Source organism: Pseudomonas sp. GW821-FHT07F05 (assembly GCF_059418765.1).
In genome coordinates this window covers 55,437-104,630 of sequence record NZ_JBWKQL010000009.1, presented here as the reverse complement: position 1 = coordinate 104,630, position 49,194 = coordinate 55,437, and the positions used below count along the sequence as shown (strand labels likewise).

Below are 49,194 nucleotides of genomic sequence, written 5' to 3'. Positions count from 1 at the left end.
CCCCGCGCTTTCTCGCAGCAGACACAGCCCCTGTGGGAGTGAGCTTGCTCACGAAAGCGGCATTACAGCCGCTGAAAATGGCGTGGATGTACCAACCTATTCGCGAGCAAGCTCGCTCTCACAATTGATCCCCTACGGCGTCCTCAGAGCTGATGTGCGCTCAAGCCCTCGCCAACGCCAGCAACGCGCCGCGCCATGTCGCCTCAGCCGGCAACGCCAGGAAATACGAATTCAGCAGCGTCTCCCGCGCCGGGTACTTGAAGGTCGTGCCGTCCAGGTTCAGCACTACGCCGCCCGCGCCCTCCACCACACCTTGTGCAGCAGCGGTGTCCCATTGAGACGTCGGCGCCAGACGCGGGTAGCAATCGGCGGCCCCTTCGGCCAGCAGGCAAAACTTCAGCGAGCTGCCGATATTGGTCAGCTCTAGCTCACCCACCACTTCCGACAAACCGGCCAGCAACTTCTGTTGCTCGGGGCTGGAGTGACGACGGCTGGCGACCACGGTGAACGCTTCTCCCGCGCCCGGCTCATTGCGCACGCTGATCGGCGCCATATGCTGCGAATCGTCACTGCGCCACGCACCCAGCCCGGCGCCACCGAAATAGCAGCGGTTATTGGTCGGCATCGACACCACGCCAAATACCACGCGACCGTTCTCGATCAGTGCCACGTTGACGGTGAACTCTTCGCTGCCGGCAATGAATTCCTTGGTACCGTCCAGCGGGTCCACCAGCCACCAGCGTTGCCACTGGCTGCGTTCGCTCAACGGGATGTTGGCGTCCTCTTCGGACAGGATATGAATACTCGGATCCAGCGCCTTGAGGCCCGCCACCAGCAGCTCATGGGCAGCCAGGTCAGCGGCCGTGACAGGCGAGTCATCCGACTTGACCTCGACTTCCACGCCGGAGCGCCAGAACGGCAAAATGACTTCGCCGGCCCGCCGGCAAAGCTCTATGACGGGCGCAAGCAGCGGGTGCGGCAATTGTGCGAATGTCGGGTTCATGGCAGGAAGTCCCCACGCTCGGCCAGCAGATCCCGGGCGAGGTACAGCGCCGCCAGCGCGCGCCCTTCAGTGAACTGCGGATTCTGAACCAGACTGGAAAGCTCGCGCAGATTGACCTTGTCCACGCGCATCGGCTCAGGCTCGTCGCCGGGCAGTGTTTCCTCATACAAATCGGTGGCCAGCACGACCTGGATTTTCTGGCTCATGTAGCCGGGCGAAAGCGACAGCTCGGTCAGGTGCACCAAGGTGCGCGCGCCATAACCGGCCTCTTCCTTGAGCTCGCGATTGGCGGCGGCCAGCACGTCCTCGCCCGGCTCGATCAAGCCTTTGGGCAGCGACAGCTCGTACTGATCCGTGCCGCCGCAATACTCCTCGATCAGCACGGCGTGGTCGGCGTCGAGCATCGCCACGATCATCACCGCGCCGTAGCCACTGCCGCTGCCGACCAGCCGCTCGTAGGTACGCTCGACGCCGTTGGAAAAGCGCAGCTGCACTTCTTCAACGCGGAACAGACGGCTGCTCGCGACGATTTCGCGAGAGAGGACGGTAGGTTTCTGCTGCATGACGAGCTCCTTGGCGTAGACGGGTTACTATACCGTGGCTTTTGCGGATGTCTTCGCCGCAAACCCACGCGACCCCTTCAACGCCGAGAGACTTGTATGCCTTCTTTGCCCTGGCGCGATATCGACACCGTTCTGCTGGATATGGACGGCACGCTGCTCGACCTGCATTTCGACAATCACTTCTGGCTGGAGCATCTGCCCAAGCGCTATGCCGAAGTGCACGGGGTCAGTCTGGCCATGGCGCAACTGGAGCTGATGCCGCTCTTCGAAAAAAACGCCGGCACCCTCAACTGGTACTGCACCGATTTCTGGAGCACGGAGCTGAACCTGCCGGTGAAGGACCTGAAAGTCGAGATCGCCCACCTCATCGCCTTGCGCCCCGACGCCGAGACGTTTCTGGCCGCCCTCAAGCAGGCCGGCAAACGGGTGATCATGATCACCAACGCACACCGCGACTCGCTGTCGCTGAAGATGGAAAGACTGGAACTGGCGCCCTACTTCGAGCGTTTGATCAGCTCCCATGACTACGGTTATCCCAAGGAAAACCCGCAGTTCTGGGACGCGCTGCAGGACGATATCAAGTTCGATCCGGCGCGCAGTCTGTTCATCGACGACACCTTGCCGATCTTGCGCAGCGCTGGGCGATACGGCATCGGCCATTTGTTGGCAGTGCGGGAGCCGGACAGCCGAAAAGGCCCGAAAGACACCGAAGAGTTCGAGGCTGTTGAAGATTATCGGGCGTTGATACAGGGCTTGTAAGAATCATGCAGCGAGGGTTGCCGTACGGTCAGCGCTAACGCTGGTTTCCGTACGGCCAGTACAACTTACCGCTTACTCAGGAATACGCAGAACCTGACCTGGGTAGATCTTGTTTACGTCCTTCAGCATCGGCTTGTTGGCGTCGAAGATTTTCTGGTACTTGTTGGCATCGTGATACACGCGCAGCGAGATAGCGCTGAGGGTATCGCCCTTCTGAACAGTGACGAACGTCGCAGCAACCACAGCAGGTGCGCCGGCGGCGATGGTCAGCTGATCATCAACGCTGCCAACACCGGCGATGTTACCGGCCGCCAGTACGATCTTCTCTTTCTCTTCCTGACTGGCGACTTCGCCCGTCAACGTAATCTTGTCGCCTTCGACCGTCGCATGAACGTTGGGATTGCCCAACCCGACAGACTCGATGTGCTTTTTCAGCTCATCGCTGGCGTTGGCGTTTCCTGGGGTGAGCAGGTCGATAAGCTTCTCACCGGCTTCCTTCACAAAACTGAACAGACTCATGGGTTTCTCCTTGGTGTCGTCGTAGTGTCGTTGTGGTTTCCCGCGCAACATCTGTTCCGCTGACATTGCCCGACAAGACTCCGACCTTTGGCCGCGTCCCAAGGTTTCAAGCCATTTGACGTTCGGTCGCGATAGACTTCGCCGGGCCGGCCTGTGCCTCAAGGAGAGACGATGGACATCAAGCAGCTGAAATTTCTGATCGCCCTCGACGAAACCCGTCACTTCGGGCAGGCCGCTGCGCGCTGCCATATCACGCAACCGACACTGTCGATGCGTCTGCGCAGCCTTGAAGAAGAGCTGGATCTGCCGCTGGTCAATCGCGGCCAACGCTTCGAAGGCTTCACCGCGCCGGGCGAACGCGTTCTGGCATGGGCGCGCACGGTGCTGGCAGCGTATGACGGCTTGCAGGCTGAAGCCGCCGCCTGTCGCGGGCATCTGGTCGGCACGTTGCGACTGGGCGTGGTGCCACTCTCGAACTTCGATCCGCTGCCCTTGCTGCAACGCCTGCATTCCCTGCACCCGAACATGCGCTTCGAGCTTTCATCCCTGAGCTCCGAGCAGATTCTCGATCAACTCGCCAGCAACCGCCTGGACCTCGGGGTTTCGTATCTGGACCGACTGGACTCCGAGCGTTTCGACTCATTGCAACTGGCCGAGACGCGGATGGGTGTGATGTATGACCAGCGCTATTTCAGCTTTGCCGAAGAGACGTCGAGCTGGGAAAGCCTGACCAAACTGCCCTTGGGCCTGCTCACCAGCGGCATGCACTTTCGGCAGTCCATCGATCACAACTTCCACAGCCGCGGCCTCCATCCGCAGCCGATCATTCAGACCGATGCGGTCCATCAGCTGCTGCAAGCGGTTCATGGCGGCTTCTGCTGCGCGATCATGCCGTTGGACGGCGGGCTGGAATCCCTCACCGAGCATCTGCGTTTGCAACCCATCGAAGACGCACAGACTCTGGCTCGACTAGGCTTGATCATGCGTCGCTCAGCGCCGCGCTCGGCATTGGCTGAAGCCTGTCTGGCGCTCTATCACACGATGATGCAAGAAAGTTGATCGACGTCATCTATCGGTGCATCAGTACTAGCGATTAGACGTAATCCGACCGGAGGCCTAGGCTTAAGCCTAATCATTCTGCCGGTTACTCCCAATGCACGCCAAGCACATGGATATCACGGCGCCCGCACAACAACTGCCCGCGCCCGCCGCAAGCCAGTCCTACAGCTATTCGAACCTCGAACACGACGTCAGCGAGCCCAATGTGCTGGCCGAGGAAGTCGCGTTGGCGATCGCCTACAACGGCATCAGCCAGGCGGTCATGCTGGTCACGCCCGGCGATCTGGAAGACTTCATCGTCGGCTTCAGCATCGGCAGCGGGCTCATCGAATCACCGGACGAGATCTACGACATCAAGCTCGGTGGTTGTGGCTCTGCGCAGACCGCAGAAGTTGAAATCGCCAGCCGCGCCTTCTGGAACCTGAAAACCCAGCGTCGGCAAATGGCCGGCACCAGCGGCTGCGGCCTGTGCGGCGTTGAAGCCGTCGAGCAGGCCTTGCCCGAGCTCAACGTGCTGCCCGGCGCCCCTCTTCCCCCCGCCGAATGGCTGAAAGGCCTGCGCGCGCGCATGGGTGAGTTTCAGCCACTGGGTGAACACTGCGGCGCCGTCCATGCAGCGATGTTCATGGACGCTCGCGGCGAAATTCTTTTAGGTCGTGAAGACATCGGCCGACATAACGCTTTGGACAAGCTGATCGGCGCGCTGATTCGCCAGAACATCCCGACCACGGGCGGGCTGGCTATCGTCACTAGCCGCTGCAGTCTCGAACTGATTCAAAAAGTGTTACGTGCCGGCATTCAGACCCTTGTCAGCCTGTCATCGCCGACCGGCCTGGCGCTGCAATGGGCTCGCCGCCACAACCTCAACCTCATTCATCTGCCTAAACACAGTGCGCCGCGGGTTTACAGTCCTGCGTTGGAGAATCAAGCGTGAGCATGCATAAAGAAGCCGACAAGGTATCGACCCCCCGCTACAAGCCCTACAAAGGCCCGGCTGGCGGATGGGGCGCATTGATCAGCGTCGCCCACTTCTGGCTGACCAGTGACAACGCCCTGAAGAACATTCGCACGATGCTCAAAACCAACCAGAACGGCGGTTTCGACTGCCCGGGTTGCGCGTGGGGCGATTCGCCGGAAAGCGGCATGGTCAAGTTCTGCGAGAACGGCGCCAAGGCCGTGAACTGGGAAGCGACCAAGCGCCGCGTCGACCCGTCTTTCTTCGCCCGCTACAGCGTGAGCGCGCTGCTTGAGCAAAGTGATTACTGGCTGGAATATCAGGGCCGTCTGACCGAGCCAATGGTCTACGACGCTCAGACCGATCGCTATAAGCCGATCGCCTGGGACGACGCCTTCGCCCTGATCGCCAAGCACCTGAACAACCTGCCAAGCCCGAACATGGCCGAGTTCTACACTTCGGGCCGTGCCAGCAACGAAGCGGCGTATCTGTATCAGCTGTTCGTTCGTGCCTATGGCACCAACAACTTCCCTGACTGCTCGAACATGTGCCACGAAGCCAGCGGCGTTGCGTTGTCGCAAAGCGTGGGCGTCGGCAAAGGCACGGTGACCTTCGAGGACTTCGAGCACGCGGACGCGATTTTCGTCCTTGGCCAGAACCCGGGCACCAACCACCCGCGCATGCTGGAACCGCTGCGTGAAGCGGTTAAACGTGGCGCGCAAGTGGTGTGCGTCAACCCGCTGAAAGAACGCGGTCTGGAACGTTTCCAGCACCCGCAGCACCCGCTGGAAATGCTCAGCAACGGCTCCGAGCCGACCAACACGGCGTATTTCCGTCCGGCATTGGGCGGCGACATGGCCCTGCTGCGCGGCATGGCCAAGTTCCTGCTGCAGTGGGAACGTGAAGCCCAGGCGAAGAATGAGCCATCGGTGTTCGATCACACGTTCCTCAATGAGCACACCAACGGCGTACTGGAATACCTGGCGGCCATCGACGATACCTCGTGGGAATTCATCGTCGAGCAATCGGGTCTGCCATTGACCGACATCGAACTCGCCGCGCGCATGTACGCCAAAGGCAAGAACGTGATCATGTGCTGGGCGATGGGCATCACTCAGCATCGCCATTCGGTGCCGACCATCCAGGAAGTCTCCAACCTGATGCTGCTGCGCGGCAACATCGGCCGGCCCGGCGCTGGCCTGTGTCCGGTGCGCGGTCACAGTAACGTGCAGGGCGACCGCACCATGGGCATCAACGAGCGTCCGCCGGCGTTCTTCCTCGATGCGCTGGAGAAACGTTTCCAGTTCAAGGTGCCGCGTGAAAACGGCCATAACGTCGTCGAAGCGATTCACGCGATGCTGGAAGGCCGTGCGAAAGTCTTCATCGGGCTGGGTGGCAACTTCGCCCAGGCCACTCCGGACAGCCCGCGCACCTTCGAAGCCCTGAGCAACTGCGACCTGACCGTACAGATCAGCACCAAGCTCAACCGCAGTCACCTCGCCCACGGCAAAGAAGCGCTGATCCTGCCGTGCTTCGGCCGTACCGACATCGACATCCAGGCCGAAGGCCCGCAAGCAGTGACCGTTGAAGACTCGTTCAGCATGGTCCATGCGTCCAATGGCCAGCTGAAGCCGCTGTCGCCGCAGATGCGTTCCGAGCCTGCGATTCTGGCGGGCATCGCCAACGCAACGCTGGGCAAGCAGCCGGTGGACTGGCTGTGGCTGGTGGCGGACTACAGCCGCATTCGCGACCTGATCGCCGACACCATTCCGTCGTTCCAGAACTTCAACGAGAAGATCAAGAACCCGGGCGGTTTCTATCTGGGCAACGCCGCAGGCTCCCGTCGCTGGAACACGCCAAGTGCGCGGGCCAACTTCAAGCCGAACGTATTGCCGAGCGATCTGGTGCATGAAAGCGTGCGCGGGACAGGCATCGTGCCGGACCTGATCATGCAGTCGATGCGTTCGCACGATCAGTACAACACCACCATCTATGGCCTGGACGACCGTTATCGCGGCGTTAAAGGTCAGCGTGACGTGATGTTCGTGAATGAGGCCGACATCATTCGGCTGGGCTTCGTACCGGGTCAGAAAGTCGACATCGTGTCGATCTGGGGCGATGACATCACGCGTCGCGTGAAGGGCTTCACCCTCCTGCCGTTCGACATCCCGGCCGGCCAAGCCGCTGCGTATTACCCGGAAGTGAACCCGTTGGTACCGCTGGAAAGCGTCGGTGACGGCAGCAGCACGCCAACGTCCAAGTTCGTCGCGATCAAGCTGGAACGGCATGTGGAGACCGCGCGGATTATTTAGTCTGCGTAGCAAAGCATGTCTATGTGGGCGAGATGGCCCGCATAGACCTGCTTTCAGTCTCCAGAGAATTGGCTGAGTGTTCCGGCCCCTTCGTGAGCAAGCTCACTGCCACAGGTTCATCGCACTGATCGAGATAGCTCGCTGACTCACGTCCTTGTGTGAGCGAGCTTGCTCGCGAAGGGGACCTTTCAGCCGCTGGATGTTCACCGGATGTACTGGTCACGTCGCGATCAAGCTCACCTGCGCAGCAGCCACAAAAAAAGGCCCGAATCGCGAGATTCGGGCCTTTGTCCAGTAGCGTATGACTCATCAACCTGACTTAGGTTCCCAAGCCAAAACAATAAGTTAGCGTTTTGTATACAGGTCGTGTTACTCGTCGGAATTCGATTGTGACATTTTCTTCATACTTGCAGGATCGCGGCGTCATCCCTACGAGCATTCCTACATGAAGTATTCCTCGATTCTGTTGTTGTCGTTCTCACTGGTCAGCGGTTTTGCCTCAGCAGGCGATAACGTGACGGCCGGCGTGGGCGGCGCATTGGGTGGGGTACTCGGGTCCGTCGTTGGCCAGCAGGTCGGCGGCAGCACAGGTTCGGCAATCGGTGCCGGCCTTGGCGGCGCGGCCGGTGGCGCAGTGGGCGCCAACCGCCGGAACCGTACCGAAGCCGCAATCGGCGGCGGCCTGGGTGCCGCGGGCGGCAACGTGATTGGCCGCAGTGTCGGCGGCAGCACGGGCAGTCTGATCGGCGCAGCGGCGGGCGGCGGCGCGGGCGGCGCACTCGGCAACTACATGGGCGACGAAAGCCGCCGTGACGACGACCGAGGCCGTGGCTACCGTGGCGATCGCCGCGACTACAAACACGGTCGCGGCCACGCGTACGGTCATCGCAAGCACCATCGTGACTAACGCCGTCGAGCCCAACGCGCGCACCTGACCCGATGAACACCGGCCGCCCTTGACGCGGCCGGTTTCATTTTCAAACCACCAATCGCTCAAGCGCCTGCCGCAACCCCGTCGGGATCGGCACCGGCTGATTGGACGCCCGATCCACGAACACATGCACGAAGCGGCCTGCCGCCCGCGCTTCGTCTTCCCCCGCCTTGAACACCGCCAGCTCATATTGCACCGAGCTGTTGCCCAGCTTGCCAACCCGCAGCCCGACCTCGATCAACTCCGGATAGGCAATCGACGCAAAGTAATCGCACGACGAACTCACCACAAAGCCCACCGCTTCACCGTCGTGGATATCCAGCCCGCCCTGCTCGATCAGGTAGGTATTCACCGCGCTGTCGAAAAAGCTGTAATACGTGACGTTGTTGATATGGCCGTACACATCATTGTCGTGCCAGCGCGTGACGATCGGCTGAAAGTGGCGGTAGTCGGCGCGCCGCGGGGTGTCGTTCATGTGGCTCCCTCCAGTTGTCTGTTGTGCTTCTTCGTTTATGAGGTTGGTAAAGGCTATTGAATCTGGCTCTGAATCCATTCCCGCACCTCGGCATACGGATACGCCTCCAGCGCCGCAAACCCGCCGATATTACGGGCCTTGAGCCGGGTAAACATCGGCACGCTGATACCGCAGAAAAACCGCGTCAGGCACTCCGCACCCGGCTCATGCCCTCGGACCTCAAGGTGCTTGCCAACGAACTCGCTGCACAGGTCCGCGAAGTTCTGCTCGGTCAACGGCGTCAGGGCAGGCGGCTCGGGGAGCACAGCCACATGGCCCTCGCACACCGAACAATGGCCGCACTGCTCGGGCGCACGGTCGTCGCCGAAGTATCGGGCCAGACGATGGCTGAGGCACTGCTCGCTGGCAAACAGTTCGAGCATCGCGTGGATGCGCGCGACTTCGGTCTTTTCGTGATCGACGAAATAGTCATGCAACTCCTCGCTCAGCGCCTGCGCGTCGAAGTCGGCGGCGATCGGGCTGTAGACCTCCGTCATCTGCTTGCTTTCGAGTTCGATCCAGCCCTTTTCCTGAAAGAAATCCAGCGCCGTCACAACTCGCCCGCGCTCGGCCTGATACTGCTGATACATCGCGTCGAAATTCACGGTTGCCCAGGTGCGCGCCCGGCTTGAAGTTTCGATCAGCGCCTGCACGAATTGGCGTCGTTCGCCCTGAAAGCGTTGCACCAGCACCTGCGGCTCTATCAGGTACTTGAAGCGATACTCCGCGAAATACGAATAACGCGGCGCAATGATCCCGCGCAATTCCAGCTGCACCAGCAGCGTTTTGAGGGGCAGTTGGCGGATGTTGCTGAGGTCCGACAACGGCGCCAGCAGAAACTCCCACTGACTGTCGTTGCGCGCGCCTTGCAGATCTTCCAGCACCAGCCGGATGCCCTCCTGCTCCGGCGTGTCGCCGTACACGAAGTTTTCCAGCACGTTCAGGCTGTCGCGATTGGCCAAGACCAGACACTCCGACGTCGCCCCGTCGCGCCCCGCACGGCCGATTTCCTGGCTGTAGTTCTCGATGGATTTGGGCAGATCGAAATGCACGACGTTGCGGATGTCACTCTTGTCGATGCCCATCCCGAACGCGATCGTGGCAACGATGCAGTTCAGGCGCCCGTCCATGAACTGGCGCTGAATCGACTCGCGCTTATCGTGGGGCAGACCGGCATGGTAGGCGTACGCCGGGATGCCGTTCTGCGACAGATGAGCGGCCACGAACTCGGCAGTCTTCTGCAGCGTGACGTAAACAATGCTCGGCTGCCCGGCCCGTTCGCCAAGCCACTCCACCAGACGCCGGCGCTTGTCCCGGCCTGCAACGGGCTCAACCCGCAGCGTGAGGTTGGATCGGTAGAAGCCGGTCGTCACCACATCGTCCAGCGCGATGCCGAACTTGCTTTGCATGTCATTAATGACTTGGGGCGTCGCGGTCGCTGTCAGGAGCAGCGCCTGGGGGATGTTGAACTCGCGCTGGTAGTCAGGGAGTTTCAGGTAATCGGGCCGGAAGTTGTGGCCCCACTCGGAAATGCAGTGCGCTTCGTCCACGACCAGAAGGGAGATCGGCACCTGTGTGATGAAGTGTCGGAAGCGCTCGTTCTTCAGGCGCTCGACGGAAATCATCAGGATTTTCAACTCACCGGAGCGGGCCCTGGCCATGACCTCGGCGACGTCATCGCGGCTTTGCGCGGAGTCGATGCTCGCTGCCGCAATGCCGTGCCGTTGAAGGAAAGCCAACTGGTCCTGGATCAGCGCCAGCAGCGGTGACACCACCAAGGTCAGATGCGGCAGCAGCAACGCAGGCAGCTGATAGCAGAGGGATTTACCGGAACCTGTGGGAAATATCGCCGCAGCGGAGCGCCCTGCCAACACCACACTGATGGCGGCCTCTTGTCCGGCGCGAAACTGCCGATAACCGAAAACCTGCTCAAGGGTTTGATGCATGTGTGCCACTCCTTTGACCGTCGCAAGGGCGTGAACCATAGCGCGGTGGGTCCGGGCGCAATACACCTAAACCATTACAGAAATATCGGACAGGATACATCCCGGATACAAGTACCGTACGCGGTGCTGGCAAAACGGCATTCCGACGATTAATCTCGCGCGACGCAACCCATCGCTGCACATCAGACAGCCCGTTCGGCGGTAACCCCGTCTACGTCAGAAGATTCGCCAAGGAGAGGCAATGCAACCCACCACACCGCAGCCCGAGGATGACGGACTCACCATGCAGCGGCTGGCACCCGGTCAGTTCGACGTCGTGCTCGGTTCTCATCCCACCCGAAGCAGTGTTGCATCAGGCAAAAGCAATTGGCCGTTGAGCAGCCTTTTGATCTGCCTGGCACTGCTGATAGCCATCCTCTTTCTGATCGCGCAGATGTTTCGCACGCCCAAGCCGGCAGCAACGGTCATCCCTGCGCCGCCCATCGCTGAGGTGGTCAGCGAGCCTGACCCAGAGCCCGTCGCTCAGGTACGCAACGTCGAACAAGTGGTTTATATCGCCCCCAAGGTCGAAGTTTCCCAGCCCGCCACGGCGCGGCCGCTCGACGCCTGCCTGAAAGACGGCAATGTCATCGACCGGGACGTCATCAATTGCCGCTTCGGTGAAGCTCAGGCCAACGACTCCCAAGTCACTCGACCCCAAGGCATGGTTTCAGATCGTTACATGGCGAACTACAAGGCTGCCGCCGCCAAACCCAAAACGGAGCCCGCGCGACGCTACGAAGTAGCGGGCGTGTTCATCCGCGAAATTGACGGCCGCAACCGCTACGAAGCCCGCTATCGCATTTCCAACAACCACATTGAAACCAACAGTGTCTGCATGAACTTCTTGGCCGACAGTGTCGAACACCGTGAATGCCGCCGCGCCGCCGTACCCTACTTCAAAGACATGTGCAGCGATTGGAGCAAACGCGTCGCCAAAGACAAGAGCGACAAAAACAAACTGGCGCAAGAGCAATACTGCACGGCGGCCCGGGAATATTCCGCCTGATAGGTGATCAACTGACGTGCCGAGAAACCCATCAGTGCTTATTAACTAACACGCAGTAACAACAGCAGCCGACATGTTCTCAAACCGTCTTCTAACCTCGTCAGACCTATCAACCAACGAGGCTAGAAACATGACAACATTTACAATTTTCTTTTGCGGTACCGGCTCTACCAAATACGACAACTTGAACAAGAACTACTGGAACGGTGAGTTGGTCGCTACATTGGCGAACAACATCGACGGTCACGAGTTCGCCGAGTGGATTGTCATCGACGGGCCGGGTAGCGGCAACATGCAGGCCGATGAACTGTTCACCGAATCCAAAGGGTTTGGCTGGTCTGGCACCGCATTCGGCAAAGGCTGGCATGAGAATGTGCAGCATGCCGTCAACATCGTTCATGGCAAATTCGATTGGCAAAGAACCAAACTTTCAGAAGCTGACTACCTGCGTCTCAAAAAAGCCGACGTGCCTATCCCCGACGCTCAGGCGCATGGCTCCTGGTTCTGGCGGCAATACGACTACGGTAATCGCATCAGCCCGCAGGAACTCCAGCAACAACTGATCAAGAACCTGAGAAAAGGCGGCTTGATTCCAAAACAAATCAATCTGGTGGGCTGGAGTCGGGGCGGCGTCAGTTGCCACATGCTCGCCAATGCGCTGATGGCCAATCCGGTCACACGTCAAATCCCGGTCAATATCTTTGCGGTCGACCCAGTGCCCGGCCCACTGAATTATCAGCCTGAAAAAGTTTCTCTCGGTAGCAACGTTAAAGAATATGTAGGCTTCTATGCCCGCGATGAACGCTCCAAAGGGTTCTCTTGCATCATTCCGAAGACAGACCCCAAGACCAAAGTCAGCATATATCCCATGGCCGGACGTCACGCTACGCTGGTGGGTAACGCTTCGCTCACGGGCGCAAGTGGGCCAGGCGACCTGACAGAGCCTGGCAAGCTGGTGCGACATTACGCCGAAGCATGCCTGACCCGATGGGGAACTAAGCTCCAGCGAAAACTCAACTTGTCGGCTATCGAGATTGGCAAGCTGCATCAAAGTATCGTGATGCACGAAGCCGAGTTCATCAAAATGCGCAAAAACTCGTACACCGTTTTGTTTGAAGACTATAAAGCTGAACGTCATGTCAGTTACGCGAATAAAGCAACTGGCTTCAGCATGGTCGCAGGCACGCCGTTTAAGCCCGCGGAAGGCTTGGCGGCAAGCCTCGCAAAAGGGCATAGCGCCTACAAGGACATCTGCTGACAAAACCTGCAGTTCATAACAAGGGCGACTAGCGCATTTACATGGCTTTCCCGTCCATCGCCAATGGCCTCCTGCTGAGCGCTACGCTGGTGAAAAACAGAATTCCTGCGGAAGCCGCCCATAAGGGCGGCTTCTTCGTCCCGCTTTTTGTCATCGCTGCATTGACCCGCAAGCGTTTTATGCGGTCATAGGGAGCTAAGGTCAAAGAAACCCGCAGCGATTACGGACGGAACACCATGCCTCAAGCAGCCCCGCGAACACATACCAGCCTGTTTCCGCTGTTTCTCGCCGCTGCAGCCGCTCTTCTTTCGGGCTGCGGCGATGATGCCAAGACGACCAACGCGGCAACCGCGAGTGCATCGCCCCTGCAAAAGGTCATGAGCGTCGAGGTAAGCGGAGCGCTGAACCTTCACTACGAGGCAAGAGGCGATCAAGTAGCCGTGGGCTTCTTGCCCGGCAAACTGCCCGGTTCCAACTGGCTGACGCTGAGCGCGGATCAGGAAGCCGAGGGCGACCGCAATGAGGTGAGCATCGGGCCGATTCTCGGGTTCTCCTTCGACAACCCTGATCAGGAAAAGAAGGCGATCATGTTTCAAGGAGGCCGCGTCGAAGTTGCCCATGATGAAAACAGCGCGTCATACGACACCGGTTCGTACTATCAGTATTTCGATACGGACAAAGGTGGTAATAACAGCAACGTCCAGCTCGTCTTCAGCAAAATCGAGAAACTCACCTCCCCCAACAAACTGCTCGACCGCTATCGGTTGATCGGTACGTTTCAATTCAATGCCGCGCTTTCCCCTGAGCAGCCCACCGACGAATGCACCCGGGAAGCCGCTGCGTATGCCGCCGAGCATGGCGAGCGCCACCCGGGGTTCGACGCCAGGCTGTGTAACGCGAAGAGCGTGGTGGCGAAGGGCAGCTTCGACATCACCCAGGACTTTCCATCGACGACGAAGGCGGACGGCTAGCTATCGCGCAGGCATAAAAAAACCGCCCCGAAGGGCGGTTTCTTTTTAGCAGGCGCCGATCTTACAGCTTCGGGCCCGCTGCCTTGATCGCGTCGCTCACGTCGAACTTCTTGAAGTTCTCGATGAACAGGCCGGCCAGTGCTTTGGCTGCTTCGTCGTACGCCGCTTTGTCAGCCCAGGTATTGCGGGGGTTGAGCAGGCCGGTTTCGACGCCCGGCACGGAAGTCGGGACATCCAGGTTAACAGTGTCGAGGTGCTCGGTTTCTGCACCGATCAACGCGCCGCTCTGGATGGCCGCGATGACGCCACGGGTGGTCGGAATGTTGAAGCGCTTGCCGACACCGTAGCCGCCGCCGGTCCAGCCGGTGTTGACCAGATAGACCTTGGAGCCGAAACCGCGGATACGCTTGATCAGCAGCTCTGCGTATTCGCCAGCAGGACGCGGGAAGAACGGTGCGCCGAAGCAGGTGGAGAACGTCGACTTGATGCCAGCGCCCGAACCCATTTCAGTGGAGCCGACCAGTGCGGTGTAACCCGACAGGAAGTGGTAGGCCGCTTGTTCTTCGCTGAGGATCGACACGGGTGGCAGCACGCCGGTCAGGTCGCAGGTCAGGAAGATCACCGCGTTTGGCTCGCCGCCCAGGTTCTTCTCGGAGCGCTTTTCAACGTGCTCGAGCGGGTAAGCGGCGCGGCTGTTCTGAGTCAGGCTGCTGTCGGCATAGTCGGCATGGCCGGCTGCGTCCAGCACCACGTTTTCCAGGACGGCGCCGTGCTTGATGGCCTTCCAGATAACCGGCTCGTTCTTCTCGGAGAGGTCGATGCACTTGGCATAGCAACCGCCTTCGATATTGAAGACAACGCCTTCGCCCCAGCCGTGTTCGTCGTCACCGATCAGGTAACGGGTCTCGTCGGCGGACAGCGTGGTTTTACCGGTGCCGGACAGACCGAAGAACAGCGTCACGTCGCCGTCTTCACCGATGTTGGCCGCGCAGTGCATTGGCAGCACGTCGGAGGCCGGCAACAGGAAGTTCTGCACCGAGAACATGGCTTTCTTCATTTCACCGGCGTAACGCATACCGGCAATGAGGACCTTCTTCTGGGCGAAGTTGATGATGACGCAACCGTCGGAGTTGGTGCCGTCACGCTCGGGCACGCACTCGAAGTTAGCCACGTTGAGCACTTGCCATTCTTCACGACCGGCCGGGTTGTACTGGGCCGGATTGATGAACAGGCAGCGACCGAACAGGTTCTGCCAGGCCGTCTGGGTGGTCATCTTGACCGCCAGGTAGTGGTCTTCGGCTGCGCCTACGTGCACGTGGGAAACGAAGTGTTCCTGGGCGTTGTTGAACGCCTCGACACGCGCCCACAGGGCGTCGAACTTGTCGGCCGGGAACTTGCGGTTGATCGGGCCCCAGGCGATTGCGGCCTGAGTAGAGGGTTCGTCTACGATGAAGCGGTCGACAGGCGAGCGGCCTGTGCGGTGGCCTGTTTCCACGACGAGTGCGCCAGTATCGGACAGCACGCCTTCTTCGCGTTTGAGGGCTTCTTTAACCAGATCGTCGACACTGAGATCGGTGTGAACGGCGTTATTGGCTTGCGTCATGAGATTCCCCGTCGGCTCGATGGCCGAGTGCTCCAAACGTTTTGTAGTAGAAAAACCAACACTACTACAGCTAAAAAGTGGCCGGATTATGCCAGAAAAGCCCAAAAAAGGTAGGGCCCTCCTGTCAGAACTACATGAAGAAGAGTCAAGCGGGCCGGGCGGAAAGCTTTCAGCGCAGGACCCGCACTACATTAATGGCGGGTATCGGAAGGGGTATCCACCCCACCCCCTGCAAACAGCTGCGCTACATCGGTTGCATCGAACAGATAGCGCTGATTGCAGAACTGGCAGTCGATCTCCACCGCACCGTGATGCTCGATCACCAACTGCTGTGCATCTTCCAGACCAAGACTGACCAACGCATTGCCAGAACGTTCGCGCGAGCAGCTGCAACGGAACACCAGCGGCTGGACGTCGAACATGCGCACGACGTCTTCGTGGAACAGCCGTTTCAACACGGTTTCGTTGGTCAGGCTGAGCAATTCTTCGGCGGTCAGGGTGTCGACCAGCACATTGACGTGCTGCCAGCTGGCTTCGCGCTCATCCTGATCTTTCAGCTTCTCGGCCGGTAACTGTTGCAGCAGCAGCCCACGTGCGCGCTTGCCGTCGGCCTTGATCCAGAAGCGCGTAGGCAGTTGCTCTGACATCACAAAATACTCGGACAGACACGCCGACAAGTCGACGCCGTCCAAGCCCACGATGCCCTGGTAGCGCTTGCCCTGACGCGGGTCTATGGTCATGGTCAAGTCGCCGTTGGGCATCAGGTCGAGCAGCGTGGCGTCCGGCTTGACCAGGCTTTCGTCGTAGCGCGCAATGCCGCGCAACTCACGCTCGCTGGAGCACTCGACCATCAGCAGGGACACCGGCCCAAGCGACCGCGCCTGCAGAACCAGCAGACCGTCGAACTTCAGCGTGCCCACCAACAACGCAGCGGCGGCGAGCATTTCGCCGAGCAGCTGAGCGACTGGCTCGGGATACGGGTGTTTGGCAAGTACTTCGGCGTAGCTACGCTCAAGGGCCACGAGCTCGCCGCGAACGTCGCTCTCGTCGAAGATGAAGCGCTGGGTGTAATCGGTATCCGGAAAGTCTGGCATAGGAGAAGGTATCTGAATGGATGACAAAATGATGACAAGCGCCTATAAAGCGCGGTTTAGCACCGCTTGGTGCACTGTCATGCCGATGGGGGCATTTTATGGACTATCCCGCGTTGTTCCAACCCAAGTGGAACGTCAAAAAATTCTTGCTGTGCAATCTGGTGGCGCTGGCATTGCTGCTGCTGTGGATCTGGCCCACGGGCCACGCGGCATTCACGCATTTCGATGAAGGCCTGTTTCACGTACTGAACCGCCCGCTTGAGCAAAACAAGGCGTGGTTGTGGACCTGGACGGTTGCCAGCATGCGACCCTTCGATATCGTCGTCGGCCTGATTCTTCTGACGCTGCTTATAAAGGGCGACTGGGTGTTCAAATCCCTGCAAACCCGTGCCGCGCTGATCGGCTTCGTGCTGACGCTGATCCTGCTGCTGATCATCCGCACGGTGTTTTCCAAAATCATCGACCACAGCGCGCTGCAACACGACAGCGCCTCGATGATGATCCCTGATGCCATCAAGCTCAGCGACATATTCCCGGGGCTTGAAGACAAGTGGCAGCTCAAGGACCGTTCCAGCCAGAGCTTCCCGGGTGACCACGCTTCGGTGCTGCTGATCTGGGCGATGTTCATGAGCGTCTACAGCCGCACCGTCGGCCAACGTGTCGTCATCTGGGCGCTGGCGTTCCTGTTCATGATGCCGCGCCTGGTCGCCGGCGCGCATTGGGGTCAGGACGACTACATCGGCGGCGTGATGATCGCGTTGCTCGCGCTGGGCTGGAGTTGCTACACCCCGTTCGCGGCCACTGCTACCGCCTTCGTGTTTCGACTGACCGCGCCGGTCTTCAATGTGTTGGGCCGCCTGCCGCTGATCAAATGCCTGAGCATCATGAAGCAGGGCTCTCATTTGTAAGCTGCCCGTTGCTACCGAGCAGCCCGGGGTCGATTAACCCACGATCCCGGAAAGCGGCGAGATCGTCAGTCGTCACCCGAACGAAAATGAAACAATTGCCGACGCTGCTTTTTGGTCGGCCTGCCGTCGGTGGTCACGCCCAGGCTTCCGGCCTTGCGCATCTCGGCGGCTTGTTCGCGTTTGGCGAGGCTCTCCGGCGTTTCGCTGTACAGCAGCTGAGCCTCCGGGGCGCCACGGCGGACAATCGACAACGCCTGAACCACCACGGTCCGCTCATCGAAGCCCGCTCTGATCTGGAACTCGTCACCTACGCGCGGCTCTTTTCCCGGCTTGCAACGTTCGCCCCGGCAATGAACCTTGCCGCTTTCAATGGCGGCTTTTGCCAGCGCACGCGTCTTGAAGAAGCGCGCCGCCCAAAGCCATTTGTCCAGACGGACTTTGTCGTCCTCGTCTGACTTCTGTGTCATCTGAATTCCTCAATCGCGTAATGGTCAGAACCGTACTACGTCACGCCGGGGACGCAGTAACCGCCACCCTCGTTTACACTGCCCCCCAAGACTAAAGCACCGGCTTCAGGAGAACGACGTGACAGACTTCCCTACGTCATTGACCGGTGGGTGCCAGGGCTGCAGAGAAAGCGCCGCGCTGGATTTCGAATTTGAATTCGCCTATCAGCCAATCGTGGACGTCCGCAACCGCTCGGTGTTCGCTCACGAGGCGTTGGTACGGGGCGTCAACGGCGAAGGTGCCCTGTCTGTACTGAATCGGGTGGACCACACCAACCGTTACCGTTTCGATCAATTGTGCCGAACACGCGCGATTTCAACTGCCGCCCGGCTGGGAGTGGACGAATACTTGTCGATCAACTTCCTGCCCAACGCGGTGTATCGCCCTGAACTGTGCATTCGCAGCACCCTTGAAGCGGCTCGCGCCCACAATTTTCCGCTTGGCCGGCTGATCTTCGAGACCGTCGAAACCGAGCATGTGTGTGACAACAGCCACCTCACTAACATCCTTCGCGAGTACCGCCAGTTTGGCTTCAAAACCGCTATCGACGACTTCGGTGCCGGGCATTCGGGACTGACCCTGCTTGCCGACTTTCAGCCTGACCTGATCAAGCTCGACATGGCGCTGGTGCGCAACGTCCATCTGGATCCCGCACGGCAGGCCATCGTGCGCGGCATTGTCACAATGTGTACGGACCTGAACGTTACAGTGATCGCCGAAGGCATCGAACATGCAGGCGAACGAGACTTCCTCGCCGACTGCGGCATTTACCTCATGCAGGGCTACTGGTTCGCCAAGCCTGCATTCCAGGCGCTGGCGCACATCGACGCCGGTGCCTGGCAAAACGTGTAAACGAACGGAAACGCTTTGAAAACATTTGATCATCTGACCGTCATCGGCCTCCGCGAATGGGTGGCGCTGCCCCATCTGGGCGTTGCCGGGCTGCGCGCGAAAATCGACACCGGGGCCAGCACCTCCAGCCTGCACGCGACTGAAATCGAGCCGTTCGAACGGGACGGCGAAAAATGGGTGCGCTTCAACGCGCATCTGGGGACGGTGGTGCAGCTGCGTCATCGTCGCTGCGAGGCACAACTGGTGGCGATGAAAACCATCAAAAGCTCCAACGGCCACGCTCAGGTTCGCTACGTCATTCGCACGACACTGGCGCTGGGGGATAGGGTCTGGCCGGTTGAGTTCACGCTGGCCTGCCGCAAGGCCATGCGCTACCGGTTGCTGCTCGGTTCCAAAGCCCTGATTGACGGCCAGTTGGTGGTCAATCCGGGTGTTACTTATATTCAGGACAAGCCGGTCTTCCCGGCTTCAAATCTCTCTGCCACAGGTGCTGCATGAAGATCGCTGTGCTTTCGCGAAACCCGCGTCTGTATTCAACTCGTCGTCTGGTCGAAGCGGGCATTCAGCGCGGCCACGAGGTCGTGGTGGTCGATACCCTGCGCGCCTATATGAACATCGCCAGTCATAAGCCGCAGATTCACTACCGAGGAAAACCCCTGGAAGGCTTTGATGCGGTGATACCGCGCATCGGCGCTTCCGTGACCTTCTACGGCTGCGCCGTGCTGCGTCAGTTTGAAATGATGGGCGTGTTCCCGCTCAACGAATCCGTCGCTATCGCGCGGTCCCGTGACAAGTTGCGCTCGCTGCAGCTGTTGTCGCGACGCGGCATTGGCTTGCCCGTCACCGGCTTTGCTCACTCACCGGATGACATCCCTGACCTGATCCAGATGGTCAACGGCGCGCCGCTGGTGATCAAGGTGCTCGAGGGCACGCAAGGCATCGGCGTGGTGCTGTGCGAAACCGCAACGGCGGCCGAGTCCGTGATCGAGGCCTTTATGGGTCTGAAGCAGGACATCATGGTGCAGGAGTACATCAAGGAAGCCGGTGGCGCGGACATCCGCTGCTTCGTGGTGGGTGACAAGGTCATTGCGTCGATGAAGCGTCAGGCGAAGCCCGGGGAATTCCGCTCCAACCTGCATCGAGGCGGCACCGCCAGCCTGATCAAGATCACCCCCGAAGAACGCATGACGGCCATTCGGGCCGCCAAGGTCATGGGCCTGAGTGTCGCGGGTGTCGACATCCTGCGCTCCAATCACGGGCCATTGGTGATGGAAGTGAACTCGTCGCCAGGTCTTGAAGGCATTGAAACCACTACCGGCAAGGATGTCGCGGGGATAATCATCGAGTACATCGAGAAAAACGGCGGGCCGCACATGACCCGCACCAAGGGCAAGGGCTAACGCTTAAGCCCGTTTCTGCACGGAGGCTTTGGTCGCGAGCACGTCACTCGCCCATGGCCCCCAGGCAGAATCAGTAACGAGTCAATCGGCATCCCGCGGCAGCAACAGCCCCAACGGCAACCGAACCCTGGCCTCCAGCCCGCCTCCCGAACGATTACGCAACTCGACATTGCCGCCGTGCATCGCTGCAATGCGCTTGACGATCGCCAGGCCAAGCCCCGTCCCCTTGCCACTTCGGGCGCGGTCACCACGGATGAAGGGATTGAAAATGCCCTCCAGCTCCGACGGATCAATCCCCATACCCCGATCCAGCACGCTCAGCACCACGTAGGGCGCACCGCTGTCGCCGGAAACATAGGCCGCCACTTCAACGCCGTCACCGGCATGGTGCATCGCGTTGCCAATAAGGTTGTTGAGCAGCCGCTTCATGGAAACCCGTCGCAGCGGGAACGGCGGAATGGACTCCAGGCACAGCCGGACCTGCTCGACCGGGTTGTTGTACGGCGCCACCACTTCGTGGACCAGCTCGACCAGATCGACTTCTTCGACCTCTTCATCGCGCCCGTCCCGAATAAATGCCAGGAATTGGTCGAGGATGGCGTCCATGTCCTCAATGTCGCGAACCATGCCTTCCATGAATTCGTTGTTGGTCGGCATCAATTCCAGTGACAGGCGCAAACGCGTCAGCGGCGTTCGCAAATCGTGGGACACCCCGGCCAGCATCAGCTCGCGCTCCTGCCCGGCCTGCTCAACGTCTTCGGCCATCTGATTGAACGCCCGGTAAACCTCGGTCATCTCGCTGGGCGTGTCGCCCACCGGCAACCGCACGCTGCGGCCCTGCCCCAGCTGGCGTGCGGCAAAAACCAGGCGCTTGAGCGGCTGATTGAGCTGGCTGACGAAGATCCACGCCGAAGCCGTCGAGAGCAAGCCGATCGCCAGAAACCAGCCCAACACGCTCCAGATTTTCTGCCCGCGCAACGGATGCGGGTACAGCGGCACTTTCAGCCAGCCATCGCCGAGACTCGGCGCCCTCACCCACAGCGCAGGAGGCGCGTGGACACGCAGACGCACTTCGGTGTCCGCGCCCAGTTCATCCTGCATCTGCCGTTGGTAGATTTCGGAATACGGCCAGTGCTGCTCGCCTTCCGGTACGCCGCCACCCACCACGCGGATCAGCCCGGCGGCGTCGGCGATGGTCTGCCGGTCGCTCTCGTCGGCCGCCCAGTAAGCCCGCAAAGTGAGTGCAACGCCGTGGCTGTATTGGCGATCGACCAGAACATCCTCGTTCATCAGCAAATAGACGAGGGTCAGCGCCTTCGAAAACAGCACGACAATGAGCACCAACCACAGCGTGCGGGAGAAAAAACTTTGCGGGAACCAGAGCGGTGTCTTCATAACAGCAGCTACACACTTTGCGGAAGCGAGCCGGGCTCGCGAATTTGCGGAACACATGACACAGCAAAAACCAGCCACGCCAATGGCCGCTTTCGCGAACATCGAGGTGACTGGCTAACGTAGGCGGGCGTGAGACAGGCCCGGCAGGTTACCGTCGAACTTGCTGCTACTGCTTGTTGGCACCATCTGGCACGAAAACATAACCCACTCCCCAGACCGTCTGAATGTAACGCGGCTTGGCAGCGTCCACTTCAATCAGACGACGCAGGCGGGAGATCTGGACGTCGATGGAGCGCTCCAGCGCGTCCCACTCGCGGCCACGGGCCAGATTCATCAGTTTGTCCCGCGTCAGCGGCTCACGCGCATGCATGACGAGTGCCTTCAGCACGGCGAATTCACCGGTGGTGAGCATGTGTACTTCGTCGCCCCGCTTGAGCTCGCGGGTGGCGAGCGACAGAGCGTAGTCGCCGAAAGTGACGGTTTCGTCTTCCGTGGCGGGTGCGCCGGGTACGGGTGCGGATTGACGACGCAGCACCGCGCGGACGCGGGCCATCAATTCGTCAGGATTGAAAGGTTTTGCGAGGTAATCATCGGCGCCGAGCTCGAGGCCCTTGATGCGGCTGAGCTCGTCGCCCTTGGCGGTCAGCATGACGATGGGGACTTGATTGTTCGCGGCGCGCAGACGGCGGCAGGCGGACAGGCCGTCTTCGCCCGGCAGCATCAGGTCCAGCACCACGAGGTGGAACACTTCGCGCGCCAGCAGCCGATCCATTTGCTCCACGTTGGGCACAGCCCGGGCGCGGTAGCCCTTGCTGTTGAAAAAGCGCTCTAGCAGGCTGCTCAAGCCCGGGTCATCGTCAACGATGAGGATTTTCTCGCCTTCAGCCGTTTGTGCAGTGCTGCTCATTGGAAGCTCCTTTGATCTCGGCGCGCATTATGGCGTAGCTGCAGTTATGCGCACCGTGTGCATTGTTAGCAGATTTTTCCTGAATCCACATGGGTGCTCTCGCTCAGTCACTTGAGGGCGATTCGCCGCGGCTGCGCGGGCTGAAACCGGCGTATCGACGGGCCGATCCCCTATTCAGGGCTCACTGGGTATAATGCGCCGCCTTCAAGGTCAGGCAACGCTCGTTCAAGGCGGTTCGCCAGCCGCTGATTTAATGCACACACATTTGCCAGGTGGTTTTATGGACAGTATCAACAGCCGCATCGCCGAGGAACTCGGCGTCCGCCCGCAACAGGTCGAAGCGGCCGTCGCGCTACTGGATGAAGGCTCAACGGTGCCTTTCATCGCTCGTTACCGCAAGGAAGTCACTGGCAGCCTCGATGACACGCAACTGCGTCATCTGGAAGAGCGCCTGCGCTACCTGCGCGAACTCGACGAGCGCCGCATCAGCATCCTTGCCAGCATCGAAGAGCAAGGCAAGCTGACCCCTGAACTGGCGCGCGAGATCAAGCTCGCCGACACCAAGACCCGCCTTGAAGACTTGTACCTGCCGTACAAGCAGAAGCGCCGCACCAAAGGCCAGATCGCACTGGAAGCCGGCCTGGGTGAGCTGGCCGACGGCATCTTCAATGATCCAACCCTGACCCCGGAAACCGAAGCTTCGCGCTTCGTCGATGCCGAAAAAGGCTTCGCCGACGTCAAGGCCGTGCTCGAAGGCGCCAAATACATTCTGATGGAGCGCTTCGCCGAAGACGCGACGCTGCTGGAGAAGCTGCGCAGTTTCCTCAAGCACGAAGCCGTGATCAGTGCCCGTGTGGTACCGGGTAAAGAGGAAGAAGGCGCCAAGTTCCGCGATTACTTCGAACACGACGAGCCGCTCAAGAGCATGCCGTCGCACCGTGCGCTGGCGATCTTCCGGGGTCGCAACGAGGGCGTGCTGAGCTCGGCGCTGAAAGTCGGCGAAGAGCTGCCCGGCACCCTGCACCCGTGCGAAATGATGATCAGCGAGCGCTTCGGCCTGCAGAATCAGAACCGTCCTGCGGACAAGTGGCTGGCCGAAGTCGTGCGCTGGACCTGGAAGGTCAAGCTGTACTCCAGCCTCGAAACCGACCTGCTCGGCGAGCTGCGCGAAGGTGCCGAAACCGAAGCGATCAACGTATTCGCTCACAACCTGCACGACCTGTTGCTGGCCGCACCGGCGGGACCACGCGCCACGCTGGGCCTCGATCCGGGCCTGCGCACCGGTTGCAAGGTCGCCGTGGTCGACAGCACCGGCAAGCTGCTGGACTACGCCACGGTCTACCCCCATGTACCGAAAAACCAGTGGGATCAGACCATCGCCGTGCTCGCGGCCCTGTGCGCCAAACATTCGGTTGACCTGATCGCGATCGGCAACGGTACCGCCAGCCGCGAGACTGACAAGCTGGCCGGCGATCTGATCAAAAAGTATCCAGGCTTGAAGATGACCAAAGTCATGGTCTCTGAAGCGGGCGCTTCGGTGTACTCGGCGTCGGAACTCGCCGCCAAGGAATTCCCGGACCTCGACGTTTCGATCCGTGGCGCCGTCTCCATCGCACGCCGCTTGCAGGACCCCCTCGCCGAACTGGTGAAAATCGACCCGAAATCCATCGGCGTCGGCCAATACCAGCATGACGTGTCGCAGCTCAAACTGGCCCGCGGCCTCGACGCGGTGGTGGAAGACTGCGTGAACGCCGTGGGTGTGGACGTGAACACCGCATCCGTCGCCCTGCTCGCTCGGATTTCCGGCTTGAACACCACCCTGGCGCAGAACATCGTTGCCCACCGCGACCAGAACGGCGCGTTCAAGACCCGTGCGGCATTGAAGAAAGTCCCGCGTCTGGGCGAGAAGACCTTCGAACAGGCCGCAGGCTTTCTGCGGGTCATGAACGGCGACAACCCGCTGGATTCGTCAGCCGTTCACCCTGAGGCGTACCCGTTGGTGCAGCGCATCGCCGCCCAGACCGATCGCGACATCCGTTCGCTGATCGGCGACGCTGCCTTCCTGAAGCGTCTCGACCCGAAGACATTCACAGACGAAACCTTCGGCCTGCCGACCGTCACCGACATCCTTCAAGAGCTGGAAAAACCGGGCCGCGATCCACGTCCGGGGTTCAAGACCGCTGAGTTCCAGGACGGCGTTGAAGACTTGAAGGATCTTCAGCCGGGCATGATCCTGGAAGGCGTGGTCACCAACGTCACCAACTTTGGCGCATTCGTTGATATCGGCGTTCATCAGGACGGTTTGGTGCACATCTCCGCGCTTTCGGAGAAGTTCATCAAGGACCCTCGCGAGGCGGTCAAAGCCGGCGATGTGGTGAAGGTCAAGGTGATGGAAGTGGACATCCCGCGCAAGCGCGTCGGTCTGTCGATGCGCATGAGCGACACGCCGGGCGAGAAAGTCGATGGCGCTCGCGGTGCCCGTCCGGGAGCAGCGCCGCGTCAGCAGCAAAGCAATACCCTTCGCAAGGAAGCCTCGACCCCGGCGCCGAGCAATAACCCGATGGCGTCGCTGTTCGCCAACGCCAAGCAACTGAAGAAGCGCTGATGGATATCCCTGACGAACTGACTCAGAGCGCCTATTTCAAGACGCTCGGCTGCCGGGTAGTGAAACTGGACGAAGGCGTTGCCGTGGTGGCGTTGCCGCTGGAGCCACACCTGCGCAATCGCGGCAACGTCATGCATGGCGGCGCGCTGTTCAGCCTGGTCGACATCACCATGGGCCTGGCCTGCTCCAGCGCCCACGGCTTCGACAAGCAAAGCGTTACCGTGGAATGCAAAATCAATTACATGCGCGCCGTGGCCGAGGGCGAAGTCATCTGCACCAGCACGGTGCTGCATGCCGGACGCCGAACGCTGGTGGTCGAAGCCGACGTTCGCCAGAACGATAAGCTGGTTGCCAAAGCGCAGGGCACGTTCGCGATCGTCTAGCTGTCCGATAGCGTTATGAGTTAATTTCGGCACTGTTCAGCAGTGTCGAAATTTTCTGATTTCCTTGTAGGAACGATCAGCGACGGGCATCGGCGTTAGGGCCATCGACGAGGCGAAAACGCCAGTTCCTTTCTTCACCCTTGTAGACCGCCATATCGCCCCCATATAGGGCCGACTGACGCGTGAAGGATTCCAACTTGAGCGAACTTCTCAACCGCCGCCTGACTCTGCTTGGCGAGCACTCCAACCTCTCCCTTCTGGAGAAGTGCTTGCACGGCATCGAGCGTGAATGCCTGCGCGTTACGGGCGAAGGCCGTCTGGCGCAAACCCCGCACCCGGAAGCACTGGGCGCGGCGCTGACCAACGAGCAAATCACCACCGATTACTCCGAGTCGCTGCTGGAGTTCATCACTCCGGCCCTGGCCAACCCGGCTGACACGCTGGAAAGCCTGGATAAGATTCACCGCTTCGCGTACAGCAAACTGGGCAGCGAGTACATCTGGAGCCCTTCGATGCCGTGCCCGCTGCCGGCTGAGGCAGATATCCCGATCGCCTATTACGGCACGTCCAACATCGGCAAGCTCAAGTACGTGTACCGTCAGGGCCTTGCCTTGCGTTACGGCAAGACCATGCAGTGCATCGCCGGCATTCATTACAACTTCTCCTTGCCCGAAGCTATCTGGCCCGTGCTCAAGCAGGACGCGAAATTCGAAGGCGATGACCGCGATTTCCAATCCGAGAGCTACATCGGCCTGATCCGCAACTTCCGTCGTTACAGCTGGCTGCTGATGTACCTGTTCGGCGCGTCGCCGGCGCTGGACGCCAGCTTCCTGCGCGGCCGTTCCCATCAGCTTGAGCAGTTCGACGCCGAAACGCTGTACCTGCCTTACGCCACCAGCCTGCGGATGAGCGATCTGGGTTACCAGAGCAATGCCCAGGCGGACCTGACGCCTTGCTACAACGACTTGATCACGTACACCGACAGCCTTCGCCGTGCGGTGGCAACGCCCTACGCGCCTTATGTCGAAATCGGTACGCACAAGGATGGCGAGTGGATTCAGCTCAACACCAACGTGCTGCAGATCGAGAACGAGTACTACTCAACGATCCGCCCGAAACGCGTCACCTACTCAGGTGAGCGCCCGATTCAGGCGCTGGTCGCGCGCGGCGTGCAGTACGTGGAAGTCCGCTGCCTGGACATCAACCCGTTCCTGCCGGTGGGCATCGACCTTCAGCAATCGCGCTTCATTGATGCATTCATCCTGTACTGCGCGCTGCACGACAGCCCGCAGCTGGCGAGCAATGAATGCGGCAACGCCAGCACGAACTTCCTGACCGTGGTCAAGGAAGGTCGTCGTCCCGGCCTGCAACTGAACCGCAACGACACGACGATCGACCTGAAAGTCTGGGCCAACGAGATGCTGGACACGATCAGGCCGATCTGCGAACTGCTCGACGCCAGCCAGGGCACGGATGAGCACGTCAAGTCGCTGGACGTCCAGCGGGCAAAAGTGGCGGACGCCTCTCTGACGCCTTCGGCACAAGTGCTGGCGGCGATGACCGAGCACAAGGAAGGCTTCACGGCTTTCTCGCTGCGCCAGTCGCAGGTTCACGCTGATCATTTCCGCAGCAATCCGCTGAGTGCCGAGGACCAGACGCACTTCGAAAGCAAGGCGCGCGAGTCCCTGGCTCAGCAAGCGGAACTGGAACAGACCGAAGAGAAAGTGGATTTCGATACGTTTGTGGGCGCGTATCAGGCGAGCATTCTGGCGATCAGCAACTGACGCTACGCTGTGCAAGATGTTGTAGCGAGGGTCTGCTCGCGAAGCGGCAGACCCTCGCGCGCTTTGCTTAGATAGCCTTCTCGAAAATCTTCGAATTACGCTGATAGTTGTACAGCGACGCACGGGCGCTCGGCAGGCGGTCAACGCTGCTGGCCTCGAAACCGCGCTCCTGGAACCAGTGCGCAGTACGCGTCGTAAGGACGAACAGGGTTTTCAGCCCCAGCGCCCGGGCGCGTTCTTCAATGCGCTCAAGCAGCTCATCGCCGCGCCCACCGTGGCGATACTCGGGGTTCACTGCCAGACACGCCAGCTCACCCGCTTCGGAATCGGCAATCGGATACAGCGCTGCGCAGGCGATGATCAGGCCCTCACGCTCGACCACGCTGAACTGCTCGATTTCACGCTCCAGCACTTCCCGCGAACGACGCACGAGAATCCCCTGCTCTTCCAGCGGCGTGATGAGGTCCATCAGCCCGCCGACGTCGCCGATCGACGCTTCGCGCACCAGTTCGAATTGCTCCTGCGCCACCAGTGTGCCGCCGCCCGTGCGTGTAAACAGCTCGGAGAGCAGCGCGCCGTCTTCGGCATAGCTGACGATATGGCTGCGCGCCACACCGCCGCGACAGGCCTGAGCCGCCGCATCCAGCAGCTCCGCCTGGTAGTTGCTGCCCAAGCGCTGAAGGTGCGCGGGAACCTGTTGCGGACGCAACTCACGGACCAATCGGCCCTGCTCGTCCAGCAAGCCTGACTCGGCACCGAACAGCAGCAGCTTTTCCGCACCCAGGTCAATGGCCGCGCGCGTCGCAACGTCTTCGCAGGCCAGGTTGAAGATCTCGCCAGTGGGCGAATACCCCAACGGCGACAGCAGCACGATAGAGCGTTCGTCGAGCAGCCGGCTGATGCCCTTGCGGTCGATGCGGCGTACTTCGCCGGTGTGCTGGAAATCGACGCCTTCAAGGACGCCGATCGGACGCGCCGTGACAAAGTTGCCGCCCGTCACGCGCAACCGCGAGCCCTGCATCGGTGAAGCAGCCATGTCCATCGACAGACGCGCTTCGATGGCAATGCGCAGGGCGCCAACGGCGTCGATCACACATTCGAGCGTGGCGAAATCGGTCACGCGCATGTCGTGATGGAAATGCGGCGTCAGGCCGCGCGCTTGCAGGCGGCTTTCGATCTGCGGGCGGGAGCCGTAAACCAGCACGAGGCGTACGCCGAGGCTGTGCAGCAACACAAGGTCGTGGACGATGTTGCCGAAGTTCGGGTGTTCTACGCCGTCACCGGGAAGCATGACGACGAAGGTGCAATCCCGGTGGGCATTGATGTAGGGAGACGCGTGGCGGAGCCAATTGACGTAATCGGGCATATCCGAAAGGAGCCTGTAGTGGATGGACGAAGGGTGGAAACACTCAAGACGGCATGAGCTTTATCGTCGGAACAGGCATCGCAACACGCGTACTCTCCTTTTCGGATCATTCTTAGACAGGGCCTGACTCCAGCAGCACGTGGGCGCACTCAAGGGGTAGCCAGGCAGTAATGTTCGATCAATTGACGTAACAGACGCACTGTAGGCTGCAAACGTGACATTTCAAGATATTCACCGGGCTGGTGCGCACAGGCAATGTCCCCGGGCCCCATCACGATGGTTTCGCAACCAAGGCGCTGAAGATAAGGCGCTTCGGTGCCAAATGCCACCGCTTCGGCCGTATGACCGGTCAGACGCTCTGCGATTCGCACCAGTTCCGCATCGGCGCTTTCTTCAAAGGGGGACACTTCCGAAAACAGCGGCGCATAGTCGATCTGCACCTGATGCAGCTCGGCGACGGGCTGCAGTTTCTGCCGGATCGCGGCACGCAGCACTTCAGGGTCCATGCCCGGCAGCGGGCGCAGGTCGAACTCCAGCGAGCACTGCCCGCAGATCCGGTTCGGGTTGTCGCCGCCATGGATGCAGCCGAAGTTCAGGGTCGGTTGCGGAACGCTGAACTGCGGATTGCGGTATTGCTCCTGCCACTGTCGGCGCAGGCCTTTCAGCTCGCCGATGGCGTCGTACATGGCTTCAAGGGCGCTGCGCCCCAGGCTCGGGTCCGAGGAGTGACCGCTGCGGCCGAGAATCTCTATGCGCTCCATCATCACGCCTTTGTGCAGGCGGACCGGCTTGAGACGGGTCGGCTCGCCGATAACTGCCGCGCGCCCCAGCACACCGCCCGCCGCAGCCAACGCCTTGGCTCCGGCCATTGAGCTTTCTTCGTCGCAGGTCGCGAGGATGATCAGCGGCTGCTTGAACGGCTGATCGAGCAGTGGCTGCAGCGCTTCGATGGCCAAGGCGAAGAAGCCCTTCATGTCGCAGCTGCCCAGTCCTACCCAGTTGCCGTCAACTTCGGTCAGCTTCAGTGGATCGGTTTTCCACAATGCATCGTCGTAAGGGACCGTATCGCTGTGGCCCGCCAGCACCAACCCGCCGGGGCCGGTGCCGAAGGTGGCCAGCAGATTGAACTTGCCGGGGCTCACCTGCTGGATGTCGCAGGCGAAACCAAGATCGCCCAGCCAGCTTGCCAGCAGATCAATGACGGCGCGATTGGACTGGTCGAGCGCAGGCTGCGTACAGCTCACAGATGGCGCGGCGATCAGGGCGGCGAACTGGTCTTTCATGGACGGCAACGGCATAGGCGACTCCGGTGATGGGGTGCGACACGCGGACCATCATAGGTCGATTGCCCCGCATGAATAAACTGTCACGGTTGATGTCCTGTACACTGCACGGCCCACGCAGCTGTGTCGATTCCGGCTGCGACCCCTGTTATCAGCGATAGAGCGTTTGGATTCTCCGGCCATGCAGAAAGAAACCGAAATCAAACTCCGCGTCAGCCGCGAAACCCTCATAGCCCTGCGCGAGCACCCGTTGCTGAAGAAGCGCAACAAGGGTGGCTGGGAGCGGTTGGAGCTGTTCAATCAGTATTTCGACACTCCCGAGCGCGAGCTGGCCCATGCCAAAGTTGCGCTGCGCCTGCGCCGCGATGGCGACGCCATCATTCAGACCCTCAAGACCCGCGGCCAGAGCGTCGCAGGCCTGTCCGAGCGTAACGAATACAACTGGGATGTGCCCAAAGCCAAGCTGGACCTGAAGAAGCTCGACGGCGAATGCTGGCCCGAGCAACTGGCGGATCTGGACAAGAAAACCATCAAACCGGTGTTCACCACTGATTTCGTCCGCGAGAAAGCGGAAATCGCCTGGGGCCGTGGCAAGTCCAAGGTGGTGATCGAGGCAGCGCTGGACCTGGGCAAGGTGGTTGCCGGCAAGCAGCAGGAAGAAATCTGCGAGCTGGAACTGGAATTGCGCGAAGGCGATCCTGCCGCGCTGCTGGAACTGGCCGCAGAGCTGGCCGAAAAACTGCCGCTGATGCCCTGTGATATCAGCAAGGCCGAACGTGGCTATCGTCTGTTCGACGCCAGCAGCTACTCCATCAAATTGCCAACGCCCGAGCTGCATGGCGAACTCTCGGTAGACGACGCGTTCAGCGCCATCGCCTGGTTCCTGCTCGGCAGCAGCCAGCGTCTGGCCGAGCAATACCGGTTCAACGGTCACTGGAGCCTGTTGCAGGAGTGGGTCGAAGTGCTCGCTGAACTGCGCGCGCTGGCCGGCAGCCTCGGTCAAGCCGCTCCGCGTGCCACGACCCATGACCTGCGTGCCGCGCTGGACGCCTTGCTGGAAGACTGGCGCACGCTGGTGCTCGCCGGCCAGGAAGATGGCGATGTACGCGCCGCTGCCCATGAGCAGTTCATCGAAGAGCTGCAGGACACCCGTTGGGGCCTGTTCTCGCTGACCACGTCGCGCTGGTTGATGGCGCGCAGCTGGACGGTCGAGCGCAACAACCGTGGCAATCGTCAGGGCCACGCGATGCTCAGCAGTTGGGTACCGCGTTTCCTCGGTGATGAGGCGACCGCGCTGAACCTGCCGCGCTACCAGCAGCAGCCGGAAGATCTGGCCGAGCAGTTGCCACGCATCGAGCGCATTCAGGTGTGGCTGCATTACGCCCGCCAGGCCCTCGACCTGCCTGAGCTGGATCGCTTGTACGGCGAGCTGAACAAGCTCGAACAACTGGCGCATCTGGACATCACCGATGAAATCCTCGATGCCCGCGCCCAGCAAACCATCACCGTCCTGCAAAGCCGGGCGTGGAAGACATTGTTGAAGTTGTAAGACGACGTACGGATGGGACGGCTGGCGCGGTTGGTAGACCGGCTGACGCGGTTTCGTAGGAACGGCTTTAGCCGGGAAGAGGCCAGTTGCAGCACCCGCAGTTTTGCGGCGTGCCTACCGACGCATTCCCGGCTGAAGCCGGTCCCACTAAATGCACGAAGCGCGGGATTGGCACCCTATCTGTTGATCGGCAAGCTCGTCGTCGATTTGATTTCCGACAGCGCCACTGTCGAATTCACTTCCTGGATCCCCGGTACCAGCGAGAGCTTTTCGAAGAAGAATCGCTCGTACGCTTCGATATCCGGCGTGACGATGCGCAGCAAAAAGTCCACCGACCCCATCAGCACATAACACTCCAGCACTTCGGGAAAGCCTCGGATCGCTTCGGTGAATTCGGTGAAATTGGACCGACCGTGGGCGTTGAGTTTTACCTCGGCAAAAATCTGCGTGTTCAGGCCGATTTTCTTGCGATCCAGCAGTGTCACCTGCCGCCGAATCACGCCTTCATCCTTGAGCCTCTGAATGCGCCGCCAGCAGGGCGACTGCGACAGGCCGACCTGCTCGGCGATCTGCGCGCTGGACAGCGATGCATCCTCCTGCAGGAGCGCCAGAATCTTCCGATCGTAGGCATCCAGCTCAATCCGCATAATCAATTCCCGAAATAAGACCACTGAACATAGACAAGTCTCGATGAGACTAATACAGCCCGTCTTCGACCAGTAATTTCTTTTTCAGCGTGTAAAACTTTCTGCCATTCAACGCCATTGCAACGACGCGATTGTCAGGAGGTATCCCATGCCACATTTCGAAACCGTCAGCGGTGCTCCGTTTCGCCACGACGTCTGGTCGGTCAGCAACGCTCACGGCCTGTCGCGATACCAAATCCTTGCCGAAGCGGAAGCTGACGTACTCTGCCGGCTGCTCAACCTGTTCGCGATGCAGTACCTGATTCCCCAACAGGTCAGCGTGCTGCAGCAGGAAGGCATGCTGATGGTGAGCGTCGAGGTGGGTGGCATGACTTCGCACCGCGCTCAGGTGATTGGTGAAAAAATGCGCAACCTCGTCAGCGTTTGCTCGGTCGAACTTGAACCCATGGGCGATTTGCACGTCGTAACCGAGGCCGTCTCACTCGCCGCCAGTTGAGTGCTCCGAAAATATTGGCAACGCTTCGCTACCGGCAGGGCGCAACAACTGGCACGCTTGGGACTACTCTTGCTCAACACCGAAGTAAGCCGTCTTGTACCAAGGAGCCCGCATGTCCGTCCTCGCCTCATCATCTCAGGACCGCTGGCTGGATCTGAACGAAGTACTGCGTGACCTTGTCGCCCAGGGATACCTCGATCAGGACAACGCCGAATATGCGCTCACGCTGCGCCGAGCCGCGCAGAATCTCCACGCCCACCCGCTCGAACTCATCGCCACCCAGCAGTTCGACAACCACAAGCGGCCCGGCAAGAAACTCGACCTCGAAACCCTGACCGCCTGGCTGGCTGAGCAAGCCGGCCAGCCGTACCTGCGCATCGACCCTCTGAAGATCAACGTCGCCGCCGTGACCCCGTTGATGTCCTACGCCTTTGCCCAGCGCCACAAGATTCTCGCGGTGGACGTTGATCGCGATGCGGTGACCATCGCCAGCGCGCAGCCTTACGTGAGTGCGTGGGAAGCCGACCTGACCCACGTACTGAAGATGCCGATCAAGCGCGTCGTCGCCAATCCTGTCGACGTGCAGAAACTGGCCGTCGAGTTTTATCGGCTGGCGAAATCGGTCAGCGGCGCAAGCGCCAGCGATCAGAAAATCAGCAACATGGGCAACTTCGAACAGTTGCTCAAGCTCGGCGCCAGCGATCAGGAGCCGGACGCCAACGATGCGCACATCGTCAATATCGTCGACTGGCTGTTCCAGTACGCGTACCAGCAGCGGGCGAGCGATATTCACATCGAGCCTCGCCGTGAAGCCGGTACCGTCCGTTTCCGCATCGATGGCGTGCTGCACAACGTTTATCAATTCCCGCCCCAGGTGGCGATGGCTGTCACCAGCCGTCTGAAAAGCCTGGGCCGGATGAACGTGGCCGAGAAGCGCAAGCCGCAGGACGGCCGGGTGAAGACCAAGACGCCTGACGGTGGCGAAGTGGAGCTGCGGCTGTCGACGCTGCCCACGGCCTTCGGCGAAAAAATGGTCATGCGGATTTTTGACCCGGAAGTGCTGCTCAAGGACTTCGACCAGCTCGGATTCTCCGGCGATGACCTGCGTCGCTGGGAGGGCATGACGCGGCAGCCCAACGGCATCATTCTGGTGACCGGCCCGACCGGTTCCGGCAAGACCACCACGCTGTACACGACCCTGAAGATGCTGGCGACCTCGGAAGTGAACCTCTGCACCATCGAGGACCCGATCGAGATGGTGGAGCCGGCGTTCAACCAGATGCAGGTGCAGCACAACATCGACCTGACCTTTGCCAGCGGCGTCCGCGCGCTGATGCGGCAAGACCCGGACATCATCATGATCGGCGAGATTCGCGACCTGGAAACCGCAGAAATGGCGATTCAGGCGGCATTGACCGGTCACTTGGTGCTCTCGACGCTGCACACCAACGACGCGCCCAGCGCCATCAGCCGTCTGCTGGAGCTGGGCGTCCCGCATTATCTGCTCAAGGCGACGATCCTCGGCGTGATGGCGCAACGTCTGGTGCGGACGCTTTGCCCGCACTGCAAGGCGCCGATCGAAATGGATGAGGTCGACTGGCAAACCCTGACGCGGCCTTGGCAGGCGCCCGTGCCAAGCGGCGCGCACCGGGCAGTGGGTTGCGCGGAGTGCCGCGACACGGGTTATCGCGGGCGTGCGGGGGTGTACGAGATCATGCTGATGTCCGACGCCGTGAAGTCGCTGATCACGGCGGACCTGGACCTGACGGCGTTGCGTCGCCAGGGCTTCAAGGACGGTATGCGCAGCCTGCGGTTGTCCGGCGCGCAAAAGGTCGCGGCGGGGCTGACGACGGTTGAAGAGGTGCTACGCGTGACACCGCAAAGCGAGCAGCGTTAGTTACTGGTCCGGCACCCCGAAATCCAGCACGACTTTCATCGCCTGCTGCTTGTCCCCGGCCAGTTCGAACGCCTGGACCGCGTCCTGAAACGCGAGGGTGTGGGAGATCACCGGGGTCACGTCGATCACCTTGCGATTGAGCAAGTCCACCGCCTGGGCGAACTCGGCATGGAAGCGGAAGGTGCCGCGCAGGTCGATTTCCTTGCCCACCACCAGGTTCAGCGGAATTGCCACATCGCCACCGAGCCCGACTGTCACCACAACCCCACGCGGTCGCATGCAGGTCAGGCCATCGCGCAGGGCTTGCGCACTGCCGGAGGCCTCGAACATCACGTCGAAATAACCCTTGTCGGCGGTATAGCGCGCCAGTGCTTCGGGCTCGTCGCGCAGATTGTGGGTTTCGCTGGCGCCCATGCGGCGCGCGCAGGCCAACGCGCTGTCGCTCAAATCTGCGGCAATAATCTGCAACGCACCCGCCGCGCGCAGGCTGCCGATCAGCAAGTTGCCTATCGGGCCGCAGCCGGTCACCAGGACGCGCTTGCCGAACACGCCGCCGGCGCGCTGGATCGCGTGAAGCCCGACCGACAGGGGCTCGGCCAGGGCGCCTTCAGCCAGCGTCGTGGTCGGCGCCAGCACATGGGCCTGGTCCGATTCGATCACCAAGTGCTCCCGGAAGGCGCCCTGAATGTGCGGAAACGGCATCGCGCTGCCGTAAAAACGCATGTTCAGGCAATGGTTGAGCAGGCCTTCGTGACAATATTTGCAGCCTCCGCACGGCCGTGACGGCGACACGGAGATCCGTTGCCCGACGCTGAAAGCGCTCTGGGCATCGCCGACTTCCTCGATGACTGCCGAAATTTCATGGCCAAGGACCATCGGCTCTTTCAGCCGAACGGCACCGAATCCGCCGTGCTGGTAGTAGTGAAGATCCGAGCCGCAGATACCGCCGCGAGCAACGCGAACGCGCAACTGGCCGGCAGACAACGGCAACGCTTCGTTGCCGGGCTCGACACGCAGGTCTTTCGCGGCATGGCAGACAATCGCTTGCATGGTCATTCTCCGGATTACAGCGATGCCGTGATGGCACCGTCGACGTAAAGGATGTGGCCGTTGACGAAGCTGGCCGCGTCCGAGGCGAGAAACACCGCCGCGCCCGCCAGCTCCGACACTTCGCCCCAACGACGGCTCGGCGTGCGTTGCACCAGCCAGTCGCTGAATTCGGTGTTGGCCACCAGCGCAGCGTTGAGCTCGGTCTTGAAGTAGCCCGGCCCGATCCCGTTGACGTTGAGACCGAACGGGCCCCAGTCGATCGCCATGCCTTTGGTCAGCATCTTCAGCGCGCCCTTGCTCGCGGTATACGGCGCAATGCCCGGTCGGCCCAGCTCGCTCTGCACCGAACAGATGTTGATGATGCGCCCGCGCCCACGGGGGATCATGCAGCGCGCGACCGCTTGGCCGACGAAGAACGCGCTGTCCAGGTTGGTACGCATCAGCTCGTGCCAGTCCGCCTCGGCGAACTCCGCCAGCGGCCCGCGCCGTTGGATGCCGGCGTTGTTGACCAGGATTTCCAGCGGCCCGACGCGTTCTTCGATTTCCTGAACCGCAACGGCGACCGCCTTGCTGTCCGTCACATCAAAACTCTGCGTGTGAACTGCATGCCCCTCCGCGATCAAGGCTTGGGCGGCCGATTGCAGCGTCTCGGCGTTGCGGCCGTTGAGCACGACCGTGGCGCCTGCTTCGGCCAGACCCCGGGCAATCGCCAGACCGATGCCTGCGCTGGAGCCGGTGATCAGCGCCACCCTGCCGTCGAGACGAAAACTTTCCAGAACAGCCATGACGCCCTCCTATTGTTTTTGCGGCTTGAATCTCGATGGGCTGCGCCAGCTGTTGTCCCGATCAAACACAGAAGCCGCGCAGATTGCAGTCACCGTACTCTGCCCGATCAACTTCCCACCGTCATCAACCATGACCCTCCGAACGTTGATCAACGCCCGGACGAGAAGACTTGGCAGGTCGTTGCGCTATGAAGCCCTGAGCACGGGGAACTAGAACGGCAGATGGCGTATCAAATCGTTTCAGAACAAACCAACATCGGAGTACCCGTCATGCGTCTTAAACTTGCTGTAGCCACGTTAGCTTTGCTTTCCCTGCCAGTCGGTTCAGCAATGGCCGACGGTTTTCTGCGGGACGTGCTTTCGTCTGGTGCCACAACCGGTTCGACCTACCTCACCTTCCGTCACCACAAGCTGATCGTCGCTGCACAAGATGACGCTGGCAGCTTCGTTGCCAGCAACGGCGAAATCCGTGGCCCATACCTGGAAGCCGCCATGGATCAGGTGCGCAAGGACAACCCGGCCCTCAAGGCATCGGACATGGACCTGGCGAACGCCATCCTGGCGAAGAACCTGGTTGCCGAGCAATAAGTCAGACCTGTCGAGACGGGTTGGCCGCATAACGCCAATCTAGCTCCCAATAAAAAGCCGCTCACTTGAGCGGCTTTTTTGTGCCTGACCGATGGGCTTATTCGCCGATCAGTGCCTTGTAGCCGGCTGCATCAAGCAGCTTGCCCAGGTCCGCGGTATTGGCTGGCTTGACCTTGAAGATCCACGACGCGTATGGCGCCTCGTTCAATGCCTCTGGGCCATCAGCCAGCGCCTCGTTGACCTCGACGACTTCGCCCGCCACGGGCGAGTAGATGTCAGACGCAGCCTTTACCGACTCGACGACACCGGCCTGATCACCTGGGGCCGCGAAAACCTTACCCACCTCAGGCAGCTCGACGAACACCACGTCACCCAGCGCTTCCTGCGCATGATCGGAAATACCGACAACGATCAGATCACCCTCTTGCTTCGCCCACTCGTGGCTCTCGGCAAAACGCAGTCCGGCGGGAATAGTGCTCATGTTCTTATCCTCTCTACTTCATCAGGTCAGCGGAAAAACCCGCCAGGGATGGCTTTTAAATCAGGGTTAAATCAGGGCCTTGCCGTGACGCACGAATGCGGGTCGAACCACTCGGACCGGGTACCACTTGCCCCGGATTTCCACCTCGGCACGGTCAGCGGTGGCCATCGGCACTCGCGCCAGCGCGATCGACTTGCTTAGCGTAGGAGAGAAACTACCACTGGTGATCTCTCCTTCGCCAACTTCCGCTATTCGGACGACCTGATGAGCGCGCAAAACGCCCCGCTCTTCGAGGACCAGCCCTACAAGTCTTGAGGAGATGCCTCGCGCGCGCTCTGCTTCGAGTGCAGCACGCCCGATGAACGTTCGGTCTTCAGGCGTCCACGCGACCGTCCAGGCCATATTGGAGACCAGCGGCGAAACCTGCTCGTCGATTTCCTGACCGTACAGATTCATGCCCGCTTCCAGCCGCAGCGTATCGCGGGCGCCCAGACCGATCGGCGAGATGCCGGCACCGACCATGTCGTTGAAAAAACTGCAGGCTTCGGTGGCGGGCAGGATGATCTCCAGGCCGTCTTCACCGGTATAACCTGTGCGGGCAATGAACCAGCCGCCTTCCTGCTGGCCTTCGAAGGGTCTGAGGGTGTGGATGAGCGCGGTGCGTTCCTGATTGACCAGTTCGCCGATCTTCTGCCGGGCGTTTGGCCCCTGAATGGCGAGCATGGCCAGCTCCGAGCGATGCCTGACGCGCACGTCGTAGCCGGCAAGGTTGGCGTTCATCCAGGCCAGATCCTTGTCGCCGGTGGCGGCGTTGACCACCAGTCGATAACCCTCGTCGGTCAGGTAGACGATCATGTCGTCGACGATACCGCCGTGGGTGTCGAGCATCGCGCTGTAAAGCGCCTGCCCGGTCTGTTGCAACCTGCCGACGTCGTTGGCCAGCAGATGTTGCAGCCAAGGCTTGGCCTGGCTGCCGGATACATCGAGCACATGCATGTGCGACACGTCGAAAATCCCGCAATCCCGGCGCACCTGATGGTGCTCCTCGACCTGCGATCCGTAGTGCAAGGGCATGTCCCAACCACCAAAATCGACCAGCTTCGCGCCGAGCGCGAGGTGCAGGTCAAAGAGGGGCGTACGCTGTCCCATGGGTTTCTCCTTCCGGGCGTGGCGAAGACGCGGTCACTGGCAATCCCGCAAATCCCCCGTGAATTGGGGTTTGGAGCCGTTGCTAATTTGTGGAATTGTCTGACAGACCGAGTCGATTGCGGCGCATTGTAGCCGCAAGGTTGGGACCCCGCACCTAACCAATCGGCTTAGCCGAACGTCTGATCAAACCGATGACCGGAAGCAGCCCGACCAGCACCAATGTCAGTGCAGGCAGAGCCGCACGCGCCCACTCGCCTTCGCTGGTCATTTCGAAGATGCGCACGGCCAGCGTGTCCCAGCCAAACGGGCGCATGAGCAGCGTGGCGGGCATTTCCTTGAGGACGTCGACGAAGACCAGCAGCGCAGCGCTCAACGTGCCGGGTATGAGCAGCGGCAGATAAATCCTGAAAAACAATCGTGGCCCACTGACCCCCAGACTGCGAGCGGCTTCGGGCAATGAAGGGCGAATGCGCGACAGGCTGTTCTCGAGCGGCCCGTAGGCGACCGCAATGAAGCGCACCAGGTACGCAAGCACGAGCGCCCCCAGGCTGCCCAGCAAAAGCGGCCGGCCAGCACCGCCCATCCAGGTGGATAAGGGCACAACCAGTTCCCGGTCGAGATAACTGAACGCCAACATGATCGACACCGCCAGCACAGAGCCGGGCAGCGCGTAGCCGATGTTGGCGAGGCTGACGCCCGAGCGGATGGCGCGAATGGGGGCGAGACGCCGGGCAAACACGAGAATCATCGCGACGCACACCGTGACCAGCGCAGCGATGCCGCCCAGATAAAGCGTGTGCAGGATCAACCCGGCGTAGCGCTCGTCGAGGTCGAAACGCCCGCGCTGCCAGACCCAGACAATCAACTGCAACAGCGGCACCACGAACGCGCAGGCGAACACCAGTCCACACCATGTGCTGGCGGCGGCGGCTTTGATGCCGTGCAGGTGATACAGCGCCTTGACCCTCGGACGCTCGTTGCTCGGCCGGCTCGCCCCCCGTGCGCGATGCTCGCCGTACAACAGGACCATGACGGCCAGCAGCAGCAGGCTCGCCAGTTGCGCGGCGCTCGACAGGCTAAAGAAGCCGTACCAGGTTTTGTAGATCGCGGTGGTGAAGGTGTCGAAGTTGAACACCGACACCGCGCCGAAATCCGCCAGGGTTTCCATCAACGCCAACGCGACCCCGGCACCGATCGCCGGCCGCGCCATGGGCAATGCCACGCGCCAGAACGCTTGCCACGGCGACTGCCCCAAAATGCGGGCGGCCTCCATCAGGCCTTTGCCCTGCGCCAGGAATGCCGTGCGCGCCAACAGATAGACGTAGGGGTAAAACACCAGCACCAGCACGATGATCACGCCACCGGTCGAGCGCACTCGCGGCAGACGCAGGCCGGAGCCGAACCACTCGCGCAACAGCGTCTGCACCGGACCTGCGAAATCCAGCAATCCCACAAAGACAAACGCCAGCACATACGCCGGGATGGCAAACGGCAGCATCAGCGCCCAGTCGAGCCAGCGCCGCCCCGGGAACTCACACAGCGCCGTCAGCCACGCGAGACTCACGCCCAAGACCGTAACGCCCAGCCCGACGCCGAGCACCAGCGTCAGGGTGTTGCCAAGCAACCGTGGCATCTGGGTTTCCCAGAGGTGGGACCAGATCTGCTGATCGACGGTTTGCCAGGAGAACAGCAGCACGCTCAACGGCAGCAGCACCAGCGCGGCGATGGTGAAAACCAGGGGGTACCAGCGACGCTGGGGGGAGTGGGCCAAAGGGGTTACTCATGGAGAGTTGCGGGTTGCCGAAGCCCTTGGGGGGAGCGACCGGGGTGGCGCTCCACCTTGCTCGCGAAGAGGCCGGCACATCCGCTAGATCTCCAGCGATTGAAATGCCGTCTTCGTGAGCAAGCTCACTCCCACAGGATCTTCACCAAAATGCAAAAACCGGCGTTAATCCGGGCTTTTTTTGCGAGAGATCAGTTCCATCCAGCACGGTCCATCATGCGAATCGCTTCGGCCTGCCGCCGACCGGCCACTTCAACCGGGATTGTGTCCGCCTTGAATGCGCCCCAGCTCGCCACTTCTTCGGACGGTGCGACTTTCGGGTTGGCCGGGAATTCCTGGTTGGTGCCGGCGAATATCGTCTGGGCTTCGGGGCCCGTCATCCATTCCACCAACGCTTTGGCGGCGTCGGCATGGGGCGCGTACTTGGTCAGGCCAATGCCGGAAAGATTGACGTGCACGCCGCGATCCGACTGATTGGGCCAGAACAGGCGCACGGCAAGGTCCGGATTGTCCTTGTGCAAGCGACCGTAGTAGTAAGTATTGACGATGCCGACGTCGCATTGGCCGGCATTGATGGCTTCCAGCACCGCGATGTCATCGGAAAACACGTCGGTCGAGAGGTTGTTCACCCAGCCCCTGAGAATCTTTTCAGACGCCTCGGCGCCGTGGGTTTCGATCAGCGTGGCGGTCAGCGACTGGTTGTAGACCTTCTTGGCGGTACGCAGGCAAAGACGTCCTTCCCACTGTTTGTCGGCCAGCGCTTCGTAGGTGGTGAGTTCTTCAGGTTTGACGCGATCGGTGGAGTAGGCGATGGTCCGCGCGCGCAGGCTCAGGCCGGTCCAGCTGTGGGTGGAAGAGCGGTATTGAGGCGGAATGTTCGCGTCGACGACCGGCGAGGTGAACGGTTGCAGGATGCCCATCTGTTCCGCTTGCCAGAGGTTGCCTGCGTCGACGGTGAGCAGCAGGTCAGCCGTTGCGTTCTGGCCCTCGGCCTTGATGCGCTGCATCAGCGGGGCTTCCTTGTCGGTGATGAACTTGACCTTCACACCGGTCTTGGCGGTGTAGGCATCGAACACCGGTTTGATCAGCTCATCGATTCGGGAGGAATACACCACCACTTCATCTGCGGCCTGGGCGGTGCTGCCGAGCACGGTTAATGCCAGGGCAGCCAAAAGACGCTTGCTCGCCTGCATGCAGGTTCTCCTGATTCGAGAGAGGGGAAAAACGAGGCGAAATGGTAGTGAATCGCATCTACCATCTCAACCGAAGTCAGGATTGAGCCGTTACCGGATGTTGCGGAGTGCCGGCGGTGAACCCTCTGAACGCGCGCGGTTTCAGTGGGACCGGCGTCAGCCGGGAAGAGGCCGGCTTCAACGCCATCAGATTCCCCGCGTAGCAAATGGCGCTTTCCCAGCCAAGCCGGTCCCACAGTGAAGCGCGCGGACAGAAAGCGCTGTGCCGTCAGAGCTTCGCCAACTCGGGGAGGTCCCCGGTCAGCCCCAACGCCTGACGCACGAACAATGCTTTGGCTTCTGCCGAATGATCGACCATCTTCAGCCCGGCATTGCGCAGCAAACGAACCGGCAGCGCATCGGCCTGGAACAGCCGCTCGAAGCCTTCCATCGCCGCCATCAACGCCAGGTTATGCGGCATGCGCCGACGCTCGTAACGGCTCAACACACGCTCATCGGCCAGACGCTCTCCGCGCCCGACCGCACCGCGCAGCACTTCGGCGAGCACGGCTGCGTCGAGAAAGCCCAGGTTGACGCCCTGCCCCGCCAATGGATGAATGGTGTGCGCGGCGTCGCCGATCAGCGCAAGGCCCGGCGCCACATAGCGCTTGGCATGGCGTTGCCGCAGCGGGACGCAAACCCGCGAATCAGCCGAGATCACCTGCCCGAGACAGCCTTCGAACGCATTCTCCAGCTCACGGCAGAAGCGTTGGTCATCGAGCTTCATCAACCGCTCGGATTGCTCCGGTGTCACCGACCAGACGATGGAGCACCAATGCTCACCCTCTCGGTCCAGCGGCAAAAAGGCCAGCGGGCCGTCGTCAGTAAAGCGCTGCCAGGCGGTTTTGCGGTGGGAGTCCGCCGTGCGCACGCTCGTCACAATGGCGTGATGCAGGTAGTCCCATTCCCGCGTCGCGGTGCCCGTCATGCGCCGCACGGTCGAGTTGGCGCCATCGGCCGCGACTACCAGCGGCGCGCGCAATGTGCGGCCGTCGGACAGGGTCAGCAGCCAGTCATCGCCGGAGTGACGCATCTGCTCCAGACGCGCATCGGCCAGCAAACCGATGTTGCTGTCATGCAAGCGTTCGACCAGCGCATCCTGCACCACGCGGTTTTCAACGATATGCCCAAGCACTTCGGCGTGAACGCTGGAGGCAGAAAAATGCACCTTGCCCGTGCCGCTGCCATCCCACACGTGCATGTCGCTGTAGGGGCTGACTCGCCGCGCAACGATGCCGTCCCAGACGCCTAGCCGCTCGAGAATGCGCTGACTGGCGATGGACAGCGCGCTGACCCGCGCCTCGAACGGCGCGTCGGCCACGAACGGCTTGACCGTCAGAGGACCACCATCCACCACGAGGATGTTCAGCCCACTGTCGCGCAGCGCCAGTGCAAGCGCGCTCCCCACCATTCCGGCCCCGACAATCAGCAGATCTGCGCGCGTTTCCATGCTTTAAATCGTTCTCGGTTGTGGCGAAGGCCACGAATGAATGGAGTGTTCAGACATCGCTTCGCGTTCCCAGGCCCATGGCCTGACGGGCGAACCAGCTCTTGGCGGACGGCAGCAGATCCAGGCCCAGGAGGCCCAAGTTGCGGCCTGCCGTGACGAGGGATTGCTGACTGCTGAACAGCCGGGTGACTTGATCCGAAAAGCCGACGGTCAGTTTTTGATCAACGCGCTGGCGCTCGCGGTAGGCCTGCAGCGTCGACAGCTCGCCCAGCGGTGCTTCGCTGGCGAGCAGTGATTCGGCCAGGGAGGCCGCATCACGCAGCGACAGGTTGAAGCCCTGCCCCGCAATTGGATGAAGACTGTGGGCCGCGTTGCCGAGCACCACCAGATGGGAGCGGATCTGCTCTTCGGCCTCGATCAACGCCAGCGGATAGCTATGCCGCGCACCCACTTGTTTCAGCGCACCCAAACGGTAGCCAAAGACGCCCTGCAGTTCTTCCAGAAAGCGTCGGTCGTCCAGCGCCATCAGCCGTTGAACGTCATTGCCGGTGCGCGTCCAGACCAGTGCGCAGCGGTTGTCCGGAAGCGGCAACAACGCCATGGGGCCATTTTCGGTAAACCGCTCGAAGGCCTCACCACCGTGTGGATCTCCCGGCGTGATGTTGGCAATGAGGGCGCTCTGATCGTACGGCGTGTTCCGCACGGCAATGCCCAACTGCTCGCGCAGGCTGGAGCGGCCGCCGTCGGCCAGCACCGCCAGATCGCAAGTGAGCTGAGTTTCGTCGTTCAGGGTCAGTTGGTAGCCATCGGGCAGCGCCTGCATGTGCGTGACCTCAGCCGGCACCCGCCAACTGATCACGTCCTTGTCCAGCGCCTGCCACAGGCATTGGCCAAGCCAGGCGTTTTCAACCACATAGCCCAGGGCCGGAACGCCTTCCTCCATCGAAGACAGGTGCGCAGCGCCGAACCGGCCTTTGTCGGAAACGTGAATTTTGAGAATCGGCTCGGCGCGGCGGCTGATCTGCTGCCACAGGCCCAGGCGCTCGTAGATCTGCCGCGCGCCGAAAGACAGCGCCGAAGAGCGCGCGTCATAGCTGGGCTGGTACGTGTCGCCAGGCGCAAACGGCTCGATCAGGACAATTTTCCAGCCCCGCGCCTTCGCCCCGGCTTGCAGGGCGAGAGCGAGGCTTGCGCCGACCAGCCCGCCGCCGACGATGGCCAGATTAAAGCGGCTCATGCGGCTTGGGTTCGCGCAGCGGCCATCAGGGCCTCAATGTCGGCAACGGTTTTTGGCACGTCGCCCGTCAGGATTTCACAGCCTTTTTTGGTCACCACGACGTCATCCTCGATTCGCACGCCAATCCCGCGCCACTTCTTGGCAACGGTCTGATTGTCCGGGGACACATAAATGCCGGGCTCGACCGTCAGCGCCATCCCGGCCTCCAGCACGCGCCACTCGCCGCCGACCTTGTATTCGCCGACATCGTGCACGTCCATGCCCAGCCAGTGTCCGGCACGGTGCATGTAGAAAGCTTTGTACGCTTCGGCGGCAATCAGTTCATCCACCGCGCCTCGCAGCAGCCCAAGTTCTACCAGGCCTTCGGTGATAACCCGAACCGTCGCCTCGTGAGCCTGATTCCAGTGATTGCCGGGTTTGATCGCCGCAAACGCCGCTTCCTGGGATTTGAGCACCACCTCGTAAATCGCTTTCTGTTCGGCGGAGAATTTGCCGCTGACCGGGAAGGTACGGGTGATGTCACTGGCGTAGCAGTCGATCTCGCAACCGGCATCGATCAGCACCAGATCGCCGTCTCTGAGCAGCGCATCGTTCTCCTGATAATGCAGGATGCAGGCGTTGCGCCCCGACGCGACGATGGAGCCATAGGCCGGCATCTTGGCGCCGCCCTTGCGGAATTCGTAATCCAGCTCCGCTTCCAGGCTGAACTCGTAGAGCCCGGCGCGACTGGCTTGCATCGCCCGCACGTGGGCCCGGGCCGAGATCTGCGCGGCCTCACGCATCACTTTCACTTCGGCCGCCGATTTATACAGGCGCATGTCGTGGAGCAGGTGATCCAGCGCAACGAATTCTTTCGGCGGCTGCGCACCCAGATGCGCCTTGGAGCGGATGACATTGATCCACTCCATCACATGTCGGTCGAATTCAGGATTACTGCCCATGGACGAATACACCCGATCGCGACCCTCGATGAGCCCGGGCAGGATGTCGTCGATGTCGGTGATCGGAAAGGCATCGTCGGCGCCGTACTCGCGCATCGCGCCGTCCTGACCCGCGCGCAGGCCGTCCCACAACTCGCGCTCGGGATTGCGCTCGCGGCAGAACAGGACGTACTCACCGTACTCGCGGCCGGGGATCAGCACGATCACCGCTTCAGGCTCGGGGAAGCCGCTCAGGTACTGAAAGTCGCTGTCCTGGCGGTACACATGTTCAACGTCCCGGTTCCGAATGGCCACAGCCGCCGCTGGCAGAATGGCGATGCTGTTGGGCTCCATCTGCTCCATCAACGCCTTGCGGCGGCGGGCATATTCGGCTTTCGGGATATGAATCATGGGCAAGTGCGGTACTCCGGGAGGTGCGCTTCGGCCACCGCCGCGCAGGGCGGCATGGCCGAAGCAGCGATGACGCGCTGTCAGTGCAAAGACGGCTTGGCTTCGTCTTCGGCGTCGGTTTTCTGGTTGAACTCGGTGAACAGCAGCAACGGCGCAACGCGCAGGTATTCCATCACTTCCATGTAGTCGCTCTCGCCGTCTTCGGACTCGTCGAGCGCATCGTGGACCTGAGCGATGGCAGCCAGATCTTGCAGCACGTCCCTGGCATCATCGCTCAGCGACTGACCACCGACCCGGGCAAAGCCGCTGAGGAAACCCTGGCACCACTGGGCCATGGCGGCGGTGCGCGTAGCCAGAGGCTCATCATCGCCGGGCAACAGCAACACGACGGTCATGTCGTCGCCGGTCAGTTCGCTTTTGACCATTGCCTGCAGGCCGATCAGGGCCTGGCGCACTTTGTCGTCAGGCTCTGTTTCCAGCAGCAGGTGAGCGTCGGTCAGCCACTCCTCAGCATCAAAGCCTGCGCCGGCGCAACTGCGGCCGAGCAAAAGGCCGTGCAGTTCGGCAGGCGATACGTGATGACCACTGCTGGTAAGCAGGGTGGCGAAGCCGTTGTACGGGGAATTCTGAATAGGCATGGGCAACTAGGCGCCAGGCGGCGCAATGTCTAGAATGAAGGCCTTGTATCGTAGCACCGGCAGACGCGCCCAAGCTATCAGGCGATGTCCGGGGCGAATCCAGACGCCAGCGCCTGCACCACTCATCTGAAAGTAATCAGTGGAAAACAATGGAAGACAACGACCTGCAAGCGCTGATGGCTCGACTGGAGTTATTGATCAATCGTGTCGAGCAACTAAAAAGTCAAAACGGACTCCTATTAGCTCAGGAAAAATCCTGGCGCGAGGAACGCGCTCAACTCATTGAAAAAAACGAAATCGCCCGGCAAAAGGTCGAGTCCATGATTTCGCGCCTCAAGGCCCTGGAGCAAGACTCATGAGTAATGGCAACAGCATCACCGTGCAAATCCTCGACAAAGAATATTCGATCATCTGCCCGCAAGAGGAGCGCACCAATCTGGTCAGCGCCGCGCGTTATCTGGACGGCAAAATGCGCGAGATCCGCAGCAGCGGCAAAGTCATCGGCGCCGACCGTATTGCGGTGATGGCCGCACTGAACATTACCCATGACCTTCTGCACAAACAGGAACTGCCACCCGCAAAGGCCCAGACAAATGGTGCCAATAGCGAGCAGGTTCGCGATTTGCTGGACCGTGTAGACCTGGTCCTTGCCACGGATTCGGATAAAGCACAAGGCTGATTGTTCGGACATGATTCGGTATACTTGCGACCGCTCCCTGGAGTGCTTGCCAGTCGGTCATGTCCCTGAGCCGATACGCACAACCACGGGGGTTGCACGTTGGGGTTGGTGTGCATGTCCGCTCGACGGAAAGCCTTAAAACCTCCTGCAATCTCCACCTTGAACTTTCGGGTTCAAGGGCTACACCGACAGCGGTTCGTCGGGGAGTCTCGAACCTTCTACCCATCGCCAGGCGTCCCGTCTGGCGGTGGGCATCGTGAATCTGCCTGATTACACGACATCACCTTCCAAAGCCTTACGGACCCGCCAGCATGACCTCATCCGGCGCCGCTCCCCTCCCAGATCCTTCAAGCCTCACTCGCCCACAGTTGCGTCGGCTGCTTCGCCATAGTCGTCGCGCGCTCAGCCCGGCAGAACAGCGACAGGCGGCGCAGGGTGTGTACCGTCAACTTGCGCAGGACCCTCTGTTTCGCCGCGCCCGGCACGTTTCTCTCTATCTTCCGATGGACGGTGAGATCGACCCGCGCCTGCTGCTTCGTGCCGCTCAAAAACGCGGCAAGGCCACTTACCTGCCAGTGCTGAGCGCCTGGCCGCGAACGAAAATGGTGTTCCAGCGCGTGCATCCAGGGGAGAAGTTCAAACCGAACCGGTTCCGTATCCCGGAGCCGCGCATCAATGCCAAGCGGCAGCGCAAGATCTGGACACTGGACCTGGTGTTGATGCCACTCGTGGGATTCGATCCGCAAGGCGGACGTCTTGGCATGGGGGGCGGCTTTTACGACCGCAGCCTGGCTTATCGCGCGCGTCGTAAAACCTGGCGCAAACCGGTGCTGCTGGGACTGGCCCATGAGTGTCAGAAAGTCGCGAAGCTGGCGGTCGCCAGTTGGGATGTTCCGTTGGCAGGAACGGTGACGGATAAGCGTTGGTATGTGGCGGGGTGAATTGTCAGCAAGGCGCGCTCCTGAGAGGAAAGCGCGCTGCGAAAGCAGTTTAGCGGCGGGACAATGGCTGCTGTTGCTGAGTGATTTCAACCGGCGCGTCTGCCTTGGCGGCCCACAGACTTTGCGCGTAACCGGTGGTGACGATTCCCAAGCCGAACAAAATTGCCAAAACCCACAGTACATCCGGCTTGCGTCGCATTCATCGTCCCCTTTGTAACGAATCAGAATCTAAAATCGATAACGTTTAAACAGGCTGCCAGATCGTGCAGCCCTTAAAATGCCGGCATTCTGCGGCAACGTGACGCAACACGCAAATACTGACGCCAGCCGACTGTCGGGTTGTCATCAAAACGTAGGACAACTTTCCCAACACCTGTTCAGGAGCCTTGTAAATGGCCTATTGGCTGATGAAATCCGAGCCCGACGAGCTCTCGATCAGCGGGCTTAAAAAGTTCGGTCAGACACGCTGGGACGGTGTCCGCAACTATCAGGCGCGGAACTTTCTACGCGCGATGGCCGTGGGTGATCAGTTCTTTTTCTACCATTCCAGCTGCCCCGAGCCCGGGATCGCCGGCATTGGAGAAATCGTTAAGTCCGCGTACCCCGATCCCACCGCGATGGACGAGAAAAGCCACTACTTCGATGCCAAAGCCACCGAGGAGAAAAATCCCTGGAGCGCCCTTGACGTGGCTTTCGTCGAGGCATTTCCGAAGGTGCTGGGACTGGGATTTCTGAAGCAGCAAGCTGCCCTTGAGCAATTGCCACTGGTGCAGAAAGGCAGCCGCTTGTCCGTCATGCCAGTGACGGACGAACAATGGGCCGCCGTACTGGGCCTGCGCTGAGTTCAGAATGCCGCGATTTACTGGGCGATAAAGTTATTGAACAGCAGGTCATCAACGACGGGCTTGCCGGTTTCCTGGGTCAATACCTGCTGGGTCTGCTTCAGCGCTTCCTGACGCAGTTTTTCCTTGGCATCGACGTTGCCCATGCTGTCGACCGTTTGCTGAGTGAACAACGCCACCAACTGGTTGCGAATCAGCGGCTCGTTCTGCTTCACCAGTTTCTGCGCTTCGGCGCCGGTCACGCGCAAGGCGACGTCGGCCTTGTAGACGTGCAGCTTCGGGCTACCGTCCAGCGCGTAGTTGCCCACGAAAGGTGGCGTCAACGCCACGTAGGAAACCTTGTTCGGATCTTCTTTCTCGCCGCCCTCTTCGGCCAGCGCTACAACAGGCATCGACAATGCCATCAACATAACAATCCACGCTTTCACAGTCCGCTCCTCAATCCGTTTTGCCGCATAGCTTACTTCAGCTTATGCACGCCTATCAGGCCGGGC

General features: G+C 60.8%; 49 protein-coding genes and 1 other RNA gene. 25 read left to right on the top strand and 25 right to left on the bottom strand.

The features are described from left to right. Window positions 1–160: 160 nt before the first annotated feature. Window positions 161–1,003 (bottom strand): 3'(2'),5'-bisphosphate nucleotidase CysQ, encoded by an 843-nt coding sequence (cysQ, locus tag AC07RO_RS18650; protein WP_495086769.1) that lies wholly within the window; start codon window positions 1,001–1,003, stop codon window positions 161–163. Next, window positions 1,000–1,566: an ADP compounds hydrolase NudE gene (gene nudE / locus AC07RO_RS18645; RefSeq protein WP_122534054.1), complete on the bottom strand. Its 567-nt coding sequence runs from the start codon at window positions 1,564–1,566 to the stop codon at window positions 1,000–1,002. Before nudE ends, cysQ begins: the two co-directional genes overlap by 4 nt. A 96-nt stretch (window positions 1,567–1,662) precedes the next feature. Between nudE and yrfG the strand changes: the two genes are divergently transcribed. After that, a complete protein-coding gene (yrfG, locus tag AC07RO_RS18640; RefSeq protein ID WP_133773649.1) occupies window positions 1,663–2,325 on the top strand; it encodes a GMP/IMP nucleotidase in 663 nt (220 codons plus the stop codon). A gap of 72 nt (window positions 2,326–2,397) precedes the next feature. Here the strand turns inward: yrfG and lysM are convergent, their stop codons facing one another. Further along, window positions 2,398–2,844 carry a peptidoglycan-binding protein LysM gene (gene lysM / locus AC07RO_RS18635; RefSeq protein ID WP_192171331.1) on the bottom strand — a complete coding sequence of 149 codons (447 nt, stop codon included), beginning with the start codon at window positions 2,842–2,844 and terminating at the stop codon, window positions 2,398–2,400. A 171-nt stretch (window positions 2,845–3,015) separates the two neighbouring features. Between lysM and AC07RO_RS18630 the strand changes: the two genes are divergently transcribed. The 4 genes from AC07RO_RS18630 (at window position 3,016) to AC07RO_RS18615 (ending at window position 8,077) form a co-directional block, all read left to right on the top strand. Beyond that, on the top strand, window positions 3,016–3,903 hold the full coding sequence (locus AC07RO_RS18630; RefSeq protein WP_192171332.1) for a LysR family transcriptional regulator: 888 nt from the start codon (window positions 3,016–3,018) through the stop codon (window positions 3,901–3,903). A gap of 94 nt (window positions 3,904–3,997) precedes the next feature. Next, complete coding sequence (gene fdhD, locus AC07RO_RS18625; protein ID WP_495086768.1) at window positions 3,998–4,837, top strand: formate dehydrogenase accessory sulfurtransferase FdhD; 840 nt, start codon at window positions 3,998–4,000, stop codon at window positions 4,835–4,837. A gap of 2 nt (window positions 4,838–4,839) precedes the next feature. After that, window positions 4,840–7,170 (top strand): FdhF/YdeP family oxidoreductase, encoded by a 2,331-nt coding sequence (locus tag AC07RO_RS18620; protein ID WP_282365923.1) that lies wholly within the window; start codon window positions 4,840–4,842, stop codon window positions 7,168–7,170. Between the two features lie 445 nt (window positions 7,171–7,615). Beyond that, the gene (locus AC07RO_RS18615; protein ID WP_037016408.1) at window positions 7,616–8,077 is read left to right on the top strand and encodes a YMGG-like glycine zipper-containing protein; all 462 of its coding nucleotides are present in this window, start codon (window positions 7,616–7,618) and stop codon (window positions 8,075–8,077) included. Window positions 8,078–8,147: 70 nt separating this feature from the next. Here the strand turns inward: AC07RO_RS18615 and AC07RO_RS18610 are convergent, their stop codons facing one another. Together AC07RO_RS18610 and AC07RO_RS18605 are read right to left on the bottom strand one after the other, a co-directional pair. After that, on the bottom strand, window positions 8,148–8,576 hold the full coding sequence (locus tag AC07RO_RS18610; protein ID WP_495086767.1) for an acyl-CoA thioesterase: 429 nt from the start codon (window positions 8,574–8,576) through the stop codon (window positions 8,148–8,150). 53 nt (window positions 8,577–8,629) lie between these two features. Further along, complete coding sequence (locus AC07RO_RS18605) at window positions 8,630–10,561, bottom strand: RecQ family ATP-dependent DNA helicase (RefSeq protein WP_495086766.1); 1,932 nt, start codon at window positions 10,559–10,561, stop codon at window positions 8,630–8,632. 241 nt (window positions 10,562–10,802) lie between these two features. Here AC07RO_RS18605 and AC07RO_RS18600 point away from each other — a divergent pair, with 241 nt between their 5' ends. The 4 genes from AC07RO_RS18600 (at window position 10,803) to AC07RO_RS18585 (ending at window position 13,838) form a co-directional block, all read left to right on the top strand. After that, complete coding sequence (locus AC07RO_RS18600) at window positions 10,803–11,609, top strand: hypothetical protein (RefSeq protein WP_346628083.1); 807 nt, start codon at window positions 10,803–10,805, stop codon at window positions 11,607–11,609. 130 nt (window positions 11,610–11,739) lie between these two features. After that, window positions 11,740–12,867 carry a hypothetical protein gene (locus AC07RO_RS18595; protein WP_346628084.1) on the top strand — a complete coding sequence of 376 codons (1,128 nt, stop codon included), beginning with the start codon at window positions 11,740–11,742 and terminating at the stop codon, window positions 12,865–12,867. A gap of 41 nt (window positions 12,868–12,908) precedes the next feature. Then, the gene (locus tag AC07RO_RS18590) at window positions 12,909–13,058 is read left to right on the top strand and encodes a hypothetical protein (protein WP_192171338.1); all 150 of its coding nucleotides are present in this window, start codon (window positions 12,909–12,911) and stop codon (window positions 13,056–13,058) included. A gap of 45 nt (window positions 13,059–13,103) precedes the next feature. Continuing rightward, window positions 13,104–13,838 (top strand): hypothetical protein, encoded by a 735-nt coding sequence (locus tag AC07RO_RS18585; RefSeq protein ID WP_495086765.1) that lies wholly within the window; start codon window positions 13,104–13,106, stop codon window positions 13,836–13,838. Window positions 13,839–13,899: 61 nt separating this feature from the next. Here AC07RO_RS18585 and AC07RO_RS18580 read toward each other — a convergent pair whose 3' ends face one another. Further along, a complete protein-coding gene (locus tag AC07RO_RS18580) occupies window positions 13,900–15,441 on the bottom strand; it encodes a phosphoenolpyruvate carboxykinase (RefSeq protein WP_282365755.1) in 1,542 nt (513 codons plus the stop codon). A gap of 191 nt (window positions 15,442–15,632) precedes the next feature. Then, a complete protein-coding gene (gene hslO / locus AC07RO_RS18575; protein ID WP_192171341.1) occupies window positions 15,633–16,535 on the bottom strand; it encodes an Hsp33 family molecular chaperone HslO in 903 nt (300 codons plus the stop codon). Window positions 16,536–16,633: 98 nt separating this feature from the next. Between hslO and AC07RO_RS18570 the strand changes: the two genes are divergently transcribed. Then, window positions 16,634–17,443 (top strand): phosphatase PAP2 family protein, encoded by an 810-nt coding sequence (locus AC07RO_RS18570; RefSeq protein ID WP_282365757.1) that lies wholly within the window; start codon window positions 16,634–16,636, stop codon window positions 17,441–17,443. Between the two features lie 65 nt (window positions 17,444–17,508). On the opposite strand, the gene AC07RO_RS18565 is transcribed toward AC07RO_RS18570, so the two are convergent. Then, window positions 17,509–17,910, bottom strand: coding sequence for an RNA-binding S4 domain-containing protein (locus tag AC07RO_RS18565; protein ID WP_065987435.1), 402 nt, complete (start codon window positions 17,908–17,910; stop codon window positions 17,509–17,511). A gap of 118 nt (window positions 17,911–18,028) precedes the next feature. Here AC07RO_RS18565 and rimA point away from each other — a divergent pair, with 118 nt between their 5' ends. From rimA to rimK, 3 genes are read left to right on the top strand one after another with little or no spacing between them, the layout of a single operon-like run. Further along, a complete protein-coding gene (rimA, locus tag AC07RO_RS18560) occupies window positions 18,029–18,802 on the top strand; it encodes a S6 modification regulatory phosphodiesterase RimA (RefSeq protein WP_346629480.1) in 774 nt (257 codons plus the stop codon). A 15-nt stretch (window positions 18,803–18,817) separates the two neighbouring features. Then, complete coding sequence (gene rimB / locus AC07RO_RS18555) at window positions 18,818–19,300, top strand: retropepsin-like aspartic endopeptidase RimB (protein WP_065987437.1); 483 nt, start codon at window positions 18,818–18,820, stop codon at window positions 19,298–19,300. Beyond that, window positions 19,297–20,202: a 30S ribosomal protein S6--L-glutamate ligase gene (gene rimK, locus AC07RO_RS18550; RefSeq protein ID WP_065987438.1), complete on the top strand. Its 906-nt coding sequence runs from the start codon at window positions 19,297–19,299 to the stop codon at window positions 20,200–20,202. Before rimB ends, rimK begins: the two co-directional genes overlap by 4 nt. A gap of 81 nt (window positions 20,203–20,283) precedes the next feature. Here rimK and AC07RO_RS18545 read toward each other — a convergent pair whose 3' ends face one another. After that, complete coding sequence (locus AC07RO_RS18545; protein WP_192171344.1) at window positions 20,284–21,597, bottom strand: ATP-binding protein; 1,314 nt, start codon at window positions 21,595–21,597, stop codon at window positions 20,284–20,286. A gap of 166 nt (window positions 21,598–21,763) precedes the next feature. Then, window positions 21,764–22,504, bottom strand: a complete 741-nt coding sequence (ompR, locus tag AC07RO_RS18540) for an osmolarity response regulator transcription factor OmpR (RefSeq protein ID WP_495086764.1) — start codon at window positions 22,502–22,504, stop codon at window positions 21,764–21,766. A gap of 280 nt (window positions 22,505–22,784) precedes the next feature. Here ompR and AC07RO_RS18535 point away from each other — a divergent pair, with 280 nt between their 5' ends. The 3 genes from AC07RO_RS18535 to gshA all read left to right on the top strand — a co-directional run bounded on the left by AC07RO_RS18535 (window position 22,785) and on the right by gshA (window position 27,276). Further along, the gene (locus AC07RO_RS18535) at window positions 22,785–25,109 is read left to right on the top strand and encodes a Tex family protein (protein WP_495086763.1); all 2,325 of its coding nucleotides are present in this window, start codon (window positions 22,785–22,787) and stop codon (window positions 25,107–25,109) included. Continuing rightward, window positions 25,109–25,492: a PaaI family thioesterase gene (locus tag AC07RO_RS18530; protein ID WP_192171346.1), complete on the top strand. Its 384-nt coding sequence runs from the start codon at window positions 25,109–25,111 to the stop codon at window positions 25,490–25,492. Before AC07RO_RS18535 ends, AC07RO_RS18530 begins: the two co-directional genes overlap by 1 nt. 197 nt (window positions 25,493–25,689) lie before the next feature. Continuing rightward, entirely contained in the window at window positions 25,690–27,276 is a 1,587-nt protein-coding gene (gene gshA / locus AC07RO_RS18525; RefSeq protein ID WP_423571899.1) for a glutamate--cysteine ligase, read from the top strand. Window positions 27,277–27,343: 67 nt separating this feature from the next. Here the strand turns inward: gshA and argA are convergent, their stop codons facing one another. Together argA and argE are read right to left on the bottom strand one after the other, a co-directional pair. Then, window positions 27,344–28,642 (bottom strand): amino-acid N-acetyltransferase, encoded by a 1,299-nt coding sequence (gene argA / locus AC07RO_RS18520; RefSeq protein WP_192171348.1) that lies wholly within the window; start codon window positions 28,640–28,642, stop codon window positions 27,344–27,346. A gap of 149 nt (window positions 28,643–28,791) precedes the next feature. After that, the gene (gene argE, locus AC07RO_RS18515; protein ID WP_346628089.1) at window positions 28,792–29,940 is read right to left on the bottom strand and encodes an acetylornithine deacetylase; all 1,149 of its coding nucleotides are present in this window, start codon (window positions 29,938–29,940) and stop codon (window positions 28,792–28,794) included. Window positions 29,941–30,106: 166 nt separating this feature from the next. On the opposite strand from argE, the gene AC07RO_RS18510 reads away from it, so the two are divergent. Then, entirely contained in the window at window positions 30,107–31,474 is a 1,368-nt protein-coding gene (locus tag AC07RO_RS18510; RefSeq protein ID WP_495086762.1) for a CYTH domain-containing protein, read from the top strand. Between the two features lie 176 nt (window positions 31,475–31,650). On the opposite strand, the gene AC07RO_RS18505 is transcribed toward AC07RO_RS18510, so the two are convergent. Beyond that, on the bottom strand, window positions 31,651–32,121 hold the full coding sequence (locus tag AC07RO_RS18505) for an Lrp/AsnC family transcriptional regulator (RefSeq protein WP_192171351.1): 471 nt from the start codon (window positions 32,119–32,121) through the stop codon (window positions 31,651–31,653). Window positions 32,122–32,269: 148 nt separating this feature from the next. Here AC07RO_RS18505 and AC07RO_RS18500 point away from each other — a divergent pair, with 148 nt between their 5' ends. Beyond that, window positions 32,270–32,617, top strand: coding sequence for an ACT-like domain-containing protein (locus AC07RO_RS18500; RefSeq protein WP_495086761.1), 348 nt, complete (start codon window positions 32,270–32,272; stop codon window positions 32,615–32,617). A gap of 112 nt (window positions 32,618–32,729) precedes the next feature. After that, complete coding sequence (tfpB, locus tag AC07RO_RS18495; RefSeq protein ID WP_192171353.1) at window positions 32,730–34,514, top strand: type IV pilus assembly ATPase TfpB; 1,785 nt, start codon at window positions 32,730–32,732, stop codon at window positions 34,512–34,514. On the opposite strand, the gene AC07RO_RS18490 is transcribed toward tfpB, so the two are convergent. Further along, window positions 34,515–35,564 carry an L-idonate 5-dehydrogenase gene (locus AC07RO_RS18490; RefSeq protein ID WP_495086760.1) on the bottom strand — a complete coding sequence of 350 codons (1,050 nt, stop codon included), beginning with the start codon at window positions 35,562–35,564 and terminating at the stop codon, window positions 34,515–34,517. It abuts the gene before it with no gap. 14 nt (window positions 35,565–35,578) lie between these two features. Then, window positions 35,579–36,349, bottom strand: a complete 771-nt coding sequence (locus AC07RO_RS18485) for a glucose 1-dehydrogenase (protein WP_495086759.1) — start codon at window positions 36,347–36,349, stop codon at window positions 35,579–35,581. Between the two features lie 270 nt (window positions 36,350–36,619). On the opposite strand from AC07RO_RS18485, the gene AC07RO_RS18480 reads away from it, so the two are divergent. After that, a complete protein-coding gene (locus AC07RO_RS18480; RefSeq protein WP_065987516.1) occupies window positions 36,620–36,937 on the top strand; it encodes a DUF2388 domain-containing protein in 318 nt (105 codons plus the stop codon). A 97-nt stretch (window positions 36,938–37,034) separates the two neighbouring features. On the opposite strand, the gene gcvH is transcribed toward AC07RO_RS18480, so the two are convergent. The 8 genes from gcvH to AC07RO_RS18440 form a co-directional block, all read right to left on the bottom strand. Continuing rightward, the gene (gene gcvH, locus AC07RO_RS18475) at window positions 37,035–37,418 is read right to left on the bottom strand and encodes a glycine cleavage system protein GcvH (protein ID WP_495008390.1); all 384 of its coding nucleotides are present in this window, start codon (window positions 37,416–37,418) and stop codon (window positions 37,035–37,037) included. A 66-nt stretch (window positions 37,419–37,484) separates the two neighbouring features. Beyond that, on the bottom strand, window positions 37,485–38,567 hold the full coding sequence (gene gcvT, locus AC07RO_RS18470) for a glycine cleavage system aminomethyltransferase GcvT (RefSeq protein ID WP_192171357.1): 1,083 nt from the start codon (window positions 38,565–38,567) through the stop codon (window positions 37,485–37,487). A gap of 154 nt (window positions 38,568–38,721) precedes the next feature. Beyond that, entirely contained in the window at window positions 38,722–40,338 is a 1,617-nt protein-coding gene (locus AC07RO_RS18465) for an ABC transporter permease (protein ID WP_495086758.1), read from the bottom strand. Between the two features lie 203 nt (window positions 40,339–40,541). Beyond that, window positions 40,542–41,543: an extracellular solute-binding protein gene (locus AC07RO_RS18460; RefSeq protein WP_495086757.1), complete on the bottom strand. Its 1,002-nt coding sequence runs from the start codon at window positions 41,541–41,543 to the stop codon at window positions 40,542–40,544. 268 nt (window positions 41,544–41,811) lie between these two features. After that, window positions 41,812–43,032: a 2-octaprenyl-3-methyl-6-methoxy-1,4-benzoquinol hydroxylase gene (locus AC07RO_RS18455; protein ID WP_495086756.1), complete on the bottom strand. Its 1,221-nt coding sequence runs from the start codon at window positions 43,030–43,032 to the stop codon at window positions 41,812–41,814. Window positions 43,033–43,081: 49 nt separating this feature from the next. Then, the gene (gene ubiH / locus AC07RO_RS18450) at window positions 43,082–44,269 is read right to left on the bottom strand and encodes a 2-octaprenyl-6-methoxyphenyl hydroxylase (protein WP_282365801.1); all 1,188 of its coding nucleotides are present in this window, start codon (window positions 44,267–44,269) and stop codon (window positions 43,082–43,084) included. Next, window positions 44,266–45,600, bottom strand: coding sequence for a Xaa-Pro aminopeptidase (gene pepP, locus AC07RO_RS18445; RefSeq protein ID WP_369305153.1), 1,335 nt, complete (start codon window positions 45,598–45,600; stop codon window positions 44,266–44,268). Before pepP ends, ubiH begins: the two co-directional genes overlap by 4 nt. Before the next feature lie 80 nt (window positions 45,601–45,680). Further along, window positions 45,681–46,238: a YecA/YgfB family protein gene (locus AC07RO_RS18440; RefSeq protein WP_192171362.1), complete on the bottom strand. Its 558-nt coding sequence runs from the start codon at window positions 46,236–46,238 to the stop codon at window positions 45,681–45,683. 149 nt (window positions 46,239–46,387) lie between these two features. Here AC07RO_RS18440 and AC07RO_RS18435 point away from each other — a divergent pair, with 149 nt between their 5' ends. The 4 genes from AC07RO_RS18435 (at window position 46,388) to AC07RO_RS18420 (ending at window position 47,858) form a co-directional block, all read left to right on the top strand. Continuing rightward, a complete protein-coding gene (locus tag AC07RO_RS18435; protein ID WP_037016503.1) occupies window positions 46,388–46,597 on the top strand; it encodes a TIGR02449 family protein in 210 nt (69 codons plus the stop codon). Further along, a complete protein-coding gene (locus tag AC07RO_RS18430; protein WP_282365809.1) occupies window positions 46,594–46,917 on the top strand; it encodes a cell division protein ZapA in 324 nt (107 codons plus the stop codon). Before AC07RO_RS18435 ends, AC07RO_RS18430 begins: the two co-directional genes overlap by 4 nt. Before the next feature lie 31 nt (window positions 46,918–46,948). Next, a non-coding RNA gene (gene ssrS, locus AC07RO_RS18425) (6S RNA) lies at window positions 46,949–47,127 on the top strand. A gap of 101 nt (window positions 47,128–47,228) precedes the next feature. Then, window positions 47,229–47,858 (top strand): 5-formyltetrahydrofolate cyclo-ligase, encoded by a 630-nt coding sequence (locus AC07RO_RS18420; RefSeq protein WP_495086755.1) that lies wholly within the window; start codon window positions 47,229–47,231, stop codon window positions 47,856–47,858. 49 nt (window positions 47,859–47,907) lie between these two features. On the opposite strand, the gene AC07RO_RS18415 is transcribed toward AC07RO_RS18420, so the two are convergent. Continuing rightward, window positions 47,908–48,057 (bottom strand): hypothetical protein, encoded by a 150-nt coding sequence (locus AC07RO_RS18415; RefSeq protein ID WP_346628097.1) that lies wholly within the window; start codon window positions 48,055–48,057, stop codon window positions 47,908–47,910. A 193-nt stretch (window positions 48,058–48,250) separates the two neighbouring features. Between AC07RO_RS18415 and AC07RO_RS18410 the strand changes: the two genes are divergently transcribed. Beyond that, complete coding sequence (locus AC07RO_RS18410; RefSeq protein WP_495086754.1) at window positions 48,251–48,700, top strand: EVE domain-containing protein; 450 nt, start codon at window positions 48,251–48,253, stop codon at window positions 48,698–48,700. Window positions 48,701–48,717: 17 nt separating this feature from the next. Here AC07RO_RS18410 and AC07RO_RS18405 read toward each other — a convergent pair whose 3' ends face one another. Beyond that, on the bottom strand, window positions 48,718–49,128 hold the full coding sequence (locus tag AC07RO_RS18405) for a flagellar basal body-associated protein FliL (RefSeq protein WP_192171367.1): 411 nt from the start codon (window positions 49,126–49,128) through the stop codon (window positions 48,718–48,720). Window positions 49,129–49,194 lie beyond the last annotated feature (66 nt).

Bases quoted from the DNA above. Each gene is read 5' to 3' on its own strand.
- cysQ (WP_495086769.1), bottom strand. From the start codon at position 1,003: ATGAACCCGACATTCGCACAATTGCCGCACCCGCTGCTTGCGCCCGTC.
- nudE (WP_122534054.1), bottom strand. From the start codon at position 1,566: ATGCAGCAGAAACCTACCGTCCTCTCTCGCGAAATCGTCGCGAGCAGC.
- yrfG (WP_133773649.1), top strand. From the start codon at position 1,663: ATGCCTTCTTTGCCCTGGCGCGATATCGACACCGTTCTGCTGGATATG.
- lysM (WP_192171331.1), bottom strand. From the start codon at position 2,844: ATGAGTCTGTTCAGTTTTGTGAAGGAAGCCGGTGAGAAGCTTATCGAC.
- AC07RO_RS18630 (WP_192171332.1), top strand. From the start codon at position 3,016: ATGGACATCAAGCAGCTGAAATTTCTGATCGCCCTCGACGAAACCCGT.
- fdhD (WP_495086768.1), top strand. From the start codon at position 3,998: ATGCACGCCAAGCACATGGATATCACGGCGCCCGCACAACAACTGCCC.
- AC07RO_RS18620 (WP_282365923.1), top strand. From the start codon at position 4,840: ATGCATAAAGAAGCCGACAAGGTATCGACCCCCCGCTACAAGCCCTAC.
- AC07RO_RS18615 (WP_037016408.1), top strand. From the start codon at position 7,616: ATGAAGTATTCCTCGATTCTGTTGTTGTCGTTCTCACTGGTCAGCGGT.
- AC07RO_RS18610 (WP_495086767.1), bottom strand. From the start codon at position 8,576: ATGAACGACACCCCGCGGCGCGCCGACTACCGCCACTTTCAGCCGATC.
- AC07RO_RS18605 (WP_495086766.1), bottom strand. From the start codon at position 10,561: ATGCATCAAACCCTTGAGCAGGTTTTCGGTTATCGGCAGTTTCGCGCC.
- AC07RO_RS18600 (WP_346628083.1), top strand. From the start codon at position 10,803: ATGCAACCCACCACACCGCAGCCCGAGGATGACGGACTCACCATGCAG.
- AC07RO_RS18595 (WP_346628084.1), top strand. From the start codon at position 11,740: ATGACAACATTTACAATTTTCTTTTGCGGTACCGGCTCTACCAAATAC.
- AC07RO_RS18590 (WP_192171338.1), top strand. From the start codon at position 12,909: ATGGCTTTCCCGTCCATCGCCAATGGCCTCCTGCTGAGCGCTACGCTG.
- AC07RO_RS18585 (WP_495086765.1), top strand. From the start codon at position 13,104: ATGCCTCAAGCAGCCCCGCGAACACATACCAGCCTGTTTCCGCTGTTT.
- AC07RO_RS18580 (WP_282365755.1), bottom strand. From the start codon at position 15,441: ATGACGCAAGCCAATAACGCCGTTCACACCGATCTCAGTGTCGACGAT.
- hslO (WP_192171341.1), bottom strand. From the start codon at position 16,535: ATGCCAGACTTTCCGGATACCGATTACACCCAGCGCTTCATCTTCGAC.
- AC07RO_RS18570 (WP_282365757.1), top strand. From the start codon at position 16,634: ATGGACTATCCCGCGTTGTTCCAACCCAAGTGGAACGTCAAAAAATTC.
- AC07RO_RS18565 (WP_065987435.1), bottom strand. From the start codon at position 17,910: ATGACACAGAAGTCAGACGAGGACGACAAAGTCCGTCTGGACAAATGG.
- rimK (WP_065987438.1), top strand. From the start codon at position 19,297: ATGAAGATCGCTGTGCTTTCGCGAAACCCGCGTCTGTATTCAACTCGT.
- AC07RO_RS18545 (WP_192171344.1), bottom strand. From the start codon at position 21,597: ATGAAGACACCGCTCTGGTTCCCGCAAAGTTTTTTCTCCCGCACGCTG.
- ompR (WP_495086764.1), bottom strand. From the start codon at position 22,504: ATGAGCAGCACTGCACAAACGGCTGAAGGCGAGAAAATCCTCATCGTT.
- AC07RO_RS18535 (WP_495086763.1), top strand. From the start codon at position 22,785: ATGGACAGTATCAACAGCCGCATCGCCGAGGAACTCGGCGTCCGCCCG.
- AC07RO_RS18530 (WP_192171346.1), top strand. From the start codon at position 25,109: ATGGATATCCCTGACGAACTGACTCAGAGCGCCTATTTCAAGACGCTC.
- argA (WP_192171348.1), bottom strand. From the start codon at position 28,642: ATGCCCGATTACGTCAATTGGCTCCGCCACGCGTCTCCCTACATCAAT.
- argE (WP_346628089.1), bottom strand. From the start codon at position 29,940: ATGCCGTTGCCGTCCATGAAAGACCAGTTCGCCGCCCTGATCGCCGCG.
- AC07RO_RS18510 (WP_495086762.1), top strand. From the start codon at position 30,107: ATGCAGAAAGAAACCGAAATCAAACTCCGCGTCAGCCGCGAAACCCTC.
- AC07RO_RS18505 (WP_192171351.1), bottom strand. From the start codon at position 32,121: ATGCGGATTGAGCTGGATGCCTACGATCGGAAGATTCTGGCGCTCCTG.
- AC07RO_RS18500 (WP_495086761.1), top strand. From the start codon at position 32,270: ATGCCACATTTCGAAACCGTCAGCGGTGCTCCGTTTCGCCACGACGTC.
- tfpB (WP_192171353.1), top strand. From the start codon at position 32,730: ATGTCCGTCCTCGCCTCATCATCTCAGGACCGCTGGCTGGATCTGAAC.
- AC07RO_RS18490 (WP_495086760.1), bottom strand. From the start codon at position 35,564: ATGCAAGCGATTGTCTGCCATGCCGCGAAAGACCTGCGTGTCGAGCCC.
- AC07RO_RS18485 (WP_495086759.1), bottom strand. From the start codon at position 36,349: ATGGCTGTTCTGGAAAGTTTTCGTCTCGACGGCAGGGTGGCGCTGATC.
- AC07RO_RS18480 (WP_065987516.1), top strand. From the start codon at position 36,620: ATGCGTCTTAAACTTGCTGTAGCCACGTTAGCTTTGCTTTCCCTGCCA.
- gcvH (WP_495008390.1), bottom strand. From the start codon at position 37,418: ATGAGCACTATTCCCGCCGGACTGCGTTTTGCCGAGAGCCACGAGTGG.
- gcvT (WP_192171357.1), bottom strand. From the start codon at position 38,567: ATGGGACAGCGTACGCCCCTCTTTGACCTGCACCTCGCGCTCGGCGCG.
- AC07RO_RS18460 (WP_495086757.1), bottom strand. From the start codon at position 41,543: ATGCAGGCGAGCAAGCGTCTTTTGGCTGCCCTGGCATTAACCGTGCTC.
- AC07RO_RS18455 (WP_495086756.1), bottom strand. From the start codon at position 43,032: ATGGAAACGCGCGCAGATCTGCTGATTGTCGGGGCCGGAATGGTGGGG.
- ubiH (WP_282365801.1), bottom strand. From the start codon at position 44,269: ATGAGCCGCTTTAATCTGGCCATCGTCGGCGGCGGGCTGGTCGGCGCA.
- pepP (WP_369305153.1), bottom strand. From the start codon at position 45,600: ATGATTCATATCCCGAAAGCCGAATATGCCCGCCGCCGCAAGGCGTTG.
- AC07RO_RS18440 (WP_192171362.1), bottom strand. From the start codon at position 46,238: ATGCCTATTCAGAATTCCCCGTACAACGGCTTCGCCACCCTGCTTACC.
- AC07RO_RS18435 (WP_037016503.1), top strand. From the start codon at position 46,388: ATGGAAGACAACGACCTGCAAGCGCTGATGGCTCGACTGGAGTTATTG.
- AC07RO_RS18430 (WP_282365809.1), top strand. From the start codon at position 46,594: ATGAGTAATGGCAACAGCATCACCGTGCAAATCCTCGACAAAGAATAT.
- AC07RO_RS18420 (WP_495086755.1), top strand. From the start codon at position 47,229: ATGACCTCATCCGGCGCCGCTCCCCTCCCAGATCCTTCAAGCCTCACT.
- AC07RO_RS18415 (WP_346628097.1), bottom strand. From the start codon at position 48,057: ATGCGACGCAAGCCGGATGTACTGTGGGTTTTGGCAATTTTGTTCGGC.
- AC07RO_RS18410 (WP_495086754.1), top strand. From the start codon at position 48,251: ATGGCCTATTGGCTGATGAAATCCGAGCCCGACGAGCTCTCGATCAGC.